Annotated in this window: 52 protein-coding genes and 7 pseudogenes (1 of these 59 running past the window's edge); 34 read left to right on the top strand and 25 right to left on the bottom strand. The window is 57.5% G+C overall.

All coding sequences use genetic code 11. The features are described from left to right. The 9 genes from trbJ to NKI79_RS27085 all read left to right on the top strand — a co-directional run. Positions 1–67 carry the final stretch of a P-type conjugative transfer protein TrbJ gene (gene trbJ, locus NKI79_RS27125; RefSeq protein WP_023718720.1) on the top strand. The gene continues 659 nt to the left of window position 1, outside the view, so the window shows 67 of its 726 coding nt (coding positions 660–726); the start codon falls outside the window, past its left edge; its stop codon occupies positions 65–67. A gap of 36 nt (positions 68–103) precedes the next feature. Continuing rightward, positions 104–1426, top strand: a complete 1323-nt coding sequence (gene trbL / locus NKI79_RS27120; RefSeq protein ID WP_352805922.1) for a P-type conjugative transfer protein TrbL — start codon at positions 104–106, stop codon at positions 1424–1426. Further along, positions 1427–2158, top strand: coding sequence for a conjugal transfer protein TrbF (gene trbF, locus NKI79_RS27115; protein WP_352805920.1), 732 nt, complete (start codon positions 1427–1429; stop codon positions 2156–2158). Further along, on the top strand, positions 2148–3176 hold the full coding sequence (gene trbG, locus NKI79_RS27110; RefSeq protein ID WP_352805918.1) for a P-type conjugative transfer protein TrbG: 1029 nt from the start codon (positions 2148–2150) through the stop codon (positions 3174–3176). The genes trbF and trbG overlap by 11 nt, the downstream gene beginning before the upstream one ends. 9 nt (positions 3177–3185) lie before the next feature. Continuing rightward, the gene (locus NKI79_RS27105; RefSeq protein WP_352805916.1) at positions 3186–4403 is read left to right on the top strand and encodes a TraB/TrbI/VirB10 family type IV secretion system protein; all 1218 of its coding nucleotides are present in this window, start codon (positions 3186–3188) and stop codon (positions 4401–4403) included. An 11-nt stretch (positions 4404–4414) separates the two neighbouring features. After that, entirely contained in the window at positions 4415–4687 is a 273-nt protein-coding gene (locus tag NKI79_RS27100; protein WP_352517831.1) for a DUF2274 domain-containing protein, read from the top strand. 451 nt (positions 4688–5138) lie between these two features. After that, entirely contained in the window at positions 5139–6353 is a 1215-nt protein-coding gene (locus NKI79_RS27095; RefSeq protein WP_352805913.1) for a hypothetical protein, read from the top strand. Next, positions 6350–6796 carry a three component ABC system middle component gene (locus NKI79_RS27090; RefSeq protein WP_352805910.1) on the top strand — a complete coding sequence of 149 codons (447 nt, stop codon included), beginning with the start codon at positions 6350–6352 and terminating at the stop codon, positions 6794–6796. Before NKI79_RS27095 ends, NKI79_RS27090 begins: the two co-directional genes overlap by 4 nt. Further along, complete coding sequence (locus NKI79_RS27085) at positions 6793–8652, top strand: DUF3732 domain-containing protein (protein WP_352805907.1); 1860 nt, start codon at positions 6793–6795, stop codon at positions 8650–8652. Before NKI79_RS27090 ends, NKI79_RS27085 begins: the two co-directional genes overlap by 4 nt. 116 nt (positions 8653–8768) lie before the next feature. On the opposite strand, the gene NKI79_RS27080 is transcribed toward NKI79_RS27085, so the two are convergent. The 15 genes and pseudogenes from NKI79_RS27080 to NKI79_RS27010 all read right to left on the bottom strand — a co-directional run bounded on the left by NKI79_RS27080 (position 8769) and on the right by NKI79_RS27010 (position 27027). Beyond that, entirely contained in the window at positions 8769–9173 is a 405-nt protein-coding gene (locus tag NKI79_RS27080) for a transposase (RefSeq protein WP_352805904.1), read from the bottom strand. Next, a pseudogene (locus NKI79_RS27075) lies at positions 9076–9420 on the bottom strand (transposase); the annotation flags it as partial. The gene NKI79_RS27080 and the pseudogene NKI79_RS27075, both read right to left, overlap by 98 nt. Positions 9421–9474: 54 nt before the next feature. Further along, positions 9475–10269: an IS110 family transposase gene (locus tag NKI79_RS27070; protein WP_352805902.1), complete on the bottom strand. Its 795-nt coding sequence runs from the start codon at positions 10267–10269 to the stop codon at positions 9475–9477. A gap of 169 nt (positions 10270–10438) precedes the next feature. Continuing rightward, positions 10439–11251 (bottom strand): hypothetical protein, encoded by an 813-nt coding sequence (locus NKI79_RS27065; protein ID WP_352805901.1) that lies wholly within the window; start codon positions 11249–11251, stop codon positions 10439–10441. Positions 11252–11262: 11 nt separating this feature from the next. Then, positions 11263–12399, bottom strand: a complete 1137-nt coding sequence (locus NKI79_RS27060) for a branched-chain amino acid ABC transporter substrate-binding protein (RefSeq protein ID WP_352805956.1) — start codon at positions 12397–12399, stop codon at positions 11263–11265. Between the two features lie 396 nt (positions 12400–12795). Beyond that, positions 12796–13236 (bottom strand): DUF6789 family protein, encoded by a 441-nt coding sequence (locus NKI79_RS27055; RefSeq protein ID WP_352805900.1) that lies wholly within the window; start codon positions 13234–13236, stop codon positions 12796–12798. Then, the gene (locus NKI79_RS27050; RefSeq protein WP_352778448.1) at positions 13233–13973 is read right to left on the bottom strand and encodes an alpha/beta fold hydrolase; all 741 of its coding nucleotides are present in this window, start codon (positions 13971–13973) and stop codon (positions 13233–13235) included. The genes NKI79_RS27055 and NKI79_RS27050 overlap by 4 nt, the downstream gene beginning before the upstream one ends. Beyond that, complete coding sequence (locus NKI79_RS27045) at positions 13970–14518, bottom strand: SRPBCC family protein (protein ID WP_352805898.1); 549 nt, start codon at positions 14516–14518, stop codon at positions 13970–13972. Before NKI79_RS27045 ends, NKI79_RS27050 begins: the two co-directional genes overlap by 4 nt. A 469-nt stretch (positions 14519–14987) precedes the next feature. After that, positions 14988–17069 carry a metallophosphoesterase gene (locus NKI79_RS27040; RefSeq protein ID WP_352805896.1) on the bottom strand — a complete coding sequence of 694 codons (2082 nt, stop codon included), beginning with the start codon at positions 17067–17069 and terminating at the stop codon, positions 14988–14990. Between the two features lie 209 nt (positions 17070–17278). After that, entirely contained in the window at positions 17279–20668 is a 3390-nt protein-coding gene (locus tag NKI79_RS27035) for an alpha/beta fold hydrolase (protein ID WP_352805894.1), read from the bottom strand. A 782-nt stretch (positions 20669–21450) separates the two neighbouring features. Continuing rightward, on the bottom strand, positions 21451–22518 hold the full coding sequence (locus NKI79_RS27030; RefSeq protein WP_352805892.1) for an IS630 family transposase: 1068 nt from the start codon (positions 22516–22518) through the stop codon (positions 21451–21453). 293 nt (positions 22519–22811) lie between these two features. Continuing rightward, entirely contained in the window at positions 22812–23993 is a 1182-nt protein-coding gene (locus tag NKI79_RS27025) for an IS91 family transposase (protein WP_352805889.1), read from the bottom strand. A gap of 12 nt (positions 23994–24005) precedes the next feature. Next, positions 24006–24866: a site-specific integrase gene (locus tag NKI79_RS27020; protein WP_352805886.1), complete on the bottom strand. Its 861-nt coding sequence runs from the start codon at positions 24864–24866 to the stop codon at positions 24006–24008. Positions 24867–25027: 161 nt separating this feature from the next. Beyond that, positions 25028–26240: pseudogene (locus tag NKI79_RS27015) on the bottom strand (IS701 family transposase). Between the two features lie 61 nt (positions 26241–26301). Then, the gene (locus NKI79_RS27010; protein WP_352805881.1) at positions 26302–27027 is read right to left on the bottom strand and encodes a thermonuclease family protein; all 726 of its coding nucleotides are present in this window, start codon (positions 27025–27027) and stop codon (positions 26302–26304) included. Positions 27028–28252: 1225 nt separating this feature from the next. On the opposite strand from NKI79_RS27010, the pseudogene NKI79_RS27005 reads away from it, so the two are divergent. Next, positions 28253–28532 (top strand): annotated as a pseudogene (locus NKI79_RS27005) (integrase core domain-containing protein); the annotation flags it as partial. A 124-nt stretch (positions 28533–28656) separates the two neighbouring features. Here the strand turns inward: NKI79_RS27005 and gmd are convergent. The 3 genes and pseudogenes from gmd to NKI79_RS26990 form a co-directional block, all read right to left on the bottom strand. Continuing rightward, the gene (gmd, locus tag NKI79_RS27000) at positions 28657–29727 is read right to left on the bottom strand and encodes a GDP-mannose 4,6-dehydratase (RefSeq protein ID WP_352805878.1); all 1071 of its coding nucleotides are present in this window, start codon (positions 29725–29727) and stop codon (positions 28657–28659) included. A 139-nt stretch (positions 29728–29866) separates the two neighbouring features. Beyond that, a pseudogene (locus NKI79_RS26995) lies at positions 29867–30167 on the bottom strand (nodulation factor ABC transporter ATP-binding protein NodI); the annotation flags it as partial. 59 nt (positions 30168–30226) lie between these two features. Next, on the bottom strand, positions 30227–30697 hold the full coding sequence (locus NKI79_RS26990) for a transposase (RefSeq protein ID WP_352805875.1): 471 nt from the start codon (positions 30695–30697) through the stop codon (positions 30227–30229). Positions 30698–31054: 357 nt separating this feature from the next. On the opposite strand from NKI79_RS26990, the gene NKI79_RS26985 reads away from it, so the two are divergent. The 17 genes and pseudogenes from NKI79_RS26985 to NKI79_RS26910 all read left to right on the top strand — a co-directional run bounded on the left by NKI79_RS26985 (position 31055) and on the right by NKI79_RS26910 (position 46954). Then, positions 31055–31336 (top strand): hypothetical protein, encoded by a 282-nt coding sequence (locus NKI79_RS26985; protein ID WP_352805873.1) that lies wholly within the window; start codon positions 31055–31057, stop codon positions 31334–31336. Between the two features lie 469 nt (positions 31337–31805). After that, positions 31806–32795 carry a nodulation protein NodZ gene (locus tag NKI79_RS26980; RefSeq protein WP_352805870.1) on the top strand — a complete coding sequence of 330 codons (990 nt, stop codon included), beginning with the start codon at positions 31806–31808 and terminating at the stop codon, positions 32793–32795. A 242-nt stretch (positions 32796–33037) separates the two neighbouring features. After that, positions 33038–34453: a mannose-1-phosphate guanylyltransferase/mannose-6-phosphate isomerase gene (locus NKI79_RS26975; RefSeq protein ID WP_352449728.1), complete on the top strand. Its 1416-nt coding sequence runs from the start codon at positions 33038–33040 to the stop codon at positions 34451–34453. 633 nt (positions 34454–35086) lie between these two features. Beyond that, a pseudogene (locus tag NKI79_RS26970) lies at positions 35087–35413 on the top strand (DUF4917 family protein); the annotation flags it as partial. A gap of 237 nt (positions 35414–35650) precedes the next feature. Continuing rightward, complete coding sequence (locus tag NKI79_RS26965) at positions 35651–36109, top strand: (2Fe-2S)-binding protein (protein WP_352467057.1); 459 nt, start codon at positions 35651–35653, stop codon at positions 36107–36109. A gap of 3 nt (positions 36110–36112) precedes the next feature. Then, the gene (locus tag NKI79_RS26960) at positions 36113–38314 is read left to right on the top strand and encodes a xanthine dehydrogenase family protein molybdopterin-binding subunit (RefSeq protein ID WP_352805868.1); all 2202 of its coding nucleotides are present in this window, start codon (positions 36113–36115) and stop codon (positions 38312–38314) included. A gap of 766 nt (positions 38315–39080) precedes the next feature. Next, a pseudogene (locus NKI79_RS33335) lies at positions 39081–39281 on the top strand (Arm DNA-binding domain-containing protein); the annotation flags it as partial. A 146-nt stretch (positions 39282–39427) separates the two neighbouring features. After that, positions 39428–39595 (top strand): annotated as a pseudogene (locus tag NKI79_RS33330) (phage integrase central domain-containing protein); the annotation flags it as partial. Between the two features lie 165 nt (positions 39596–39760). Further along, positions 39761–40273 carry a tyrosine-type recombinase/integrase gene (locus NKI79_RS26950; RefSeq protein ID WP_502909864.1) on the top strand — a complete coding sequence of 171 codons (513 nt, stop codon included), beginning with the start codon at positions 39761–39763 and terminating at the stop codon, positions 40271–40273. 240 nt (positions 40274–40513) lie between these two features. After that, complete coding sequence (locus NKI79_RS26945) at positions 40514–41401, top strand: hypothetical protein (RefSeq protein WP_352805863.1); 888 nt, start codon at positions 40514–40516, stop codon at positions 41399–41401. A gap of 58 nt (positions 41402–41459) precedes the next feature. Beyond that, entirely contained in the window at positions 41460–41771 is a 312-nt protein-coding gene (locus NKI79_RS26940) for a helix-turn-helix transcriptional regulator (protein WP_352805952.1), read from the top strand. Between the two features lie 125 nt (positions 41772–41896). Continuing rightward, positions 41897–42343 (top strand): hypothetical protein, encoded by a 447-nt coding sequence (locus tag NKI79_RS26935; RefSeq protein ID WP_352805860.1) that lies wholly within the window; start codon positions 41897–41899, stop codon positions 42341–42343. A gap of 252 nt (positions 42344–42595) precedes the next feature. After that, entirely contained in the window at positions 42596–43255 is a 660-nt protein-coding gene (locus tag NKI79_RS26930) for a hypothetical protein (protein ID WP_352805858.1), read from the top strand. A gap of 177 nt (positions 43256–43432) precedes the next feature. Next, entirely contained in the window at positions 43433–45148 is a 1716-nt protein-coding gene (locus NKI79_RS26925) for a DUF927 domain-containing protein (protein ID WP_352805856.1), read from the top strand. A gap of 332 nt (positions 45149–45480) precedes the next feature. Next, a complete protein-coding gene (locus tag NKI79_RS26920; RefSeq protein ID WP_352805854.1) occupies positions 45481–46089 on the top strand; it encodes a tudor domain-containing protein in 609 nt (202 codons plus the stop codon). After that, positions 46086–46475 (top strand): DUF3768 domain-containing protein, encoded by a 390-nt coding sequence (locus NKI79_RS26915; protein WP_352805852.1) that lies wholly within the window; start codon positions 46086–46088, stop codon positions 46473–46475. The genes NKI79_RS26920 and NKI79_RS26915 overlap by 4 nt, the downstream gene beginning before the upstream one ends. Next, positions 46475–46954, top strand: coding sequence for a hypothetical protein (locus tag NKI79_RS26910; RefSeq protein WP_352805849.1), 480 nt, complete (start codon positions 46475–46477; stop codon positions 46952–46954). Before NKI79_RS26915 ends, NKI79_RS26910 begins: the two co-directional genes overlap by 1 nt. Here the strand turns inward: NKI79_RS26910 and NKI79_RS26905 are convergent. Then, a complete protein-coding gene (locus NKI79_RS26905) occupies positions 46887–47150 on the bottom strand; it encodes a helix-turn-helix domain-containing protein (RefSeq protein WP_352805846.1) in 264 nt (87 codons plus the stop codon). The genes NKI79_RS26910 and NKI79_RS26905 overlap by 68 nt on opposite strands. A gap of 76 nt (positions 47151–47226) precedes the next feature. Here NKI79_RS26905 and NKI79_RS26900 point away from each other — a divergent pair, with 76 nt between their 5' ends. The 4 genes from NKI79_RS26900 to NKI79_RS26880 all read left to right on the top strand — a co-directional run bounded on the left by NKI79_RS26900 (position 47227) and on the right by NKI79_RS26880 (position 50280). Further along, entirely contained in the window at positions 47227–47880 is a 654-nt protein-coding gene (locus tag NKI79_RS26900) for a DUF4339 domain-containing protein (RefSeq protein ID WP_352805839.1), read from the top strand. After that, positions 47877–48281 (top strand): superinfection immunity protein, encoded by a 405-nt coding sequence (locus NKI79_RS26895; RefSeq protein WP_352805837.1) that lies wholly within the window; start codon positions 47877–47879, stop codon positions 48279–48281. The genes NKI79_RS26900 and NKI79_RS26895 overlap by 4 nt, the downstream gene beginning before the upstream one ends. Beyond that, entirely contained in the window at positions 48257–48391 is a 135-nt protein-coding gene (locus NKI79_RS26890) for an SHOCT domain-containing protein (protein ID WP_352805835.1), read from the top strand. The genes NKI79_RS26895 and NKI79_RS26890 overlap by 25 nt, the downstream gene beginning before the upstream one ends. A gap of 872 nt (positions 48392–49263) precedes the next feature. Beyond that, the gene (locus tag NKI79_RS26880) at positions 49264–50280 is read left to right on the top strand and encodes a hypothetical protein (RefSeq protein ID WP_352805832.1); all 1017 of its coding nucleotides are present in this window, start codon (positions 49264–49266) and stop codon (positions 50278–50280) included. Between the two features lie 125 nt (positions 50281–50405). Here the strand turns inward: NKI79_RS26880 and NKI79_RS26875 are convergent, their stop codons facing one another. The 3 genes from NKI79_RS26875 to NKI79_RS26865 all read right to left on the bottom strand — a co-directional run bounded on the left by NKI79_RS26875 (position 50406) and on the right by NKI79_RS26865 (position 52098). Beyond that, complete coding sequence (locus NKI79_RS26875; RefSeq protein WP_352805831.1) at positions 50406–50753, bottom strand: hypothetical protein; 348 nt, start codon at positions 50751–50753, stop codon at positions 50406–50408. A gap of 315 nt (positions 50754–51068) precedes the next feature. Then, complete coding sequence (locus tag NKI79_RS26870; RefSeq protein ID WP_352805828.1) at positions 51069–51374, bottom strand: hypothetical protein; 306 nt, start codon at positions 51372–51374, stop codon at positions 51069–51071. Positions 51375–51471: 97 nt separating this feature from the next. After that, positions 51472–52098: an SOS response-associated peptidase gene (locus NKI79_RS26865; protein ID WP_352805825.1), complete on the bottom strand. Its 627-nt coding sequence runs from the start codon at positions 52096–52098 to the stop codon at positions 51472–51474. Positions 52099–52487: 389 nt separating this feature from the next. On the opposite strand from NKI79_RS26865, the gene NKI79_RS26860 reads away from it, so the two are divergent. The 3 genes from NKI79_RS26860 to NKI79_RS26850 are packed head-to-tail and all read left to right on the top strand — an operon-like array spanning position 52488 to position 55463. Next, on the top strand, positions 52488–53552 hold the full coding sequence (locus tag NKI79_RS26860) for an SAVED domain-containing protein (protein ID WP_352805823.1): 1065 nt from the start codon (positions 52488–52490) through the stop codon (positions 53550–53552). Further along, on the top strand, positions 53549–54796 hold the full coding sequence (locus NKI79_RS26855; protein ID WP_352805821.1) for a nucleotidyltransferase domain-containing protein: 1248 nt from the start codon (positions 53549–53551) through the stop codon (positions 54794–54796). Before NKI79_RS26860 ends, NKI79_RS26855 begins: the two co-directional genes overlap by 4 nt. Positions 54797–54800: 4 nt before the next feature. After that, positions 54801–55463, top strand: coding sequence for a type II CBASS E2 protein (locus NKI79_RS26850; RefSeq protein ID WP_352805818.1), 663 nt, complete (start codon positions 54801–54803; stop codon positions 55461–55463). A 41-nt stretch (positions 55464–55504) separates the two neighbouring features. Here the strand turns inward: NKI79_RS26850 and NKI79_RS26845 are convergent, their stop codons facing one another. The 3 genes from NKI79_RS26845 to NKI79_RS26835 all read right to left on the bottom strand — a co-directional run. Beyond that, positions 55505–56062 carry a recombinase family protein gene (locus NKI79_RS26845; protein ID WP_352805815.1) on the bottom strand — a complete coding sequence of 186 codons (558 nt, stop codon included), beginning with the start codon at positions 56060–56062 and terminating at the stop codon, positions 55505–55507. 191 nt (positions 56063–56253) lie between these two features. Further along, the gene (locus tag NKI79_RS26840) at positions 56254–56490 is read right to left on the bottom strand and encodes a hypothetical protein (protein ID WP_352805813.1); all 237 of its coding nucleotides are present in this window, start codon (positions 56488–56490) and stop codon (positions 56254–56256) included. 24 nt (positions 56491–56514) lie between these two features. Further along, a partial coding sequence (locus tag NKI79_RS26835; RefSeq protein ID WP_352805811.1) for a Y4kA family protein occupies positions 56515–57671 on the bottom strand: 1157 nt, incomplete at its 5' end.

Genomic DNA, 57671 nt, shown 5'->3' with positions numbered 1-57671 from the left:
CGAGGAAGCCGCCCGCGAGACGACGAAGCGTTTCCTGGGCACCGGTACGGCCTATCCCGGCAACTGATCAGCAGTTCTTCAAGACAACGAGGAAGGCGGCGACATGAATGACCTCGGCGTCATTGATCGCTTCATGGAGACTTTTACCCGCTATATTGATAGCGGGTTCGGTCTGCTTTCGGGCGACGTCGCCTTTCTCACCACCATCCTGATCGGCATCGACATCACGCTGGCAGGCCTGGTCTGGGCGTTCGGCGGCGAGCCCAATGTTCTTGGCCGGCTTGTCCGAAAAGTGCTCTATGTCGGCGCCTTCGCCTTCATCCTGAACAATTTTAAGAACCTCGCCGACATCATCTACCATTCCTTTGCCGGGCTCGGCATCAACGCATCGGCCGGCAATCTGTCCGCCGACAGTCTCCTGCGGCCAGGCCGCATTGCCGCGGCCGGCTTCGAGGGCGCCTGGCCGCTGCTCAATCAAGCGAGCCAGCTAGTCGGCTTCCCCGAGATCTTTGGCAACGCGCTGACCATCTTCGTGCTGCTTCTCGCCTGGTTCCTGGTCCTCATCGCCTTCTTCATTCTTTCAATTCAGCTCTTCATCACCATCCTGGAGTTCAAGCTCACCACGTTGGCCGGTTTTGTTCTGGTGCCCTTCGCGCTCTGGAACCGCTCGGCGTTTCTGGCCGAGCGCGTGCTCGGCAACGTCATCTCGTCGGGCATCAAGGTGATGGTGCTTGCCGTCATTGTAGGAATTGGCTCGACACTCTTCGGCGAATTCGCTTCCGCCCTGCAGGGCAAGGAGCCGGACTTGGCCGCGGCCATGTCTCAGGTGCTGGGTGCGCTGGCGCTGCTTGGGCTCGGCATTTTCGGGCCGGGAATTGCCTCGGGCCTTGTCTCCGGCGCACCGCAGCTTGGCGCGGGCGCCGCCCTCGGAACCACCGCGGCCGCCGCCGGTGCATCGCTCGTTGCCGGAGGCGCGGCGTTTGCCGGCGCGCGGATGGCAACCGGCGGCAGTCTCGCCGCAGTCCGCGCCGGCACAACCATGGGATCGGCTGCTTCCACAGCTTGGCAGATGGGGCGTGCAACATCGCCCGAGTCCGGCCTCTCCGGCGTAGCTGCTGGACTGCAGGGCGTTGTCGGCGCAGCTGGCGGCGCCGCGATGCGGGGAATGCGATCTGCCACAGAACCATTCCGGCGCAGCGCTGATGCCGGCCGCGATGCCGCCTGGACCGCGACCGGCGGCACGCCGATCGCATCAATGACCGGAAACCCTGCCGCGTCAGGTGCCAATGCCGCGCCGGCATGGGCGAGGCGCTTGCGTTCCGAACAGACCGCGCGCGCCCATCGCCACGCCGCCACGCAGGCCGTCCGCGATGGCGATCGGGGTGGAAGCGGCGCCAACCCCTCTCTCAACGATAAGGAAGACTAGATGCTCTTCAAGCGACCTGTTCAGCGTTACGGGAAGACGCCCCACCCCGTCACACCATACCAGAAGGCCGCCCAACTTTGGGACGAGCGCATCGGCACTGCGCGCGTGCAGGCAAGGAACTGGCGCCTGATGGCCTTTGGCTGCCTCGCTCTGGCCATCGGGCTCTCTGGTGGACTCTTGTGGCAGTCGATGCAGGGCCGCGTCGTGCCTTATGTTGTCGAGGTCGACCGCTTCGGTGAGACACGGGCTGTCGCGCCGGCAATCCAAACCTACGAGCCCGACGATGCCCAGATTGCCTGGCATCTCGGCCATTTCATCCAGAATGTCCGCTCCGTCTCCACCGATGCGGTGTTGGTGCGGCAGAACTGGCTCTCGGCCTACGACTTTGCCACCGACCGTGCAGCCCTCTTTCTCAACGAGTACGCTAAGGCCAATGATCCGTTCGGCAAGATCGGCACGCGCAGCGTCTCGGTGCAGGTGACGAGCGTGGTTCGAGCGTCCGAGAGCTCCTTTCAAGTCACATGGACCGAGCAGGTCTTTGAGCGCGGCAGCCTCGCCAGCACAACGCGTTGGACCGGGATCCTCACCATTGTGATCCGGCCGCCGAACAATACCGATCAGCTACGCAAAAACCCGCTCGGCGTCTTCATCAATGCCATCGACTGGTCGCGCGAGCTCGACAGTGCCGCGCAGACTTCCGTTCCCCCAAAGGAGTCCGCCAATGATAAATAGACTCTCGTCGCTCCGCACTGCGCTGGTCCTGTCGACGTCGGCTGCGGTCATCTCCGCCTGTGCCTCGAGGCCGGTGCCGCCACCTCAGATTTCCTATGATGCTGCCAAGTTCCAACCGGCGGCAATCGAGAAGGCGCCGGAGAAGCCCGTCAAGGTCGTGGAAGTGCCGACACCGCTGCCGCTGCCCGGCCAGTTGCAGCCCGAGCCGGGCAAGGCTGCTGAAGACAAGCGCTCGCCTGAAGAACGTGTTGCCGATGCCAACAAGGCGGCGACGCAGCAACCCACCAAATATGGCTATGTGAATGCGGTGCAGGTTTACCCTTTTGCCGAAGGCGCGCTCTACCAGCTCTATGCCGCACCGGAGCGCGTCAGCGATATCGCTCTGCAGTCAGGCGAGAAACTCCAATCCGTGTCGGCCGGCGACACAGTGCGCTGGGTAATTGGCGACACCGTCAGTGGCTCCGGCGATGACCAGCGCACCCATGTGCTGGTGAAGCCCTTCGCGCCAGGACTTGCCACCAATCTGGTGATCACCACGGACCGGCGAAGCTATCACCTGCAGCTTCAAAGCACGGATAAGACCGCCATGGCGGCCATCTCCTGGACTTACAGCGAGGACCAGATCATTGCGCTACGCCGGCGCAATGCGCAGGCCGACGCCGCTATGCCAGTGGCGTCGAATGTGGCTCTCGAAAATATTCGCTTCCGCTATTCGATTACCGGCGACATGCCGCCCTGGAGGCCGACGCGCGCGTTCGATGATGGCAGCAAGGTCTACATCGAGTTTCCGCGCCGCATCGATCAGGGCGAGGCCCCGCCGCTCTTCATCGTCGGTGCTGACGGGGACAACCAGCTCGTCAACTACCGCGTACGGGGCAACTATTACATCGTCGATCGCCTCTTCGCCGCGGCCGAACTGCGCCTCGGCGCCAAGCAGCAGCAGGTGGTGCGCATCACGAGGACCGACGGCAGGCAAGCGCCGCGGCGGATATTGCTCTTTTCGCGTTCCAGCAGGTGAGGGACGGCCATGACGGATACTTCCCGCTCCGATGCTCCACCGAAACTCGATCCAGAACAGCTGCAGCTGCGGGCCTCGCCTCGCCGCGCTGTGCGCTTCAAGCGCGGCATTATTGTCGCCATTGCTGCTGTTGGTTCCGGGACCGTTCTAGCCGTCACCATGATGGCGCTGCAAGGACCGGCACTGCGCATCAAAGAGCAGGCTGAAGAGCTTTACAACACCGAGCGGAAGCCAACCGCGGAGGCAATTGAAAGGCTGCCTAAGGACTATTCCGGGATCAAGCCCAAGCCTCCGGTGCTTGGACCACCGCTGCCCGGCGACCTCGGCCGCCCCATCCTTGAGCACCAACGCCAGCTGGGCATCGCGCCGGGCCAGGAGGTTTCGGCGGAGGAGCAGCGCCTTGCACAGCAGGCGGTTGAGGCGCGCGAATCGCAAGTCTTCTTCCGGATCGAAAATCGATCCCGGCAAGCGGATGCCGCCGGCAACGGGCAGGGCGGGCGTCCACCCTTTGAGGCAACGGCTCCACAATCCGATGCCGCACGCGATTCAGCTTCGGTAGCACCGGCCGAGGGCGACCCAAACAATCAACAGCGCAAGCTCGATTTTGTCAGCCAGCGGAACACAAGTGGGATCTACAATCTGCATGCACTGCAGACGCCGGCTTCGCCGTATCAGCTGATGGCCGGCAGCGTCATCGCAGCGAGCCTAATCACTGGCATCAATTCCGACTTGCCCGGCCTCGTCGTCGCACAGGTCACCGAGAATGTGCACGACACAGTCACCGGCAGCACCTTGCTCATTCCGCAAGGCTCTCGCCTGATTGGCACATATGACAGCGTTGTTGCCTTTGGACAAAGGCGCGCGCTGCTGGTCTGGCAACGGATACTGCTGCCCGACGGCTCTTCGATCGAAATCGACAATCTGCCGGCGACGGACACCGCCGGCTATGCCGGGCTTGAGGACAAGGTGGATTTCCACACCTGGCAGCTGATCAAAGGCGTTGCGCTGGCCACGTTGCTAGGGGTCGGCACGGAGCTGAGCCTCGGGGAAGAGGAAAGCGACCTGGTCAAAGCAATCCGCGAATCCGCTCAGCAGAACGTCAGTCGAGCTGGCCAGCGCATCACCGAGAAGAACCTCAATATTCAGCCCACGATTACCGTCCGCCCTGGTTGGCCACTGCGCGTCATCGTGCACAAGGATCTTGTGCTACGGCCGTACCCGAATTGACTGGAGCCATCATGACCAATCTGAAACTCGGCAAACTTCCGGATCGGACCCCTTCGAAGATCACCATAAGCGTAAGTGCAGACCTGAACCAAGCACTGAAGGACTATGCGGCGCTTTATCGTCAGACCTATGGCGAGTCCGAATCGGTAGCGGAACTGATCCCGTTCATGCTGGCAGAGTTCCTGGAAAGCGATCGAGCGTTTGCCAAGGCCAGAAAGGAAGGGCTCCCTGTCGTCGACATGTCAGAGAAATCGCGGCGGCAGGCAATTTCAGGGTCCGAATAAGTGACAGCGACCAGTGAATCCGAGGGGGCACCTTTCTAGGCGGGCAAATGCATTGAAGCAATTTGCCGGCGGCAAGCCGAAACATAGGGCACAATAGACGAGCTGATCTGCCCCGAACCAATGCCGGCTCTGCGCCTTTTATCGGTCATTTCGGACGGTCGGAACCTTCCACTGAAAGCGGACATACTCGCCACCTCCGCACAGGCTGAGTTGGACAGAAAGTTCCAGAGTCCTGCCGGTTCCGGACGGGACGAGATTTATTCAACCGAGCGAGAATCTCCAGATCTTCCTTCTCAAGACCCGAGAAGGCGAAGTCAGCGACAGAATCGGTTAAATTGATACGGATCTTTAGCTCCAAATCCCCTGTTAGTAAATTGAAATAGCGATTGGCAGCTGCTAGGTGTCGGGGTACCAACTTGGGGCGTGTTTTCTCGAATTCTGTTGGTAGGCCATGAGCGGAAGGTCGCGTGTCGATACGACTAGTGCAGAAGATAAATCAATTGGTTTCGACTACCAGTATTATTACTTTCTAAATGAGCTGCTAAATCTGAAAATCGGCCAAGTTGTGGGCTTGGAGGTTTTAGATGACGTTCATATCGAGCGTCCCGACGGCACTAATCTACTTGTCCAGCTGAAGCACACAGTTCAGACGAGCGCACAGGGCGCTCCAATCAACCTTACGACGATGGACAGTGATCTTTGGAAATCGATTTCGAACTGGTGCAAATTGATCATCGACCCGGCGGATGGACGGGCGTCGGCGGATTCTCAGCTTGCCTTTGTTAAAAAGACCAGCTTCCTGCTCGCATCCAACAAGTCAGAAAACGACAAAAACGCCCTTCTGATATCCATTGAAGCCTTCAAAGCTACCACCAAAAGTCATGCTGAGCTTGTCGCTGATATCACGTCGCTCAAGGCGAAAAGCAAAGACCAGGTGATTCAAGGCTACATCGATGACGTGCTCTCACTCGACGCCGTCGTGTCAGAGAGGTTTTTTGAGCACCTGTCGTTCGCTTTGGGGAAGGACGAAATCATCAACCTATGTAGAGCGTCCATCGCCGAGAAGCAGATACACCAATCCCGTATTGACGACGTTTTTCACGCCATCGACTCAGAGGTACGGCAAAATTCGTACGCCACCGTCAAGGCAGGGCAGAAAATCGCGATCAGCTTTGACGAATTCACCCAGAAATACCGACGGCATTTCGATAAAGCTCGGAGCGGCGGTCTGCTTTTCAGGAAATTTCCGCCTGTTTTGCCGGACAATCTCCTCGACCAGACGTTCATCAAGCAATTGGTGGATATCACTGACATCTCGGAGGATAACATTGAGTTTCATACGAAGTTCACCACTAGGCGGCTGCACTTTCGCGATAACATGGAACGACTGATCCAGGACGGGGATATCACCCAATCCGATATTGACGATTTGGAGGAAGAGGCTTCCGTCATGTGGGAAGGCAAGTTCCTCCAGGCCTACTCAGGCCAACAGTCAACTGGTGACGAGGGCGCATCTGCCCGTACGATTGTCGGAGATTTGCGGCAGAGAAAGCTGACGCTTGCTTCGCAGGAGCTTCCGATACCCATGAGCCATGGCGGGTTCTACGATCTCTCTGATCGACCGGTGATTGGCTGGTTGAGCGACTGGAAAGACCGCTACAAGTGAAGTTCAGTTCATATTACAATAATCTCGGGATCAATGCGTTCGCGATCTCCTCTGTGCTGAAAGAAGCGGGATTTCTAAAGATTCCCCAAATTGCGTTGATTTTGCCAGTTGTTGCGCATCGTCAGATGGTAAAAAGACTTGCAGATGGCAGATTCCGCTTTGTCAGTTTTGAGCAGTATCTGATCGACAACATCGAATTCTTCTACAATTTCAATGAGCGATACTTTGCGTCGCTTACTCCGACCGTCAATGCCCTCCAATTTTTGTATGAGATAGGCGTGCTTCAATTGAAGGGCGATGGCGCGGTGATTGCGTCTGATTTATCTTTTGACGCATCGATGGGCAAACGCGCCGAGCGCGTTAAGCGCGCGTCACCAAACATAGCTGCCCTGGTTTCCGGCAATGCTGAAGTTTTCTACCTCAATGCGAGGATCGAGCTATGAAATTCTACATCGAAAGCCTTCACCTGTGGCTCAAGACCGAACAAAGAAGGTCCGTTACGTTCTTGCCGAACAAGGTGAATGTGATCACCGGAGACAGCCACACTGGTAAAACCGCCATCTTGGACATCGTCGATTATTGCATGTTCGCGAGCAAGCATCGGATTTCTGAGAGCATTATCAACGAAAATATCGCCTGGTACGGACTGCGCATTCATGTGAACGATAAAATCTATACGCTGGCGAGACACGCACCGGCAGGAACGACCACATCGTCTGATTACTACTTCTCCTCAATAGGGGAAGTGCCGGACTCCGCCCCAATCCCGAATATCAGCGAAAGCGTTTTGAAAAAGCAATTGAGCGCTGACTTCGGCATCGACCAAGACGTCAAAATTCCCTTTGGCGGGAGAACGCTGCAAACCGGCTCTAGGGTGTCTCTGCGATACTTCCTGCTCTTCAACACGATCTCTCAAGATATAATCACGCATAGCGATCAGTTTTTCGACAAGCAGAACGAGCCTCGCTATCAAGAGGCGTTACCACGCATATTCGACATTGCTGTGGGGATCGACACGGTCGAGAACATACTGAAGCGAGAAAAACGGGCTGAGTTGGAGCGAAGCCTCGCCCGTCTTGAAAAACTGACCGCGAAAACGGAGGAAAAGCGCGATCAGTTTAACGCCCAATTGGCTGAAACCGTCGCGCGGGCGAAGGGGTACGGACTCGTTGCCGACGATACAGACGCAGATGCTTCAGTCGCCGCGTTGAAGCGAAGGGTGACAGAGCGGGAGAGTGGCCCCGATCTGTATGTATCCGCGCAGTATGAGGAAATTTCTTCGCAGATATACCGCGTTTCTCGAAAGATCAGGGGGCTTCGCAAATTCGCTTCGGAGTATGGAAATCATAAGGTGACCCTCAAGGAGACAGCGGATAGCCTCCAGCCCGTTGAATATCTGATGAGGAACTACGAGGAGACGATTCGTACATCCGTATTCGACGACATCCTCAGGAACCTTTCTGAGGGTCTACAGCAGATTAAAGACGCTACTGCTCGAAAGACGCCGTTGGACAGTAACATCTCCGAAATTATCAAGGCATTGGAAACTCAGCGCCAGAAGCTCGAAAAGGACCTTCAAGCCCTTCCCGCCGAGATGGAGAGCTTCGAGACCGACAAAGATAAATATATCTTCATCGGCGAAACGAAAGCCAAGCTTGAGCTGTACGGCGATCCAGAGTCAGAAAAGGCTCCAGACAACAGTCAGTTGATCGCAAACCTGGAAGCTGAAATCGAAGACCTCGCTGTGTCACCTGTCAACGACCGGCAAGAGCTGTTCACCAGGGCCCTTGATGAGGCAATCCAGGAATATATTTCTCTAACGAAGGCAGCGCTCGGGAACTATGGCGAATATCGTTCCGCCTTCAATTACTCGGAAAAGAAGCTTCATCTGCGCAAGCCCAGAACAGCATCGACCGAGAACGTCGGCAGCAGTTCCAACCACATGTTCCTCCACTTGTTTCTGTTCCTTGGTCTGCATGAACTGATCATGGGGAACGACGGCATTCACGTGGCACCGTTTCTGATTATTGATCAGTTCTCTAGGCCCTACTGGGGCGAGGATGATCAGGAGGACGGGGAGGGCGAGAAGGACGTCGACCAGAGCGATGTCGCAAAGGTCAAGTTGGCACTGGAGCTTTTGGACCAGTTCATCACCACGGCAAATGAAATGGGAAAAGAGTTCCAGATGATCGTCTTCGAGCACATAAATCCGCGATATTGGGACGGGCTCAAGAACGTGCACCTAGTTGAAATTTTCCGAGATGGAAACGCTCTGATCCCGGTTTCCAGGCTGGGCTAAGGCGTTTCGGGTGCGAACGTCTGCCAATGTCCGCAATTGATCGATTGTGTTGAAGAAGTCGATGTTCTGATCGGGGCGACTTTCGGACCTTTGAGCTGAATGTCGGCGCTCGGCCCTCAGACCGGCATCGGCTCTGGCATCGGTATCAGTTTTGCGAGTTTGCGAAGGTTTTGGGCTGCGGCGGCGAGATGGAATTCGTCTTTTGCGCCGTTCGGTCCGCGCAAGCGCAAGCGGTCCAGTCTCAAGATGCGCTTGAGGTGTGCAAACAGCATCTCGACCTTCTTACCCGATTGTGCGTCCGGGGCTGTTCCTATCTTACTGCGGGCGTCGGCCAGTTGCCGGCCACAAAGCGTCTGACGGGCATTCCCCTGCCGTGGTCCCGCCTCCGCCCATGCGCGAGATGTGGGCCGTCTCGGCGGGCGATCAGGTGGCGCGCGCCGCCCTTGCGACTGCCCACATGAAGCCGACCAGTTCGCGGGCGATCGCGGTGCAGACGACCGTTGTCTTCTTGCTCCGTGCACTCAGCATGCGGTAGCGGGCTGTCAGGCGGGACTGCGCCTTCCAGGCGATCTCGCGCACCTTCGGTGGCGCCTGCTCCAATCGGTATAGCTTTGCCTTCCCGACCTTGGGCGGATGTCGATAGGTCCAGGCGCTCTCGACCAGCATGTGGCGAACACGGCCGTTGCCTGCCTTTGTGATGCCGCCGCGCCGGACTGTCTCCCCGGTTGAGCGCTCGGCGGGAACGAGACCGAGATATCCGTGGACTTTCGAAGCGGCTGGCGTCGCCGACCTCGGTGACGAACGTCACGGCGACGATCAGGTCTACCCCACGCAATGTCTGAAGCGCCCACACGATCGGCGCCAGCGACCAGGCCGGGACGAACTCTTCGATTGCACGCTCCAGCCGTTCGACCCGTTCTTTCGAGACACGCACCGCCTCAACCATCTCCTGGAGGGCGATCTGATGCGCGGGGTAATCGAACCGCTGTTGTCGATGCCGGCGCAGATAACGCATCGTCCAGCTCTTCTTGCGCGGATAGCTACGGCCTGCTTGAGCATGAATGCGCCGACCTGCTGGCGGTGGACGCGCAGCGTCTCAACTGCCGCAGCTCGGGCTCGGACGAGAGCCCGCATGGACTCGTGCCCTTCATCGGGAACCCAAACCGCCGTCAGCTCGCCGGCCCGCAATAGCCGGGCGAGCGAGATAGCGTCGCGACGGTTCGTCTTTACCCGATCCCCAGGCTTCCTCGGTATCAATGATGGCGCAACCACGGTGCACTCCTGCCCGAGCGACCGGATCAGGCGATAAAGGCCGTACCCCGTCGGCCCAGCTTCGTAGCAGAAATGCACGTGATCAAAGCGGCTGGCGATCCGGCCGATGACCCGCCGCATGCTGGTAGCCGACGCGTCGACCTCGCCGAAGAAGCGAACTTCTCCTTCCCGGCCCACCTCCGCAATCGCAATAGCGTTCTTCAGCTTCGCAACATCGATTCCGACAAATGCTTCTCTATAATCCGCCACGGCTCGTCCTCCTGTGATGAGGATCGGCTCGGCCCGCCCGAGCAACCCTCGGACGCGCAGTGTAGGGCGAGCCACCTCACCGGCAGAGGCGGACATACGGTCTTACGAAAGACAGGCTCGGGACGGGACTGGAGCAATCTTGCGGTTTTCCGACATAAATGAAATTGCTGTTGGTTATGGAAGAACTATTCATAAATTATCCTCAAATTACCTTATCTTCCACGCATTTTTGCCGCAGAATATGACTAATATGAGCGGAGCCGCGTCATTCGCAACTCAATAGATTTATGTCTACCCATCCTTGAGAGATATAGACCGCATAAAGATCGTTATGAGATTGCAATTTGCATATAAGCTTTCGCTCGTTATTTCTGAATAAATTGTCAACTATGCCATCATTTATTAATTTATAGCTTAGCAACAATGAGTACCCATTAATATTCTTGTCTTTCAGCATCTTTTTTGCTTCGCCTATCGAAAGATTATGCGATATATCTTCGTCAACAGGCGAAAATCGTATATTCATACTTTTAACATTGGACTCTTCAACGGAAACCGCTTCTACATTTCCTTCTATAGTCGTTATTGCAGCATTACGGAAGTAATTTCCATCTTCTCTACAAAATACTACCTTTTGGCTTTCATTATAGCTAAGATCAGTCTCCAAGACATTCGTAATCTCATCGTATTTTGTCGAATTTTGAGTGCCAGAAATCGACACCTCGTTTGAGGCCATAAAAATTGCGCTCCTTTCGTTAGATTTTAGCTCAGCGGATATCAAAGTTAATATCCCATTTTTTCCGGACAGCGAATTATTTGCAAAATTAATTTGAATAACCATCTCGCTAAATCTTAGTCCTTTATAGCATCCCTGATGATATAACGTGAGACTAGGAGTGTTTACCACTATTACAGAAGGACCAAAAAGAAATCCATGGAATACAACCATGAAATTTGCTAAAGATAATAAAAGAGAAAGGTATATAGCTACCGCATCACGAGCACTTAGCTTTTGTTTCAGTTCAGCTCGAGGCCGGGGAGACCGTACGGTCAAAAATATATGATTCAGTTTCCCCACGACCAAGGCCTTCAGTGGCAAAAAGGTGGGCAGCGCGGTTTATAGATAGACTTGCCATCGTCACCCTTCTGCCACTCGTATATAACATAATCCGGACGGGTGATGTCGCCCTTGGCGTCATAGCCGATCTCACCGATCGCAGTCTTCCAGGGGCCGGCCGACTTGATGGTCTCGGCTACCTTCTGAGCGTCATCGGCTGAGCCGGTCTTGGTGATGGCGGCCGCGATGATTTCCATCGCTGCGTAGGAGTAGAGGGTATAGGCCTCAGGCTCGAAGCCGGCCGCACGGAACTTCTCGACGAGTTCCTTGGCGTCCGGATTCTTGCGCGGATCCGGAGCGAATGTCATCAGCGTGCCATCGACGGCGTCGCCGGCGATGGAGGCCAATTCGTTCGACACGATGCCGTCGCCGGACATAAAGGTTGCCTTGAGGCCCTGGTCGGCGAGCTGGCGTATGATCAGGCCGGCTTCGGTGTGCAGGCCGCCATAGTAGACGACCGAGACGCCCGCATCCTTCATCTTGGCGATGAGGGCCGAGAAATCCTTGTCGCCGACATTGATGCCTTCATACATGGCCTCAGTCACGCCGTTGGCTGCGAGCGCCTTCTTGGTTTCGTCGGCGAGGCCCTGGCCATAAGGCGTCTTGTCATGGATGACAGCGATCTTGGCATCCTTGAAATTCGCGGCGAGATAGTCGCCAGCGACCTTGCCCTGCTGATCGTCGCGTCCGCAGGTGCGGAAGGTGTTCCACATGCCACGTTCGGTGAACTTCGGATTGGTCGCGGCCGGCGTGATCTCAAGGATGCCGTTCTCGGCGTAGACTTCCGACGCCGGGATCGAGACGCCGGAGTTGAAGTGGCCATCGACGTACTTGACGCCGTCGGCGACGAACTTGTTGGCGACCGAGATGCCTTGCTTGGGATCGGAGACGTCGTCGCCGACTTCAAGCTTGAGCTGCTGGCCAAGAACGCCGCCCGCCGCATTGATATCGGCGACTGCCTGTTCGGCACCCTTCTGAAGCTGGGCACCGAACGCTGCGTTCGGACCGGTGATCGGACCGGCAACGCCGATCAGGATGTCAGCCCACGCGTTGCCGCTGAACGCGACAAGCGCGGTCAGGGCGACGGCGGACAAAAGTGACTTTTCGATAGTACTCATCGCAACTCTCCTCACCAGAGAAAACGTGGGATCACGCTACCATAGCGCAAATTGAACCGCTTGGGGGCCAAACAAACAAACTCTACGATGTGAAATTGGCGTATTTAGAAAATCGCCTTTCCAACGAGCGTCCTGACCGTAGTTCCGAATCGATCCAGGCCACGATGTCTGTCGGAGCGGCATGTTCCTTTGTGGCGCTGCTCGCGAGATCATCGCCCACCTGCGACGGAACTGCGCAGCCGGCTACGCGACCTTGCCAACGAGCGCCGGAGCTTCGGCTATCGACAGCGGCACATTCGGCTCAGGGCGCATGGCGCTTCGCGCTTGGAAGTGTGTGAGGTCAGGGAAGACAGACCGTCGCGACAACGGCGGGCGACATGAAGGTTCTCAATAGTTCGGTCGGGCGAGCCTAGCCAACGTCAGGTTCGCCAGCACGCCTAACGCAGCTCCAAAAGCAATGTGTAGCGCGAGCGTCCATACTGCTAGAGAAACACCATCCTCCATGCCGAAAGGACTGCGACCGGTCAAAGGCAGCCCCACCAGCATCAACGCCGCCCATGAAATCATGAGAGCCGCAATGCCCGTCATAGGAGTGAAGCGCGGCGCCAGCTGGCCGTATAGCAGCCCGATCACCGATCCTGCCAAAATATGATTTAGCGCACCGATCGCCAGAGCCAATCGCGAATGTTTCGCCGGATCGACAAACAGAGCCATATGCCGGAGATCCATTCCTTCCGGAAGCATGAACCTCCCGGCCAAAAGAAAGGCCGTTGTCGCCAATGCAATTATGAGACCAGCCCAGAGCCCGGCGCGGGCACGATTCGTCACGTCAGGAATTCCCTAATCTGCAGGACGGCAAATCCGATAGCCGATGTCGGTAGTAGGACGTGGCCAGCCCCTGGTACCGCGACTACCTTTGCATCCCGACGAACGAGAAGGCTTCTCAGCTGGTGAATTTCACGCTGCACGTTCGGTACAAAACGATCCTTTGCTCCCATAAGTATGAGCAACCGCTGAGATATGCTGCCAACGTCCTGGCGGAAATCCCGGCCAATCTCCCAACCAGTCCTTTTTATTATGTGTCTTGGATCGCTTTCGGCAGACTTGTCAAAGAAGGGATGATGATACCCGTCGCCCACGGGCCCACATGCCCATTTGAGAACCGGTCGAGAAAAAATTCTATACAGTCGGCGCGGCAACACGCCAGCCAACAAGTTGCTGAGCTTCAGCTTGAAGTCGGTAAGCCGCAGAAAGGTAGAAATCAGCACTACGCGGCGGACCGGAAGGCCTTGCATCGACACCTGAGCAACTAAAATGGTACCGATCGACTGGCCCAGTAAATCGAAGGAACCGCGGACCTCCTCGCGCAAAACATTCGCAATCGAGGTGGACAACGCATCTAACGTCTTTTCAGTTTCCGTTGTGTAGTCAACAAGGATGACCCGCCGGTCCTGCCGGAGTTCCTCCACTATTGGTTGCACGCTGCCGATAGAACCGTCGATTCCAGGGATTACCACAAGCGGCGGTTGTGCCGGATTATTTCCGTATGAGTGCAGATGTATCATGCCTCTCGATACCATGCCGGATCACCGAGGCTCCCGTGATTCTTGTAAATCGTTTCCAGACGTTGCGCACCGGTTAGCGACTCGTGATTCACGAACATGAAATGTGCCGTCCAAAAGCGCTCCATTAATCGAAAGCCGGGACCCATGGCCTTTTCCCAAGAACCGAATCGCGTCCGGCCGAAGCCCAAGTCCTCCGCCGAGTAAGTGTGGCGGGCGTACATGCCGGGCACCGCGGTAACTTCCCAGGTTACCCTTTGCCCCGGCACAAGCTCCACGATCCGCGCCCATGCGGGCATTCGATAGAGATAGCAGCGTTTGATGGGCTGGAATGCCCAAATAAGCTGCCGACCTTGGACCAACTCGCGATTTGCGACCCAGAAAAAGCAGGCGTTCCATTTTGACCATCGGTGCGCCTGACGAAAGTGTTCCCAGAATATATCGCACGGAACTGAAATATCCACCGTGCCGGCAACCGGCGCTGAATCGGATGATTCATCAAGAATACGAATGCGTTCCGATTGAGATCTATGGTTAATTCCGATCACAATTTGTCACACCCCAGCGTCACAGGCCTCACCTTCGCTACTCTGAAGGCAACCACAACAAACACTATGTATTTATGTCTCATTGCGTTGCTCCCTGGCGCTGTGGAATGAGCATCCTATTTCCGGTGTCTACTTATGCGGGCACGCCAGCAATAAGCGAACTTACCCCTAACTCCGTTTCAATCGGATTGAGTTTGGGTGTGGTGTACTTATCTAGGGTAGACCGTTCTGATGATGACTACCAGCCTCACTTCGGTGGGGCTTCACCCCGCCAGCCCAACGAGCTCCTCGCCGCGGCTCGAAGCACCGAGCCGGACCAGTTCCCTGGCCAGGCGACGACGAGTGGCCGCTGTTCATGCGGACGCTTCGCGCCCTTCCGAAAGCGTCGCAAGGTTGCGTTTTAAGCGCAGGTCGGGAAGTCGTGAGACTACTACCGCTGGTCAGAAAACGCAGTTCTGCCTGCCTTTTCCTAGTGCCTTCGCGGGATCTTGATCGGCGATTCTATCAGTTCCGGGGCAAGTTCTACAGACGGGTTGTACAGACGAGTTGTGCCCTTTGGTACATCAAACAAGTCGCCAGCCAAGTAAGTCGAGATTGCATACTTCAACCTGGCAAGGCTTCGCTTCGATACTTGTCGCGGACCTAATGCTCTTTGCCACTTGCATTCCACCTTTCGCAAGCCAACGGGAAAGATGGTAAGCCCGTCGACTCCTACCTTCATGCGTAAAAAGCATTTCCAGTCCTGGATCGCCTGGGAAGAATATATTTCCTGCTCATGGGCACCCGCAAACTGGTTCGCACACCACAGATACAACCCAAACAGGGAGCCGTTGCAGACGAAGCCGATCGCTACCGAGAGCATCGGAACAGTGATTGTACGAAACAACCAAAGTACACCGCCATCGCCGCCAAAGTTCTCGAACAACTCCACCACGAAGAGGACAATCAGGATTGCAACAAAAAACTGACAGGCAAAATGGAATGTGCCGAGGACGACGCTTTGCCAAAGACCCGCGTCCCGTCTCGCACCGCTCGACGCAAACGCGCAGAAGCCCATCCAAATAAACAGGCACGCTGAAGTGGTACCGGGCCTGTTGAGGGCGATCGTAAGAAGATCGGAGAAGGCCGAGGGCATTGTTGACGGCGACGTAACGGCTGTCCGCATCGTCTCAAGAAAGGGCGCGTGAATCCAGTGTCGCCCGCTTCCGCCAAGCGCTAGCAGAAGTAGGCTGCTCGACTGGAACAGCCAAACAAGCCAGAGCATCACGGTGGCGAACACAGCACAGAACATCGAGTGGCGCCGCGCGATTAGGAGCGCGCCCTTTCGCATTGACCTCGACTCAGAGACTGACGGAAAGGCGTGCTCGCGATGCGCAATACCACGAGCTCCAAGAGCGACGCTGTCGGGTTGGACGGTTGTACCGAGCGCGAAAGCTCCTCCCCCACCGCACGTTATGTAGTGTTGTTGGCCGCTGGCTGTCCTATAATGAGCGTAATTGTGGAGGTCACCTGCAATGCAGAGAGGGACCGTTGCTCCTGCCTTGGTGGCAATATCAATAACGAACTCCAATTTCCTCCAGGTTTCTGGGAACTGGAACCCGGCAATATCCGCAGAATGTCGCGTCTGAACAGCGCAATCAACCCAAGCTGGTTTTGGCGAGCAAATGACGACTTGGTCAGCGCCCCCAAGAAGTTTTGCCTGACTTTGGAAATAGTTGAGCTGCGGCGGATCAATGTCGTCCTCAGTCGCAAGATCGACGCCCCAAATCCAAAAGCCCTGCGGGAGCCGCAGCGCAAAGTAGCTGCGCCTCTGCTGTACTTCCCAGCAACCCATCCACCGGCCGGGCTGGCAGAACATCCGAATGAAACCGTTGAGACCGTCATACCAGTCGTGATTGCCCGGAATAGCGAAAACCGGGCGGGAGCCTTTGTCGTCTGACGCGAGTGGGTCGGGCGAACCCCACGGCCTTGCAGCGTAATAGGGACCGAAAGTCCGATCGAGATAGTCTTGCTGCGTTGCATATGGGTAGACTTGATCACCACCGAATAGGAGCAGGTCGGCGCGCGGCAAGGGATGAGCCACGCCCGGGCCACAGGCTACACTCACCTCTTCGTTGGGGCCCGGGGGTACAGGTTGCGAAACGATGTTGCCAGCAGCGTCCAGGAAAACAAAATCGCGGCCCACGAGCCAAGCGATTGAATGAGTGGCGTCAAAGCCGTCGCCGAGATCTGCTACGTAGTCTATCCAAACGTCAGAGTCTCCCCGTTCGGAAGTGAATTTTGAATAGTCGTACGGTTCGCCGGCGTGCTTTCCGACGTCGAGCGCGGCCAATATTTCGCGGCGCCCCGTTTGCGTGCCCACAAGCGAGGAGACGAGCACCTTGATCCCAGTCCTCACAAGCAGTTTCAGGCTGAACCAACCAACTGGGCTGGGCCTTTTGATTTCTATCTTTGTGGCCGATTGCCGTGTCATCCCCGGCTCCCGCAGCTGTTGACCAGCAAAATGTGCCGGATGTAACCATCGAAATACTGCTTGTGTTCCGGCAAGCACCTAGCCGTTCCTACCCGTCGACGGTTTTTAACTGACAATTCCATTCAAAATGGCCAAACCCCCAGTCGGCTATGCTGGAGTTGTTTTCACTTTTCTAAAGCTTGGTGCTGATGGTTCTCTGCCCAGGCCGATGGCAACTTCGAGCGCGCCATGCTCTCGCATTGCAATAGCTACTTGGGCTTGGTGCCTTGGTGTTGCTGCGAGCCATGTCATTGCCTCGCAGTATGATCGAGATGCGCTACGATCGAGGGATAGACATCGCGGGCAGCATTCTTGCCAAAAATAGTGTCGATGTGCCCGGTTTCCGCGATTTCCCTTCGATCGTAGAGGCGACGGCCGTTGACCCGCGACAAGGCCTCGATTGTCTTGCGCGTGCCCGATGGTGCAAAGCAGCGGTTCAGAGCGCCGTGGACGAACAGCGTTGGAATCGCGAAATTTCGCAGATTGGAATCGCGCAAATAGTCGTCGGTCCCGTTGGCCCGCACCACGTGCCCCGCGCGAGCAATCTTGGAAAGGTGCCGGAAGGCCGTCACATTGGCCTGGCCAAACATCTCGGGCATGGCGTCGAGCGTCGCCTGGTTGAGCTGGCCCAACTCATAAAGTTGTCCATACAGTGCGGTGATGCGCCGGCTTGTAAGACTGTGGCTGCGATCTTCACGGCGGAAAGGATAGACGAATCCGATCGTTTCGTCCACGAGGCGCTGCAGCACGGAGCGGTCGACCATGGCGCGTGCATCGACCAGCGATATGCCGAAGATATGCATCGCATCCGCCGCGTGGAGATGGGCGAGCACGCGCTGCGGCCACCATGGTACGACGGCGTGGATCGAGATTTGCGAGATCGCCGCCGCGCGCACATGCGCAAGACCCGACAGCATTGCGATGGAGAATGTCATCGCGCCATAGCAATGCGCCAACACCTGCACCGTGTCCTGGCCGGTCTTTTGCCGCACATATGCGATCGTCGGCTCGTAATCGTACTTAGCAACCACGTCCGCGTCCCACTGCTCGCGGCAATACTGAAGCTCGGTGCTCGCCCGGTAATCGAGCAGCCAGCAGTCGTATCCGGCAGCGTAGAGGAACTCGAGCAGGTTGGTTTCGATCGTATCGGTGGAAAAGATCCTGCTCGACACGCCTAGCCCGTGCACGAAGATCACGGGCCCTTTGATGCCACCACGGTATCGGGTCAAGCGCAGCTGCTTCTTGTCCATGGTTTCAAAGAAGTGCACTTCCGGCTCACCGGCTCGCAGGGGCCGTTTCAACCTAACTACGTTTGGATCAAAGACTGACGCGCGTGCAAATGGTCCGCCGAAGCTGTCGAATATCTGGCCGGCGAAGAAGCGGCCGAAACGGCCCATCACGCCGAGACGCTCACTGAGGCTGGGAGCATCGGTGACGGTCATGGTTCGCAACTGTCTAAGAAAGTCGCGCATCTCAATATGAAAAGTTCCCTCGTACAAGATCGGGCCGGTTTCGTCGGATCCGCCACGGATCGTGACCGCAAGTGTAGTGGTGTCGCGCCACAAGTCGAAGCCGCGGTCGTCGTGGATCTGCTTGACACCGCGCAAGAAGTAAGTGCTTCCGTCGCTAGCGATCAGAGGCATGGCATAGCTCATCTGTTTGGTCTCGACCCTATCCGGGTCGGCAATGAACAGGTTGAATCGGCCGCCCACAACCGTCAGAGGATCGGGCGACAATATCTTTGCCTCCACCCTTCCTAGTAGACCGGCGTCGTGACGGGGTTCATCAATGAACCGGGCAGCGTCGCATGCAGTGACAGTGACAACGAATGATGCGTCCGATTGCGGTCCGCCACCTGCGGGTCGAATTGTCCCGGCCATCCGCTCGGTGAAGCGAACGCCGATGGTCTTGGCGGCATCCGCGTCGACGATGGGTGCACGCGGCAACATATTGATGCTGCGGCCTTCACGGCGTGCGAGAAGGATCATGGCGCGCTCGGACAACGCTGTTATTGTGAGTAGCGGATTGACGCCGAGCGATCGCGGCATCACTGAACCGTCGCAAACATAAAGGTCTTGATGCAACTCGGTACCGCTCGCGCCTTTGAAGACGCGACACGCCGCGTCGACCACGCCGGAAGAAGCATCAGTGCCCATCGGGCAGCCACCCAAAGGATGCACAGTGACCAGCCGATGTTTCAGAAGATCGGTCCAGATTGGGTTTGGAACACTCGTGCCGCCTGTGGCCGAGACCGCCTCGCCGAGGCGCCGGGCAATGCGTTCGAACGCGGCCTTGCTGCCGACCCCCGGCCAGTCGACTCGCAGCCGATCTTGGGCGAGTCGCATCTCGCCCTCCGCACCATCATGCGCCATCACCAGGAACGTCTGTGTGTGATTGACCGCGCCGCGATACGGCCCAAGTGTCAGGCTCTCGATCTCACGTCCGACCTCTGACAAGAGATCGCCGCTGTCGGTATCTCGGCCGATTGCTTTGGCAGCGGTCGCCATGACGGAAGGAAGAAACGGCCCGAGGCAGCCGGGGATCGCTCCCTCCTCGATCACCATGCCGTCGTCGAGTGACGGCGTATCACGCAAATCGATCAAGCCGGCGATGGTCGGCCCGATCGGCCGCTTGTTTGAACGATCCGGATCGTAGTCGGCGGATTCGATACCGAGGCCAATGCCGTCAATGGGGACGTCGTTGTTGTAGCCGAAGGCGAGGACGTCGCCGTTACCGGTAAAGCCAGTGCCGAGCTTGGGCGAAAGCGACAGGCCGCGTTCTCGCGACCGCAGCAGAATTTCGGTTGAACCGAGGGTACCTGCGGCTAGAACTACGATGCGCGCCGAGACGCGGTTTTCGTGGGTAGTGAATGGTTGCGGACCCAAACCCTGAGCCACATATCCGAGAGTCCATTTGCCGGCGCTCCGCTCGATCCAGCGCACGAGCACGTCGCAAAAGACATGCACACCTCCAGCGACCGCGTCCGGCAGATAGTTCATTAAGGTCGTGTTTTTTGAGCCGATGTTGCAGCCGGAGCAACAATCGCCACACAGGGTGCAGGCGCGTTGGTGCACCCCAGCGATATTGATGCGGTCCTCGAAAGTCACGTTTATAGGTGGACGGACGTAGGTCGAGTTCATAGCCGCTGCCGCCATCTCCAGGGCAATGAGCTTGTTGAGTTCAGGGTGATCTTTCGGATAGGAAGTTGGCGACAGCATCGCTATCGCGCGACCGTAGCCTTCCTGAAGATCGGCATCATCGACGCCCGCCGGCCATCGCGGATCATCGAACACGCGCTTGTCGGCCGTTAGCGATACGCCGGCATTGATTAACGACGTGCCGCCGAGACCACATCCGACGAGGACATTCATATCGGGATTTACGCGAACATCGAATATCCCGCTCGGTTTTCCATGGCGGCCGATGTGCTCGCCCTCGAGTTGAAAATGTTCGAGCGCCTCCGAGGGGGTGTCGGGATACTCGCCCGGCTGCCATTCCAATCCGCGCTCCAAGATTGCCACCTTATGACCCATACGCGTGAGCCGCGAAGCAGCGGCCCCGCCTCCATAGCCGGAGCCGATCACGATGGCGTCGTAGTCCGATTGCATGTCCGACAAGGGGCGCGAAAGTCTTTGCATTGGGAATATCCCTAGCCATGGCCGCCAAGCGGGCAGCCTCGCAATGGTAACAACAGATCGCTCGATCGATTTGCAGATGTAGTGTCGGTTTGGTGTCGCGGCCCTGAATTCGACGAAAATCTTACCGGGATGCCAGCATCGAACAGTCACAATCCCGGGCTCTTCTCGAGACGAAGTCCGACCCCTCGACCGCGTTCGGCTCCCGTCTAAACAGTAAAACTAGCCCCCAAGAGCCAAGACGAGAAGCAGTCCTTGGGTCTTCAGTGTAGGTTTAAACGTTACCGTGGCAAACCAGCTTTCCTAAATTTATGGCAACGCAGAGCCGATGCTATCCCAGCACCTCAACGACGGAACAGCGATCGCATAGTGGACCTGAACACAATAAAGAACAATATGCCTAGTTCGAAAATCGCACGAGTCCATTCATCAATTCCTTAGCGAAACGCATTCAGTATGTCCGTCTGGTCATAATATAATTGAATTTTGCTATCTGGCCCGACCGACAAAAACCTACCTCTAGCGTTTTGCTGCGTTCATCAACTAGTGCCCCGAGCGCTGGCCAGGAAATTCCACGAGACTGCCCCATCTCACCGTATTTGAGAGCGGAATTGTCCCCAAATGTGCGGCACGAGGTGACGAGTCGCCATTCACTACTTGCGAAATCGCGCAGAAATTCCGGCTCCAGTAGTGATCTCGCCCTCCTAGCCCAACATTGAATTGTCGCGTCAAAAGGCGTTGCGATCAAGATGGGCATGGATCTGAGCAGTTCCACCTAGAGCCTTTCACGTTTTGATGGAAGCGTAGCCGGCGTTTGCGAAGTAGTTGTTGCATTCGGTTGCCTCGATCGTTTCAACGAGGTGGCCGATGTGGCGCCAAGTGTCCTCGACGGTACGTTTCTGAGCTTGGCGCATCCAGTGTTTGATTTTGGCAAAGGCCTGCTCGATCGGATTGAGGTCTGGGGAGTAGGGCGGTAGGTACCAAAGCCTGGCGCCGGCCGCCTTGATCATCTGCCTGATGGCCGCCGACTTATGACTTCCCAGATTATCCATGACGACGATGTCGCCGGGTTTCAGCACGGTGATGAGCTGCTGCTCGACATAGGCGCGGAAGCATTGGCCGTTGATTGGCCCGTCGAAGACGCAAGGTGCCGCGAGCCTATCGCAGCGCAGCGCGCCGAGGAAGGTCAGCGTGCGCCAGTGGCCGTGCGGGGCCAAGCCGCGCAGCCGTTCGCCCTTCGGCCCCCAACCGCGCAGCGGAGCCATGTTGGTCTTGATCCAGGTCTCGTCGATGAAGACCAGATGCTGCGGATCGAGGCCGGCCTGCCAAGAGCGCCATCGCTGACGCCTGCGGGCAATATCAGCGCGCGCCTGCTCAAGGGCGAACAGCGTTTTTTTGAAGCTCAGGCCCTCGCGCCTCAAGAACATCCAGACCGCGTTGTGCGAGACCTTGACCCCGCGTGCGGCCAACTCATCCTTCAGACCATGCAGTGTCAGATGCGGCGTCTCACGCACACGCGCCTCGATGAAGGCACGGTGCGGCTCCAGCACCCTCTTGCGATGTCCGCCCATCTTGCCAGGCGCAACCGAGCCAGTCGCCCGATGGCGCTGCAACAACTTCACCGCCGCCGAAACCGAAATGCCGAACCGTTTCGCGGCCGACCGGCGGCTCTCGCCACCCAAAACCGCCGCTACAACACGTTCGCGAAGATCATCCGAAAGAGGTCGCGTCATCCGATGCTGGCCTCCACTCCAGCCAGCATCTTGAATCACAAAACCGACTGATCCGGAATCTGAAGGGTTCTGTGAGGTCCGGGCACAGCCGGGGCACGCAGGCTCGACGTCGGACCTCATTGCAAGCCGGATTGAACGAAGCCGCGGGCTAATCTGGCGCTATGGGGATTGTAGCCTGGAGGGGCGGTCGGGATTGTCTTCGTCGGGTGAATGAAGGGCAACCGCGATGCGACCCCAAGGGATGATGGCACGGTGGAAGGTCGACTCTTGATGGCGATCACCGCGGATTGGGTGGGGACGCCTTCTGTCGCGGGCACGAGTGCTCGCGGTCTTGTGCGGAAAGTCAAAGGTCGGCATGCCGGCGCGGATGGCGACGGATACCAAAGCTGGTGATGTGGACCTGCCGCGTACGATCATGAGGTGTTGTCCCACAAGGGACCTGGCGGCGCTTGTCCGCAGCGCCAGATGGCCAGCGTGATCATCGATCCTCCACAGCATGGGCAGCGATGCGCTAATCTGAGGGGCGCGGGCGTGCTTTCGACGCGCGGTTCGATATTGTCCTGCAGCGGGTTGGCCAGCAGCCTGCGACACAGGTCGAGCTTTGCGGCGCGATGGCCGTTGGCGAGGAATCCATAATGGCGGATGCGGTGGAAGCCGTCCGGCAGGGTGTGCAGCAGGAAGCGCCTGATGAACTCGTGCACATTCAGCGTCATGAGCTTTGCCTTGCCGCCATGCTGATAATCTCTCCAGCGGAACACAATCTTGCCGTCGGCCATGCTGACGAGCCGGGAGTTTGCGATGGCGACACGGTGGGTATAGCGACCGAGATAAGCCAGCACCTGCTCTGGCCCGCCGAACGGCGGCTTGGCATAGACGACCCATTCGAGGCGGCGGGCCTCGCCCAGCCGGCGTCTGAACACGACGGGCAGCGCCAGTTCGGCGAGATCGCCGAAGAAGCTCAACTTGCCCGCTTCATACGCTGTCCGCAGTTCCTCCAGAAAGAGTCGGCGGAACAGGCGCGACAGCACCCGCACCGGCAGGAAGAAGCCGGGCTTGCAAGAGATCCAGCGCGTTCCATCGGGCGACAGCCCACCACCTGGCACGATGCAATGGATATGGGGATGATAATGGAGGTTCTGACCCCAACTGTGCAGGACGCCGACAAGGCCGATCTCGGCTCCCAGATGTTTGGAATCGGCGGCGATGGTGCGTAGCGTCTCGGCGGCCACCTTGAACAAGATCGTGTAGACCGCCGCTTTGTTCTGGAAGGCGATCGCCGCGATTTGCGCCGGCAGCGTGAAGACGACGTGGAAATAGGGAACCGGCAGGAGTTCGCCCTGCCGCGCGGCAAGCCATTCCCGGCAGGCCTGTCCCTGGCACTTCGGGCAGTGCCGATTGCGGCAGGAATTGTAGGCGACGCGGATCGCCCCGCAGGACCGGCAGCCCTCGACATGGCCGCCCAGTTCGGCGGTCCGGCATAGCTCGATCGCGCTCATCACGCGCCGCTCGACGCGCCCGAGATGGCCGTCATGGGCCTGCCGATACGCCTCGCCGTGGCGGCGGAAGATGTCCGCCACCTCCAGTCTCGCCGACATTGGCGGAACCGGTCAGCCCGGCGGCACAACCTCAATGGTCAGCCGATCGAGCGGGCTTTCCGTCCGCCGAATGAGACCGTTCGAGACCTTCGTGTAGCGCGCCGTGCTCGACAGGTTGTTGTGGCCGAGCAGCACCTGGATGATGCGGATGTCCGTACCGTTCTCCAGCAAATGCGTGGCGAAGCTGTGCCTGAGCGTATGCACCGTCACGCGCTTGTCGATGCCGGCAGCCGCACGCGCCGAGCGGCACGCCGAATAGAGAACCTGCACATCGATGGGGCGGTCGACGCCGCGCCCGGGAAACAGCCAACCCTGCGGCTTCGCCAGCCGCCAGTAGACTCGCAGGATGCGCACAAGCTGCGCCGACAGCATCACGGTGCGGTCCTTGCCGCCCTTGCCGTGATGGACGAGGATCACGCCGCGTTCACTGTCGATGTCGCCGACCTTCAGCCCGACGGTCTCCGAGGCGCGAAGTCCCGCGGCGTAGGCCGTGGTCAATGCCGTTCGGGTCTTCAGGCTCGGCACCGCCTCCAGGAACCGGACGACCTCGTCGGCGCTCAGCACCACTGGCAGCGTGCGTGGCGAGCGGGCGTAGACGATCCGCTCCGGGATCTCGGCATGGCCCAGCGTCACGCCGTAGAAAAACCGCAGCGCGCACACCGTCTGGTTCAGCGCCGGCCACGAGACTCCCGCCGAAACCAGATGGACCTGGAAGCCGCGGACGTCCTCCAGGCCGAGCCGGTCCGGCGAGCGGTCGAAATAGCGCGAAAACTTGGCCACCGCGTGCACGTAGGATCGCTGGGTGGCCGGCGACAGATTGCGGATCGTCATGTCCTCGATCATGCGTCGGCGAAGAGGGCTCAACTGGGCCATCTCAAACTCCTGTTCTCAAGATTGCGCTTCAACAGCCGCAATCCTTCAAAACAGAAGCGTCATCCGCAAACCCACGCACCAAATGACGCGTCAGCGGCTTCGTTCAATCCCCTTCGATTCCGTCAAATCAGGAACCGCTCTAGCACTACTTTGGCAGATTTTTAGCGGAGAGGGTTCTGCGGCAGTGGGGGCAACGGATTGGGGGCGGCTGCGCGAGCGCGGAGAGGATGGCTTGCCTGACGGCGGGTAGGCTCGGTTGGGGCGGTGGGCCGAGGATTCTTTTTTCCCCCTCCCGCTTGTTTGAGGCGGCGAGATTGCAGGAAGGCGTAGGCGATCATCGTCATCAGCGCGTGTCGGTGCAGGCCCGTCCATGAGCGCCCCTCGAAGTGGTCGAGGCCAAGTTCCTCCTTGAGCTGCTGATGCGCCTGTTCGCAGACCCAGCGCGCCTTGATGGCGCCTGCGATCTGCTTGAGCGGGGTGTCGGCGGGCAAGCGCGCCGAGAGGCGGCCTTTGGTGCCACGCCGCCAGCTGACCGTCCGCCATTGGGCTTTTTCCAGCATCGCCTGCGCGGCCATCGACTTCACATCGGGGATATGCCGGCGGCGCGGGCGCCCGTGTCCGGCAACGGGGAAGATCATCCCCACGTCGGCGGCATAGACCTTCTGCTTGAACGGGATACCGACGGCCCAGGTAAGGCCGCGCTCGGTGAGCGCCTGCCGGAAGGGGGCGCTCAAGCCATATCCGGCATCGGCGAGCACGCAGCCAAAGCGTAAGCCGGCTGCGCGAGCCCGGTCGATCTCGGCCAGCGCGATTTCGGGCTTGGTCCTGTAGGCACGATGGTCGTCGGGCACACCGGCACGGTCGAGCCGGGCGGGATCGGAAGTCCAGCTCTCTGGCAGAAACAGTCGCAGCCCCACCATGACCGGCACTTCGCCAGAGGCGAGCGTCAGCGACACCAGCGTCTGGCAGTTGGCGTTCTTGCCAAGCGCCGAGGCATATTGCGGCGCGACGCCGACCGAGTGGCGCCCCTTCTTGGGGAGCGCGGTGTCGTCCACGATCAGCCACGCATCGTTCCCGCCAACTTGTCTGTCGGCCTCCGCGAGCAGCACCTTCTCTAGCGGCGCAGCATCCCACAGGCCGCTCGCGATGAAGTGGTGCAGCTGGTCATAGTTGACGCCTGCATGGCGCGCAGCCATCGGTTGGACGCTCTTGCGATCCCCAAGGCCAATCAGCCCAGCAATATAGGCCGGACACATCCGCGCACGCGTCTTGTGCCTCAACGCCGGGACGAACGGCTCAAGCCTCCGCTCCAGATCGAGTTGCCAATCCCTATTCATGGCCGGCCCCTCCAACAGCCGACCTCTCATGAATCACGCAAAACCGCTCTTGGGAATCTTCGAAACGCTCCCAAAACTAAAAATCTGCCAAAGTAGTGCTAGCAGAGTGTTTCGCATGGGATCCCATCGTTGTCGCGATCGAGTTTTCCGCCCCATGAGCAGTTTTGCAGGTACCAGTTGGCTTCATCGCAGGAACCGATCTGCTTGCACGTTCTCCGCGGCTCGCAAGAATAGCCGCTCTGCGCGACCAGCTTACGGCTGATGATGCCCAGCGGGCGACTCGACGGCGCCGCGCCGTCGGCGTGCGCAGCGCGCCATTCCCAGGGTGCCTGAAACGTCCCGGCCCACAGGCCGATCTTTGAGGCTTGGGCTTGCGCCTGCTGCCCCGCATAAGCGCCCTGGCTGTAGTGAGGCCAATCCAGCGCCTGGCCGTGCTCGACCATCCAGGCGGCCACGCCCGCGCCGTCGGCGCGCCGACAATCGCCGACAAAGCGGTGGTAGCGGTCCCACGTCACGAATGTGCATTCGAGCGGCCTCGACGCGGCCAGGAAAGTGTCCAGCGCTTCGGCCGATCGCCGGCCGCAAGGATACTCGGCGCCATTCGCCTCGCGGCACAGCTGCCGGCTCTCTGGCGCGTCGATGCCGTTGAAACGGACGCGCTGGCCGTGGATTTCGATCGTATCGCCGTCAATGACGGAAGCGACACCGGTAAGCGAGGCGGGCGCCGCCCTTCGTGGGCTGGCCTTTGATGCATCGTCGCTACGTTGCTCGCCCGACGGCGCCAGGAAGGCGGCCACTGCCGCCGCTGCCGTAAGACCGAGCATTGCCGGCACGCTCGCAAGTTGGCGCCGCCACAGCTTGGCACCGGTGGGTCTCTGCCACCGATTGGATCGATATTTGCGGTATGGCCTGCTCATCCGCTACGCCGACCAGCCCGGCCATGCGCTGTCGACCATGGGCAGGCCGGCGCAATAGTAATCGTCAACGAACCCCCCGGTGGACCGGTCGCGGCAGCGCCAGATAACGCTGTAGTTCTGGCCATAGAATTGGTCCCACGCGACGCCATAGGTTTGTGGTGGCGGTGATCGGCAATATGTTCCGCCTCCATAGCCGTTGTTGGCAGCGACACCCACAGCTGCGCCGCCGACAGCCGCGACCGCTATGCCCGTCGCGACAGCATTGTCGGTTTGCACGAGCCTGGTGCACTTCTCTGCTGTTGCGCCCCTGCGCACTAGAAGGGCCGCTACCCGACTACGATACTGTTCGTCCGTGCTGCTGGCGAGGACGTGACATAGCGCAACGGTATTCATTGCCGTGAGATCGCTGTCCGACACGACAGTGCTCGTAGAGCAGCCGCTGACGCACAGGGCTGCACTTGCGATGAGTGCTCCAATTTTCATGTGAATTCCCCCCAAAGAAATATTGGGGCGAGTCCGCTAGAAGTCCAGAGTTTTGTTTTTCACATTGCTACGATTCACAGCATGCTGCGGCTAGCTGGTATCCACTGCAACCAACCCTTCCGCCGGTCGTTGACTGATGCTGGGTTGATCTCAGCCACTCCAGAACTTGCCCGCTGGCTCAAAACCGGCGGGCTTTTTTCCGCGACGCCGGAAGGCTCTATCTCGCCGCATGTTGTGGTACATCGGCGGGCCGTGCCGTTGACCAAGGTGGTCCCTCCGCCATGGTCGGCCGGCGCAGCCTTGACCGTCTGCGCGGGCTATCCCAATGAAGCCCGCTGGCTTCGCTCGGCGGCTTTTTATTTGATCCCCGGCGCCGTCGGCTTGGATCTAGATCCTCGCCAGTGCCGGATTTGAAGGTAAGCTGCGGCGGTATGATCGCACTTCGCGCGGGGCGGACCATTGTGTGCAGCAAGAGCGCCGAGTTCATTCGGCCGCTGAGATATTGGAGATAATATTCCGCCATGGAGGCGTGTACCAGTATTATAAGTTTCCAAACTTCATGTACGAACGCCGTGGACGAGCTGCTGTGTGCGCTTGCCGTAAATCGCTTCCGCGAGTTCACGTCAGAGGTTGGCTAGGACCCTAACGCGAGAGCTTCGACGGCCACCTTCGCGATGAACTCCTCAACGAGACGCGGTTCACGTCCCTGGCCCAGGCCCGCGCGAGGCTCAATATATGAGCGCGCCGATTACAACGGCGCGCGTCCGCACTCGCACATCGGATGGCAGACACCCAACGAATTTGCATCGACCTTCAACCCGCGACGGTCGCTCGCGCTGCGCAACGTGAAACGCTCCGCGCCAGCACCCGTCGCGTCCACCGCCCATCAGGGCAAATCCACCCCCGGAAACGAACTCACGACTGGATAAAATTTGGGGGAAACGTCAGGGCGGCCATAACTTTGCAGTCTTCAGACGCGAGGCGGCGTACAACAGCGCTGCCCACCATGCTTGTGGCCCGCGACCCACACGGCTTTTCCCTTCAGATCGTACATTATGCTTCCTTCATTATTACCGATGTTTGCATGACCTTGAGGTCTTCCCGCACCATTTCCGCGGCAAGCTCGCGCACGGATGTTTCATGCACCCAGCCGAGCTTCTCCTTCGCCTTGGTGGCGTCGCCCAGGAGAAGATCGACTTCCGTGGGGCGGAAGTAGCGTGGGTCTACCTGGACTAGGCATCTGCCGGTCTCGACATCATAGCCCTTTTCGTCGACTCCCTCACCACGCCATTCGAGCTCGACGCCGACATCTTCGAAAACCCATTCGACGAATTGGCGGACAGGGGTCGTCTTGCCCGTCGCCAGCACGTAATCATCCGGCTGATCCTGCTGCATCATCATCCACATACCACGCACGTACTCACGCGCATGGCCCCAATCGCGTTGAGCATCGAGATTGCCGAGATAAAGCTTGTCCTGCTTGCCGAGGTAGATAGCAGCGGCGGCGCGGGTGATCTTGCGCGTCACAAAAGTTTCGCCGCGCAGTGGGCTTTCATGATTGAAGAGAATGCCGTTGGAAGCATGGATACCATAGGCCTCGCGATAGTTGACCACGATCCAGTAGGCGTAGAGCTTGGCGGCGGCGTAAGGGCTGCGCGGATAAAAGGGCGTTGTTTCGTTCTGCGGTACGGATTGCACGAGGCCGTAGAGCTCTGAAGTCGAGGCCTGATAGAAGCGGGTCTTGTCCTTCAGACCGAGGAGGCGGATCGCCTCAAGAAGTCGCAATGTTCCGATACCGTCGGCGTTTGCTGTGTATTCCGGCGTTTCGAACGACACCTGGACATGGCTCTGAGCGGCCAAGTTGTAAATCTCGTCTGGCTGGGATTCCTGAACTACGCGGATGAGATTGGTCGCATCAGTGAGGTCACCGTAATGCAAAATTAGGCGCGGATCGGGATCGTGCGGGTCTTGGTAGATGTCTTCGATGCGACCCGTGTTGAAGGAAGAGGAACGTCGCTTAATCCCATGAACGATGTAGCCTTTTTCCAGCAGAAGACGGGTAAGATAGGCACCATCCTGTCCCGTTATGCCCGTAACCAGAGCAACTTTCCTGTTCTCGCCCATTTTCTTCCTGCTCTATTATAGTTGAAGTTTCGAATCTGGCTCGCCACACCGCCAGCAAACTGCGGCCCACCCATACCCTATGGTAGGATTTCGACAGATGCGGCGCGGAGCTCGTCATTGACACTGTCAGCCAGCGAGACACCTGCTCCTGCTTCGAGGCATAGCAAAACAGAGTCTCGCCGCTAACCTGCCTAAGTCGCACATGCGGCCTGAGTGCCGAACTCAGCTCACGGGGTGAGCGACATAGATTCCAATCACGTCGCACCCGATTTGCTCATCAATCAGCGAGTGAGGACGCACGTCCGTTCTCAAGCACGCACGTCGGTTGCATAGCCGCTCCGCTTCTTCCACGAAGTGGGTAGCCACTAGAGCGTCTTGCCCTGCGCCAACAGGGCACGTGGCCACTCCCAGATAAAATGGCGGGCATGTGGGTCCACGCCGACAACTCCACCTTACCGCTCTTTTGCGCTAACCAAGTAATCTTAATCTCCAGCGTCTTCTAATGGAAATTGTTTTGATCAGTGAAATCGATTGTTTGGATGAGGTGCATCCACAAAATGGATTGTTTGGGCAGCGCGGCCCCATCGGCGGCACAAAGTCGTGGGTGCGAGGTTTCGCTCCGCGCGAAGACAAAGTTCGTGTCAGTCGGCGGCTGCACATCTGAGACGGCGGCGTAAAGCGCGGGTAGGGCATTACGTATTGACCTCCATGGAATTTCGGGCGCGCTAGCCCGAAAACGGTGGCTGGGCTTCAACGATGGGCGGGACGAGGCGACCATCAAACTGTGTTTCATACTGTAGGCGATCGCAGTGCGGCGAATTTGAACGGCTGCCTTTGCCAGCCCTCGCCATCGCATCCGGCGAAGGTCGTAGCTTCGTTTACAGGTGCCGAAGATCTTCTCGATCCGACTACAAATTCTGTGGATCGGTTGGTTCCAGGCGTCGAGCTTTCGGCCTCGTCGCGCCCCCACATAGCGGTTGCGACGATGCGCGGCCTTCCACCCTTGGCGCGCACCGCGTCGCCGAGATGATTGCGTCGGTAGGCGCTGTCAGCAAACACTTCGCGGGGATTGTCGGGCAGAGCATCAGGAACGGCGTTGCCGTCCTCGGTGTGGGCGCCGCGACGGCGATCTCCTCGACAAGGGCCGTATCGGCGTAGGCACCGAAATGGGCTTTGAAGCAATGAAACGCTGGTCGGCCCTTGTGCTTGACCCAATGGCCCTCTTCATCGTCTTCGCTGGCCGAGGCGATGATCGCCGCATCGACAAGCGTGCCGATCTTCACCTGGATCGCTGAACTGGCGGGTGATCTCGGCGAACAACAGGGTCATGAACCTCAAGGCCTTTCGAAAACGGACGAAGCGGGTTCGCACAGGTGTCGGCTCCGACACCCAGAACCAGCGGAACCGTTGGAACGATCCTCCACTGGTTGCAGACGCCAAAATTCCTCTCTCGGCCGTCGTCGCACAGCATCGCGTGCCAGTCGCTCAGTCCAGCCGGATCGAAAGCTATCCGGTCGACACGAGTTGCGCCATGTTGGCGCACTTGAAAACGTCAGAGGGCGCCGTGTCGCATCTTTCGCTGGACCGGACGCGTGATGGCCATAAATGACGTGGAGGCCTGCGCCTGACATTCGACGGCTGGCGGGTCCTGCACATCCGTCCTTCAGGAAACGCCCCGCAATGGCACGTTACGTTTAGGCAGTTAAGAATTAGACTTGAAAAAGGGACTTTGTGGACTGTCTCGACCGGCTGTTTCGCTTAGCAAAGCGCGGCCCCCCGTCAGCAGAGGCCCATCGTCAAGGAATGCCTTAGTATCCAACACATGGATGGGCCACATCCACGCAATCAATTTTACAGATGTCGCCGAGCGCATTAGAGAACGCTGAATTTAAACCGAGAAGCGAGTGTACCGGCGTCAAGATTTGCGAGCGTCACAGAGATAAGGATAGGCAGTGCTGAGGAGCTCTTCTGCCCCACGGCGCGGCCTCTACCAAATCGCCCGGCGTCACGGTCGACTAGTGTCGATTAAGAGATCCCAAGCCAGATGCAACCTCGTCTCTGAAACGAGATTTCCGAAAATGCAGGTCAGTGGATTGGTAAAGCGCCGGTTCGTCGTCTCTCAGAGGCGTACGGGGTTCGGTGATTGTCTGTGGTCGCTGGCGGCCGCTTGGCGCTACGCTCAGCGGTCGGGACGAACGCTAGCCATCGACTGGCGGGGGTCCTGCTATCTCGACCAACCCTTCACAAATGCCTTTCCGGTGTTCTTCAAACCGATCAATGACATCGCTGGCGTACCGGCTATTTGCGACGACCGGATCAACGACTTTTCCTTCCCGGGTCCATTCTTCCCGGAATGGTGGAATAGGCCAGCGATCGACTGCCTTTACCGCCCAGATGAGCAGATTTTCCAAGAGCGCGACGAGTTGGGCGAGCTCTTTCAGGCCGAACACGATGTCGAAGCGAACACAGTAGTGTGTAACGCTTGCTTGATGTGGCGCTGCGATGAGGATGCCGAGCGGCAGGTCTTCCAGAGTGTCAAGCCTCGGTCTGAAATTCAAACACGCATAGATGCCATTTACCAAGAATGTTTTGAGGGGCACAGCATCATCGGGGTTCATGTTCGACATGGTAACGGTGAAGACATCATGGACCATGCGCCCTACTGGGCCGATCCGGAGTTCGCCGTTCGACAAGTGTGCACTGCGGTTGATAAGGCTAAAGCGTTACCGCACCCCAAGCCTGTGCGGCTGTTCTTGTGCACGGACAGCGCGCAAATCCTGGATCATCTGTCGGCCAAGTTTCCCGATCTTCTCACCGTCCCCAAGCATTTCCGATCCGATCAAGACGGCCCCTTACACACTGCAGCACTTGGGATGGACGGCGCAATTTCCGCCCTCGTTGAGATGTATCTTCTCGGGCGCTGCGATACTGTAATTCGGTTTCCTCCGACGAGCGCCTTTACACGATATGCACGCCTTTTCGTACCACGGGTAATTGAGTTCGATCTGAAGGAGCCAAGTCGTTTGATTTTGATAGAGGACAGCCAACGAATCTCTGGTCTCAGTTAAGACCCGCCACCTGCACAATTCGGCGGATGCAACCAACAGGCATAGTTGAATGTCCATTTCTCATCGCAGCCATGGAAGCGTCGTACGATACCGATAGCGTCGTCATCTGAGGCCGTTCGGCAACGCGCCAGAACTTCGCTGTTACTCGGAGGCCGCAGACCAAGCCAGAGCGACGGCGATCGTGACGCTAACGCTCGAAAGGGCGCGGGCAATCACTCCAGAGACGAAATCGAGGTTGTTTAATGAAAGTGGTTCCCGTCATCATCAGCGGTGGAGCCGGATCGCGGCTATGGCCCGCTTCGAGGCAATCGCACCCCAAACCTTTCCTTAAAGTAGCAGATGGACATTCTCTCATTCAGCACACTGTGCTGCGCGTCGGTTCGATAAAGGGCGTAGTGGAACTCGTCGCCGTGACATCTGGGGAACACCTCTTCCTTACCAAGGACGAGTTCGACGAACTAGATTCCGTGGTCCTGCCACGCACCTTTCTGCTCGAGCCTGAAGGCCGGGATACGGCCGCAGCCGTTGCGGCAGCCGCCATCCATGCCAAGGCAACGCAAGGCCCTGACGCGATTCTATGCGTCTTCCCAGCCGATCACATGGTTGGCAACCTGCCTGCATTTTTAGACGTCATGTGCCGGGCCATCGAACATGCGAAGCTCGGGCGGATCGCCACATTGGGCATCACCCCAACCAGACCGGACACGGCATTCGGCTATATCGAAGCGGATGGTGAGAAAGTCGTCCGTTTCGTTGAAAAACCGGATCTGGACACAGCCAAAGCCTATGTCGCGTCCAAGCGCTTCTTCTGGAACGCCGGCATTTTCTGCTTTAGCGCACAAACCATGCTCGACGAGATGGCATCGCATTGCCCCGCGGTGATCCAGGCCGTCTCCGACAGCTACGAGAACGGGCGCTTCAGTCAAGGCGAAGGCTTTGCCAAAATCGAACTCGCGCCTGAGCATTTCGGCTCCGCCCCGCGAATCTCGCTCGACCACGCTGTCATGGAGAAGACGAACAAACTTGCCGTGGTTGCCTGCGACATGGATTGGAACGACATCGGATCCTGGAACGCAATGGCCGATTTGATCGCCCCCGACGAAAGCGGGAACAGGATACGCGGCGATGTGCATATGGTCGACACGACCGGCAGCTATGTGAGCTCCGACAAGCGCGTCATCGGCACGGTCGGTGTCAGCGATCTGGTGATCGTCGATTCCCCGGACGCTTTGCTTGTCGCATCCCGCGACCGCGTTCAGGACGTCAAGAAGCTGTTCGAGGGCCTCAAGGCTTCAGGACATGAAGCTCACCTGGTCCATAGCACGGTACACCGGCCGTGGGGTACCTACACGGTTCTTGAGGAAGGCGAGCGCTTCAAGATCAAACGCATCGAGGTGAAGCCCGGTCGGCGGCTGAGCCTGCAGATGCACTATCATCGTTCGGAGCACTGGGTCGTGGTCAGCGGCTCCGCGAAAATCGTCAATGGCGAGCAGGAGTTGTTCCTGGCGACAAACCAATCAGCCTACATCCCCTGCGGCCATAAGCATCGGCTGGAGAACCCAGGCAGAATTGACCTGGTGATCATTGAAGTGCAGAGCGGCGATTATCTCGGCGAGGATGATATCGTTCGCTTCGACGACGTATATGGTCGAACGTAGATTCACCCGCATGACGAGAACTCAACGTGTCGCTGACTAATTACCACTAGGAAGGCCGTCTGCCCACTCAGGACCGGATGCTTGTAGAATCGGGAATTGACCAAGGCAGCGGCGAATGACCCCAATCGGCATCAGGGTGGGACAAATCAACCGGAAAAGACCGGAGAGCATAGTAACGCAACACAGTCCCACTGTCGAATAGCCTTTGATTTCTGACTTTCCAAGCACCCTCAGGGCCCACCAAAATTATATCAATGGCTTATGGCCGACTTCGCTCTGAAGTGGGCCAAATCGAGCTCGCTATTCCCGCAGCACTCAGTTTGATTGTTTTCGTTGAAAACGAGCAAGGACAGGGGGAGGGCGATCTTGTGCTGGCTTCTATGTGTCCAATCTTGCTCCTGTTCGTCGTGTGCAGCCACATAGCGCGGCTATCGCGAGGCTGGAAGGCCTCCGATCGATAGGTGCGGCGAACGGCGGCAACGAGGTGCGAATAGGATGGCTGAGCGTATGATCGAGAATACCGCAGCTGCGGTCTAGCGCGAAATGCAGCGTCTGTGACTCATGGGTCATTGCAGCGCGATGAACCGGAAATCATGACCCTAAGCCGCCCTTCATCAGCCCACCAGCGCCCAGAAGAAGGCGAAGATCCGTCACAATGCCTACCTGTACCAAGGCTTCAAGCAGTTCACCGCGAATGTGAAGACCGCCAGCCATTGCTTCTTCATTTTCGGCCATTCGCTCGCTACGAATGACGACCACATCCTTAACCGCATAGCGCGTGGCAAGTTTCGCAAGCTCTGTGTTGGCATCTATGGTGAACCAGCATCCGCGGATAACCAGCGGATCATGAACCACGCGAACGAGCTAGCGGTGCAGCGCAACGAAAAATCGCCGCTTGATGTCGTCTTTTATGATGCTGCTACAGTTCATGTCTGGGGTTTCGGCTTAGAAGCGGAATGACTGCCAACCAGGTCATCGAGCCGGAAACTGACCGGCCGGTCGGCCCAAAAATGACATTCAGTTGCCTCCAGCCTTTCGACACGAGCCACTTCACGATCTCGCGATTGCCAGCTAGCGGCTTGTTGCTCGAGCTGCGCGATCCTAGTCTGTGGTCGCTATGCCTCAGCAATAAGAATCCGGTTCCTAGCCGGGCGGAGGCGCAACGAGATAGCCAGCTCAGGACAAGGAGAGCAAACCATGGTCGCTTTTACCCTCAATGGCGAGGCGCGAACACTCGACGTCGATCCAGAGATGCCGCTGCTCTGGGCGATCCGTGACGGCATCGGACTCACAGGAACGAAATTCGGTTGCGGCCTTGCCCAGTGCGGCGCTTGCACGGTTCACGTTAACGGCATGCCGACGCGCTCGTGCCAGACCGCAGTCGGCGACATCGAAGGAGCCTCGATCACCACCATTGAGGGCGTGTCGGGCAAGATCGGCGAAACGGTCCAGGCCGTGTGGGCCGAGTTCGACGTACCTCAATGCGGCTATTGCCAGTCTGGCCAGATCATGTCGGCCGTGGCCCTCCTGACAGAGACGCCGAAGCCGACGGACGATGATATTGATTCGGCGATGAGCGGCAATCTCTGCCGCTGCGCCACCTATCATCGCATCCGCGCGGCCATCCACGAGACCGCCAACCGGCTGGAGACTTGAGGCATGTTGCAGTTTCTCCCGAAGCATAATGCCGTGGGGCCTACGCGCCGCCAGTTCCTCCTCGGCACGGCCGTCACCACCGCGGGCCTCGCCGTGGGCTACCGGCTAATGATGGCCGCGCCCACCAACGCACAAACGACGGCTGCAACGGTCCAGGCGAACCCCTTCCAGACCTATGTCGAGATCACACCGGAGAACCGAATCGTCGTCCACTCGTCGCAGTTCGAGATGGGACAAGGCTCCTATTTCGGCATCGCCACCCTGGTTATGGAAGAGCTCGACGGCGCCTGGGCGCAGGTCCACGTGGTCGGCGGATATGGCAATACCGCGCTCTACGGCAATCTCGCCTGGGGAGGGGCCGCGCAGGGAACCGGTGGCTCCACGTCGATGAGCTCGTCGTGGGAGCGCTACCGCAAGGCGGGTGCTGCCGCACGGGCCATGCTGGTGGCGGCCGCGGCGCAGCGGTGGGACGTGCCAGCCGGCGAGATCACAGTCGCTTCCGGGGTCGTGTCGCACGCCTCAGGGATGCAGGCGCGCTTCGGTGACCTGGCTGAAGCCGCAGCGGGAATGCCGGTTCCCGACGACGTGCCGCTAAAGCCGCGCGACAAGTGGGCCCAGATCGGATCGGACAGCCTCAAGCGCTACGATTCCGCCGGCAAGACCAATGGCGCGCAAACCTACACGATCGACCTCAAGATGGATGGACTCAATACGGCCGTTATGATCCATCCGCCGAAATTCGGCGCTGAGATCGAGAGCTTCGACGCCTCCAAGGCCAAGGCACTCGACGGCATTGTCGATGTCGTCCAGACGCCGCGCGGCATCGCCGTGGTCGGCAGGGACATGTGGACGGCGCTCAAGGGCCGCGATCTCGTGGAGGTGACCTGGAACGAAGAGAAGGCCGAAAGGCGCGGCACGGCCGAGATCATGGCCGAATACACTAAGGCAGCAGACGATCCGGGCGCGGCCACCGCGCGCGACGACGGTAACACTCCCGCAGCGTTGGCCAGTGCTGAGAAAGTCATCCAAGGGCACTACGAATTCCCCTATCTTGTCCATGCTTCGATCGAGCCACTCAACGCGGCCGCCCGAATCAACGAAGACGGCACCATCGACGTCTGGGGCGGACACCAGATGCCCGACCTTTATCAGGCGGCTGCCGCTCAAGTAGGCGGCACCACGCCGGACAAGGTGAGGCTGCACGTGATGAAGACCGGCGGCAGCTTCGGCCGCCGAGCGGTCTCGGACGCAGATCTCATTATCGAAGCTGTTTCCACAGCGCGTGCACTGGGACCCGGCAAGCCAGTGAAGGTGCAGTGGACCCGCGAGAACGACATGCGGGGTGGGCGGTACCGGCCGGTCTATGTGCACGCAGTCAAGGCGGGGCTCGACAAGGAAGGCAATGTCGTCGCTCTCCATGACCACATCGTGGGCCAATCGATCGCGGGCGGTTCGCCCTTTGCGGCGATGATCGAGAACGGCATCGATCCGACCTCCGTGGAGGGCGCCACCAACCTGCCCTATGCGATCCCGAACCTGAAGGTCGAGCTGACCACGACGGACGTGAACATCCCAGTGCTGTGGTGGCGTTCGGTAGGCTCCACCCACACCGCTTACGCAATGGAAACCCTGATCGATGAGCTCGCCGCCGCTGCGAACCGTGATCCGGTCGATTTCCGCTTGTCGATGCTCGGTCACCATCCACGGCATGCCGGCGTGCTGAAATTGGCTGCTGAGAAGGCAGGCTGGGACAAGCCTCTGCCGGAAGGCCGTTTCCGCGGCGTGGCCCTGCATGAAAGCCTCTCGACCTATGTCGCCGAGGTGGTGGAGATCACCTTCAACGATGGAAATGATTTCAAAGTCGACCGCGTCGTCTGCGCGGTAGATTGCGGCACCGCGATAAATCCTGACCAGATTCGCGCTCAGATGGAGGGCGGTATCGGCTTCGGGCTAGGCGCGATCCTCCAGGAGGAGCTGACCCTGACGGGCGGTGTCGTAGACCAAGAGAACTACGACACCTATATGCCGCTCAGGATCGAGCAGATGCCGCGTGTCGAGGTGCACATTGTGCCGTCCGACGAGCCGCCCACGGGCGTTGGCGAGCCGGGTGTGCCGCCGATCGGCCCGGCCGTCGCCAACGCGCTACGGGCGGCGACGGGCAAGACGATCCGCAAGCTGCCGATCATAAAGAACTTGTCAGCATAGCCGGGAATGACACCATGAAAACGGCCGCGATGAAGATCGCGGTCGTAGGTCGTTTTTGAACGCCTCCTGACATGCGATCACCTCGATTCGATCAATTTCCGGCGGCTGCCCGGTCCAATATACGGTTTAGAGACGGTAACCCGTGTTCTGAACGACCGCAGACGGTCGTTGGTGCTGGTAGCACTAAAGATCCGCTTTCGAGACGCAAATGCCGCACGCAAATGTCTCTAAAGGGTCACGCTAGAGATTTTGTACCACCTAGTTGCATGTCTGCTATCGCTTCTTGGCGCGAGAAGCGGCCGGTCCTCTGACGGCCCCATAACAGGACATTGATGTCTTCGCGCTGAGCGTCAGCAGTTGGCGCTACCGCGACCTTCCTCAGGAAGGCTGCACACCGACGCGATCTTCCTTTCGCCTTGCGCAAACCTCCCTTCCGAGTGAGGCGTTCAGTGCGTCGGCTTGGTGGACTGAGGCACTTCTGAGTGGGACAACAACATCGAAAAACATTGGAAAAGATTTGAATACTCTGAAGTCCCACTGATCTCTAAGAAATTGATTTTTATCGCTTTCTGAACACCCTCCGGGCCCACCATTCTGTCAGAACTGACAAATCCAACGAAGTCCAGTTATATCCAAAATATGCTGCTACTGTAACGGCTTACCGGCCGCCCATCGTCCGGGGAGATCCGATTTGAGTCGGTGACAGCCGCTAAATTTGTTGGTACATTCGTTGGCATACCAACATGCTGCTCGAGAAATACCAACAATGCCGCTAACCGAGATTGGTTGCCGAAATGCGAAGGCCATTGATAAGCCAACCAAACTCAGTGACGGCGGCGGGCTTTTTCTCCTAGTGCAGCCTTCGGGCGGCAAGCTTTGGCGGCTGGCGTATCGGTTTCTTGGCAAACAGAAGACATTGGCCTTCGGCTGCTACCCAGCTGTGAGCCTGAGAGATGCCCGTTCTCATCGCGAAGCTGCGAAAGAATTGCTCGCGAAAGGCAAAGATCCTAGCGAACAGAAAAAAGCAGACAAACGCAGGAGGCAGATAACACGTTTGAGGTTGTTGCAAACGAATGGTTTGCCGCGCGACAAGTCGGATGGACATCTGGATATTCCGAGCGCATTTGGCGCCGACTACAAGCGGATATCTTTCCGGCGATTGGCTCGAGGGCGATCAACCAGATTGAGCCGCCCGACTTGCTGGACGCTATCAGAGCAGTGGAAAAGCGCGGCGCAGTTGTCCTTGCAAAGCGTCTGCTCCAAGTCAGCGGACAGGTGTTCCGGTTCGCAGTTGCAGGCGGTCGTGCTACGCGTGACCCGTCTCAAGATTTGCGTGGAGCTCTGAGAACCGCTGGACCACAAAAACATCGCGCGGCTGTCAAAGCCCCGGAGCTTGGCAAGCTTCTACGGGCAATAGAGAGCTATCAAGGTGAACGCTCGACCCTATTGGCTCTCAAGCTTGTGGCGCACACGTTTTTGCGCACCAGCGAAATTCGGTTTGGTCAGTGGTCAGAGCTGGAGCAGTTGGATGGGCCGGTGCCCCAATGGCGTATTCCCGCGGAGCGCATGAAATCGCGTATCGAACATCTCGTTCCCCTTACTTCTCAGGCGATAGCGATACTGAAGGAATTGAAGGTCCAAGCTGCAAATAGCCGTTTCATGTTTCCAGCTCCAACCAAGGAAGGCGTGATTTCTCAGAACACATTGATCTACGCCTTATATCGGATGGGGTACCACTCTCGAGCCACCGTCCATGGCTTTCGAAGTACCGCAAGCACGATCCTAAACGAACAAGGGTTCAATCGGGATTGGATCGAGCGTCAGCTTGCTCACGTAGAGCGTAACGATGTTCGAGCGGCCTACAACACAGCCGAATGGTTGTCGGATCGGCGGATAATGCTCTGTTGGTGGTCAGACTACCTGGATGCTGCAACAGGGGAGTCCGCGACGGTTGGCTAACGGGACCGTTTGCGACGAGACGCAACGGCGGATTAGGCTCGTTGCTGATCAAGCCTTGTTGTGCATGATATCCGCCTTCTGAAATGATTTGCCATAGCGCTGGCCCTCGGAAATCTTGCGCCATTTGTGTCGACCGGTGGTGAGAAAATGCTTCCTGAGTCTAAGGCCCGGCGGACGAGGTACACCCCACAGGAAAAGGAGGAACTGCTTTTTTCATTTAATGCAAATTTGGACCGTGGCATGACTCAAACTGCGGCAGCCAAGTTGACAGCCGTTCCATGGCGGACTCTCAATCGGTGGGAAGACGAAAGGCGTTTTTCGGCAACGAAAAAAGATACAGCGGAAGGAAAGATGGCAGTCGAAAACTCTATTCGGGTGCTGTCGGAACATCAAAGTTTCTCCGAGGGCGAGGTTATTAATGCACTATTTGCCATGGCGGCTTGGCGTCGCTGGCCAGATCTGGTGCATAGTCACTCTGCTTATGTCATGCTTCTGCACTCTTCATATCTATCAAAAAAATATGGCTTCAAAAAATTCTCCCAATTAAATGAAAAACAGAAGTTATCATTTGGAGATTCTATCGATTTAAACGATATATGTCGATTGATTTTGGGAACGTTACACGCCCCTTTGTATTTCGACCTTGATGGAATCGATCCAAAGGTGAAATACTCGAAAAGAGATCTCAGCGCCGACGTTGGCTCATTTTTTATAAACGCCAAGGCGAACGGTGTTGCGCCGAGTATCAATAATTCGTTCCGCATTTTGGAAGCTGGGGCATTCACGAAACCCTTTACGATGGGAGAGAAAGCCTTTCGAGGGTTTTGGAGAGATAACGCGTCGGTTATGCCATTTGATTACGTCGAGGCACACGGCCACAGGGGCCTAGAGTTCGATCTCGATCCAGAAGATCCAGGCTTCGTCGACCAGTTTGACGCTCTGTTGAATAAGCTGCCGGAGGTCGCTCAGTACATTGCAGCTTGCAAATGGGCGGTTGGGGAGTTCAAATCCGCCCTGGACCTTCGCGCATTGCGAACGATTTGGTTTCCGGATTTTCCATCATCTGTGCAGGCCCGACAGCTGCGTCCAGCCAAGTTCGAGAGTGAAATGATAAGAGTGATTGCATAGTCGCAACCATAGACCAAGAACGACGGAAATTGCATTAAAAACAAGAGCTTATAATGGAGTGAAACTACGCGCTCTCACCGGAGCGCGTTCAGTTCGTTATATTGTCCGAGCTTTCTTGATAAAAGGAAGGCAACTACGGAGGTATAACGTGAATGACATAAATGACCAGACACAAAGCCGAGGCTTCATCCGCCTCAAGGCTATCGTTGGGCCGAATGGCTTAATCCCGATCAGTCGTTCTTCTTGGTATCAACGAGTTAGCAGCGGTGAATTCCCATCCCCGGTTCGTCTGGGGCCGCGTACTACTGCATGGCGCGCTGAAGATATCCACGCGCTGATCGATAAGCTGTCTCGGATCAAGTCTGTCTGAGGCGTACCGCGCACCCGACACTTAGTCTGCCCGCCGGACAATCCCCAATCAATCAACAGCGATCAAGGCGCTTGCCCGTAAAGGGCCGGGCAAGCGCCTTGCTGCCCAACATAAGGACATACCAAATGGATACCATTCAGCATCAATGGGACTTGATGTCGCTGATGATCGAGGAACTTTGCGAAGGCTCCCCGAAGATCGAAATTACGAAATTTGTGTTGGATGATCTAAAGGACATGATCAGAATGTTCGAATACTCGGAGAGTCACATTACTTCGAGCGAGTGGATCAAGAACGTCAAGAAGATAAGGTTTTTCTACGAAGATCCGAGAGAACTCGTAGAATGCCCTGAGAGCCTCCTTCATCTGTACGCGTCGGTGGTAGTGGAAGCCATCGCGACTGAAAGAGCGGTCGGAATCCATCGCTTTCTGCTAATTTTGCTTGGCGCCGTGCGGGCCCTAGACTCCGTCCAAATAACCGGTACGCCCGAGGAGTTCGTGTTCACGAGCCTTCCGACGTTCGAAGAGCGTTTTAGCACCCGAGTGAATATCGAGGTCACGGCCGGTCTTTGAGCGGCGGCCCCAGTTCCTTCACGCGCAGAAAGATCATCGATGAACCTCTCGCGAGCCCTCTGGCGCGCTAGCTTGCCTGATTTTGACCCCTACTCTGTAATTCGTAAGGAGCAGAGGGCAACTTCTAACGCTTTGCGGCGGTTGTCTGATGACCATCCATTCATGAGCTATGAGCACTTGCCGATGCGCAATTGCTCTGACGTGAGCTCGTGTCGCGGTGGTCTCTGCCCGAGGTGCATTCGCCAGCTCCGTATGAACCTGCTCGACTTTCTCGTAGCTGAAGGTCTCCACCGGTTGTCCTGGCATTTCGTGACCGTGCGTGTTGCGGGCTGGACCGTTGCGCCCGGCAACTCTGCGCAATTCGGTCCGTTGCGCAACCAGCCCTGCATCTCCAACCTCATGACCAAGTTCCGCCGTATGAAGATCGACGATTTGCTGATCTTTGGTTCCATCGAGACTGTCTACACCACCGTCGCAAACGCTCCTGCAGGGAAGCCTTTTCATATCCACCTGATGATTTTGGGGGCCTCCGAAGCGGAGATAACCGAGGCCGTCAACGCCTCCATATCCCTAGATCTCACGGTGCCCATTCCCCTTCTCGTTGACCCCGTTCCGCCCACGGCTGAGGACTTCTTTCGTGTCGCCTCCTATGCCTTCAAGCAGCCTCTGGCCAAAAAATCTAAGGCGTCGGTGGATGACGACGGCAGGCGGCAAAGTCTGAAACCAGCCGAGCGCCGTGAGCTTATCCAAAACTACGGCATACACGACTGGCGGGAGCGTCTCATCCTGCTGGGCATTCGTTGCGAGAATGGCCCATTTCGGCTTTTAGCCCAATTGTCGACGACGGCCCAACGCGCGATTTCTTCGAGTTTGCGCAAACGGCCTGATGGACGGCAACGGCAGCCGCCGTGAGGGCAAGAATGAGCCTTACCCCACAACGGCACCCAACAAGAAACAGGCAACACTGCGCACCTTCCGATAGGGCAAGTCCAAGCCGCAAGTCACCCCCTTTGCCGTGTGTCGCCAGCCCGTGAGGCAGGTGAGGCAGGTGAGGCGGAAACCTAACAGCATTCCGAGAAGGAGATGAACTTGAAAAGAAACAAAACCCAAAAGGTAGGGCGGATTCCGTTGCCGCGAGATCGCGTTCGAGCCGAGGCACCGGCTATTACTTGGACAGCTTTCCGCTGGCGCGATGAGGCCTCCGCCACCGATCTTCTTGAAGTGCGGTTCCCTGCCGCCGGTGGGGGCGAAGGCTCCGCGTTTCTTCCCGTCTCCGTTGTTGATAATCCGCAGCGGCTGATAGCTGGTTTACGGGACAAGGGCGCTCGACTGCCAATGGAGAGGGCCGCGCGCGATGTCGTCCTCGCTGACCTCATAGCTGGCATCCCCGATCATCCCGGGCTCCAAGCCGCTCGCGCAGGGTGGCACGACGATGCGTTTCTCTTTGTCGAGGAGCCTATCAATGGGGATGCTAACAAGATTCGACTCCGCGATGACATTGCCCTTAAGGCTCCAGAGTTGGGAGGCGCTGCAGGCATCCTTTCCCGTTGGCAGGCAACTGTCGCTCAGCCCGCTTCGCAATCCAGCTACGTCTCATTCGGACTTATGGCTGCCTTGGCTGCACCAATCGCTCGTTTTGCGGCCTTGGATGAAGGCGCGATCTTCAACTTTCATGGCATCAGTTCAACGGGCAAGACAACCGCATTGTTTGCCGCCTTGTCAGTTGCTGGCGCGGCATCAGACCTACTAGACTGGAATGCAACTGGGCGCGCCCTTCACGAACGATCAGCCGCCCACAGCGATCTTCCGATGATATTAGACGACCTCGAACGATTTCGATCCGATCATGGAGGCCGTGCTCGATCACTCTCTAACCGGCTACACACTATCACAGGCGGACATTCAAGTTCCACATCGACGGTCGTGCGGGATAACCTCCCTGAGCTCAACTGGTGGGCATGGGTATTAAGTTCGGGTCCTCGGAGCATCCGCGAGGAATTCGCTCGGGATCGCTTGGAACCCACCATCGGTGACGAAAGGCGGTGGATCGATATCGAGGTTCCTGCGGCCGGCAATGGCGGCATCTGGGATAGGGTCGCGCCTCGCGAGACACTGCGACAGCTGTCGGAGCGCTCTGAGGCGCTTAAGCTGGCATGCCGCGCCAACTACGGAAGACCGATGAGACAATGGCTGCGGCATCTGACCTTCAATTACGCGACCATTCCGGAAATTGTCAGGGCGCACATTGACCGATTTATTGCACTCGCCTGCCCCGAAGGCTCCGGCGTTGACAGAAGCGTCGCCAGAAAAATCGGGACGGTGTATGCAGCAGGACAGATCGCAATACAGATCGGCCTTTTACCGTGGTCTCAAGGCTTTGTCGCAGAGGTTTGTACTAATTTGCTTTCTGGATACGTGCGTTCGTCGCAGCGGCGCGAACGGGCTGCGGGACAAGCTAGGTCAGCGTTGAAAGCGTTATCCATGGATCGACAACGGGTTCCCGTTATTAGGTCTGGGTCGCCACAATTTCTAGCGGAAGACGACTGCGACGGATTTCGACAGGTACGAAACAGCGTCGATGCCCTCTACCTCCGCAGGGAAACCATTGAGCGAGTGTGCGGCGTTGTTTGCGAACAGATCATAAGCGAACTGGAAGCTGCAGGCGCACTCAACAGAGGACAGGGCGGCAAGAAATCGGTTCAGGTGCGCGTCTCGCTTGGTGGAGAGGACTTGAAAATGAGATTTCTCACCTTCAACCCCGCCCTGTTCGAACAAGCTCTTTCGACACCAGTTCCTACAACCTAGCAGTTGCGGAAGCCCGGGCGGCAAGCAAACGGCCAGGATGCGACAGATAGGACAGGCTTGCGATATCAAATCAAGGGCCCTCGATTTTGGCGGGCTGGTTTGAGACGAAAACCGCCGCAACTTGACAAGAGGTATTTATTCCTATATACTTGAACTGTTCAGATGGTCGATTTTGCCGTCGAAACGACCGAGAAGGGTGGGTATTTGGCTAGTTTGGCTTTAGGGGTTCGAGCCCGGTTTTTGCCGCCTTCCGCTTCGCGCCGACGCTACCGATCATCATCTGCAAACTCAACCAAAGGGGCCTTCGGGCTCCTTTTTATTTGGAGATATCAATGACCAACGCTGCAGTTTCCGCCGCTTCCACCGCCGCCTTGCCTGCCCTGATCGTGCTTGGCCTCGATGGCGGTGGCAAAGCCCATGCCTCGTGGTTCGGTGAGTCTGAGACCGACCTTGCCGAGAAAGCCGCTGGCATGATGGGGATGGCAGCGCTTCGGGCCTCGAACGACGAACTGCGGGATCTGGCGGGCAAGCTGCCGAAGGGCAAGGTGTTCGCTAGCGGCAAGGCCTTCGTCCCTTTCGTGAAGGCGACAATGTTCGACAAGATCGCCACCCACCTGCCGAGTTCATACAAGTGGCCGGTAAGAGCCGCCAAGCCTGCGGGAGAGAAACCCAAGTCCGGCAAAAAGGCATCTGCCGCTCGTGATCACCAAACGACTGATCCGAACGAAGGCCTCACCATTCCCGAGGGCTGGGACAAGATCGTGTTCGGCTCGTTGGTGCTCGCCTGCGAAAATGCGGATGAAGGTTGGTTCCCAGCGCGCGTAATTCAGGTGAGCGCCGACGGTCTGTTCACCTTGAAGTGGCGCGACTTCCCCGACTGGCCGGTGATCGTGCGGCGGACCCACCATCTGGCCCTATTGCACCCCCGGCATGCTGAATGAGCGCGAGCGGTTCAGTTCACGCCTGTTCGCCTGATCGTCAACAGCCAGGATCAACGATGGCCGACAAAGCACCAGAAATCCGACGCCTGAACGATGCCTTCCGGCGCAGCTTCATCGGCGGCCATGTTGTCCTAACCAGCGGCGTCGCCGCCCTTGCCGAAACCGAACGCCGGGCGCTGTTGCGCTCGGTAAGGGCATTCGAGGCCTTCAACAGCGACAACGATCCTCATGCCGAACACGATTTCGGTGCCATTGATCTGGAGGGTGCGAAGTTCTTCTGGAAAATCGACTATTACGGCCCGGACATGCAGTCAGGCTCGCCGGACCCATCGAACCCGGAGGTGACGCGCCGGGCTCTGACGATCATGCGCGCGGAGGAGTATTGATGCTCAAGGATGCTCTTTCCCGCCGTTTGTTGCTGCTATGGCTGCCGGTCGCGTTGATGGGACCCATCTCGGTTTTTCGCGGGAAGGGTGCCTTTAAGCCGACAGTCCCCTTGATTGGTCCTACCCGGGAGGACGTTTCACCTACCCTGATGCAAGCGATCTGTGCCCACTGTGCCGCCTATTCAGATGTCGGTCGGCTGCGGCGCAAAACAGACGCCGCGGCCTACGAGCCAGCGGTGAGCCCCAAAGACACCGGCGCGCTCGCTCTCGCGTTTGATGTCGAACGCCAGCTTCTCATGTCGGTGTGCGCCTATCCCGCACGCAACGATGCTGAGCGTCACGACAAGCTTACTTACCTGCTCGGCATTTTCGACGGGGACGAGCGATCAAGCGAGCACGTCACCGCTCTTCTCATTGCGATGAAGATCGGGGCGTTGGATCACTCGCCGTGCAACCTTCCTCAAGCTCGTACGGCCTAACGAGGTCGAGATGGCTGACGCCGAGCGCCGTGGCAAGATCAGACAGCGTCTCCAACGTCGGGTTGCGTTTCCCGCGCTCAAGGTCGCTGATGTACTGCTGACTCACGTTCGCGAGTTCAGCTACTTTCTCCTGCGTAAGGCCGCTGGCGGCTCGTAACCGAGCAAAGTTCTTCCCGACCAGTTTGCGCATCTCCATGCGAAAGCAATCGGGGAAATTCGACGTTGAGTTTATCAACTATAATATGTAAATCGCTGATGAGATGGGAGGACTTATGGCTGACTGGTACTACGAAGAAAGTGGCGCGCAACGCGGCCCAGTGTCAGAGGGCGACCTCAACACCATGCTCGTCAACCACTTGCTGCCACCAAACGCTCTGGTTTGGACGGCCAACCTTGGACCGAATTGGAAGCCAGCATCGCAAACTCACCTAGAAGCCGCGCCGCAGCCGGTCAGGCCCCCGCCTTCACCAACAGTGTCAGCTGCGCCCCCACCGCTACCAGCGACAGCGCCCATTGTTGTGGGCAGGCAGGCAAGGTTAGCTGTGCCCGCCGGCGGCGCGGTTCTGTCGCCGCCAACAGAAAAATGGGCGATGTGGCTCGCCTTCACGCCGCTGATATTTCTTTCGGTTGATATCGTTTTTGTCTCAGCTGGGTTTGATCCCTACGGAAACAACCCTCAAACCCACGGGATTATGATTTGGTCTGGGATCGGAACTTTTTGGCTGGCGTACAGAGATGTGAAGGCGATCAACAACGCTGGCCTCAATCCGCAGCGGCGTTGGCTGTTACCTTTCATTCTGTTGATGCCCATCGGCTATTTCGTCCGTCGACGCTATGTCGCGGCCACGCCACTGACGCCGCTATGGATATGGCTGGTAAGCGCCGTGGTTTATGAGATGGGCGCTGGGGCCTTGTCCACACAATGAGACCGGCGCGGCTTCTTTTCGGATTGGGGCCTTGGGCTCTGGCGACGCCCATCATTTTGGTGTCAACCTCGGCTCGTGCGACCGATGAGAACCTCGATGCAGGAACAGCGTTCATTGCAGGATTCCTGCTACTGGCAGCTGCGGTCTACGAACTGCCCGCGATCATCGCCTTCTTCCGTGGGCATCCAAACAGGTGGTTGATCTTGGTGTTATGCACGGCGCTTGCCGGTACGGGTATTGTGTGGCTCGGCTGCCTGATTTGGGCGTTCAAAGCGATCCACATCACCGATGATCCAACTGGGACCAATGGCGGTGAATCGGGATTGAATCTTCTAGCAAACGACGTTCAGCGGGTGCGATTGGAAATCCGTCGGTCATGCATCCATCAACTATTCAGATAGCGCACTATGATACAGTCGACAAATTGGAGCGCCTAAAAAAGCTTCTCGATAATGGCGTAATCGACGATGCGCAGTTTCGGCGCATGCGCGACCTAATCGCAGGCGGCTGAAGCAAGTCGGTGCCTAGGGCCCGCCAATCGGGCACCGCCTTGTGAAAAATCGAGCCCAGTCGAAAAAAACGAGCGAGGCATAGCGCCCCGCTAGCTGTTTTTCGGGCCCTGCTGGGGCCGCCAGCGCGCGGAAAGGGGCGCGGGGGCCAAGTGCGGCCACCCTGACCGCCGCCTGCCGCCCCGTCACGCTTTTAATCGCTGGTTTCACCCCTCGTCGGGCCGTCAGCGCGCGCCTACCGCTTTGCCCCAGTACCCGGGGCGCGGCCCCGAACCCCTGTTGCCCTCGCCGCAACTGAACCCTCCGAGTTGCTGTCTGGACCGTGGACCCTGATCCTCGCCGCGTAGCCGGCCTCAAAACTCTCCTCAATGATCTGCAGCTTTTGCTCGGTTGTCCATCGCCGGCGACGGACGTCGCCTGTGATCACTTCGATGCCTCGATACTCGTTGGACATAAGCCTATCCTCAAGCCTGCGCTTGAGCCTTTCTGCTTATGCCGACTGTCCGGTCGAAATGGGGGGCAGTTCAGCCTCCCTCCAAAGGCGTATCCACCATTCATTAGCAGAAGCTTGTAAACGTTAGCTGGATACTCTACCGTATTGGAGTTGACGCTTCGCGTGAGAGTTTCGGATGAGGCGTTCGTGCATTGCCTTTTACATTCGTTGTTGTTCTATCGCGAGCGTTGGCGACCAGTTAGTCTTTTCACGTCTTCGGCCAGAACCACGTTCGACACAGCCGTCCAGCACGGCGTTCCGCGGTACCAGCATTGGTCCCTAGCCTGCTGATCTCGCAGTGTTGTGCCAAGGCGTCTGGGCACAACACCAACCAGCTAGTGAGAGGTTGAGATGTTAGGAAATCGCCGGGTACCACCATTCATGTCCTCTTTCGCAGCCATGGCCGCGTTGATGGCGACCGGTATGGCTCACGCTGCCGACCCTATTAGCTGTAATCACGTGCTTATCCCGTCGATAAACGCATTCGAGCACGACACGAGAAAGACCCTCGACACCCTCTCCATCATCGACAATGCTCAGTCGCTCGATGATGAACAAAAGCAAGAGTTCGACGTAACGGTGCCGATTTATGGAGTCCCGGTGAACTTTGGATTCACAGACCAACAATCGTCACAGTTCCGGCAGAAGACGTTATCCTACTTCAACCAACATAAGTCGGAGGAAGAGGCGCGCTGGTCGCTGATTTCTGAGGTGACGGGAGATAAAACGTTAGCTTGGGCGAACTGTATGCGTGATGCGCAACATCCGGAAATTTTCGCTTTTTTCAACGCGGATACGATCACTCCCGACAAGGCCACGCTTTATGTACGGAGATTCAAGACAGGCAAGCCTTCCTCTTCAACCCTGGAGTTGATCATCACTGGCGGAACGGTACAGGACCCGAAGGACCGCAAGGAAACGGACCATCTAAAGGATGACGCATTTAACAGTGAAGGCGACACGCCGTTCATCGTCAACCGGAATCACGGGGCTCGGGTGACTGCTGAGACGATCATGGATAATTTGCCCGCAATCACCTCAGTGATCCCCAAGCATCTTGATCCACCGAAGTTCCCCGAGGTGAGGATTCGGGTATGGGGAAATCTGCAACAGGCAACCGTTGACGAGACGTATCCGGTGGGACAGTTTTCGAGCATTCCTGTTTCTGCAGGCGTCAGATTCAATACAAACAACGTGCAGTTACACATTGAAGAGCTCGTGAATGGGAAATTGTGCTTCACAAAGATCATCACCTCGGCAAACCTTGGAGACATGATGAACTCGACGCCAACATGGCGTCTCGACAGGATGAGAGCCGGTTGCAACATCGACGCCGTCCCTGTGGGTACCGCTGCAACATGTTTCGTTGATCCGAAATACTTTACTGAGTGCCCCTGAATGACACTTTCTTCCCTTGAACGAGATATCGATTAGCTCGGGCACTCCTTCCCCGAAGCTGCGTGTGCTCGATCTCGGGCCGGTATCTTGCCCATACTTGGTGCCCGCCAAAGCAGGCTCCTGCATCATCGGGGTTGGGTGATGACGCCTAGTACGAAGACGACCAGCAGCGCGTATTCGCGCAGATTCAATTCGACCTGTGGCTCCAGCACGATGCGAACCGCACTTAGCCAGAATATCAGCGCAAGCGTTCCGACGATGCACGACAGAAACACGCTTCCGTGAAGGAATCGATGTCCGCTGTCGACGAATGCTCGTCGAACTTCCGGTTCTTGAAGGAGCAATGCCACGACCGGTGCCTTCATGGCACCTAGACTCAGCGCCAACACTGCCGCAATCCAGAAGCCAGCGTCCTCAAAGCCAATGGCCTGAGCCAGCCACGACAGTGTTCCCACAACCACACCCTTGGCCAAGGCACCACCGGCACCGACGCGGATACCCTCAAGCTATCGCACAATCCTCGACGGCTCTTCAGCATCAGTTAGGCGATATGGCGTCGAAATAGAGGGACCAAGCGCAGACCCCAGTGCATAGCTTCCCGCTAAGGCAGCCCAATAAACGGATCCGGATTCATGCAAGGCGAACGAGGCGACAAGGACAGCGTTGATCCAGATACTTCCGAGGAGCGCGCCAAGCCATGAAGGGCCCGCCGCGGGATGATGTGGATCGACTCCCGCCCACTTGCGGTTGAGCGCAAGCGTCGCCGTTAGAGCAGGAGAATACCTACTTCAAAGAGCACGGGCGTTAGCCGACGCTACTCCGCGCCACAACGTCCTGAACACGTCGGGGCCGATCCGCTTGGAATACCAGAGCCAGTCAGGTGCCCAACCCAAGAAACGATGGATTCGCACTTTTCGAATACCGCATGGAACGTGATTACATCGCAAAGAGCGGACGTTTATTTCCACTCGATGCGTCTTATTGTCATCGCCGACACCAGATTCAAATCGACCATCAATAATTCCGCCGCCAAGTTTACGCAGCTCAAGTTTCGCTTCGCGTTGATTTTGCCAAGTCCCTGTGAAGTCGAGCACCATCGCCCTCCAAGTTCGCAGCAGTCTTTATTCACATACACAAATATCTTAGCAGGTGCGGCGGATTTGTCTGTAGAGATTGGCACCACAAGTGAAGTTAGGCCTGCGCTGCCACCGACTGAAGCCCAACCGACCACGACGCGGTCAGCCATGTTTCCGTCTCCTCTTGCGTGGTCAGGATAACCGGCATGGCCTTCTCGTGGATTGGCGCAATGAGGGCGTTCGGCTTTGTGGTCATGAAGCCATAGACCTCATGATCGCCGGGACCTTCCTTGACTTTTCGCACCCCATGCCAACGGGTCCAAAGTCCGGCAAAGAAGAACAGAGCGCGGTCCTCGTTGAGGGCGAACCAGAAATTCCGCTGAATACCACCCGTCTCAGGGTCCTTATCATTTGGGGTGGGGCTGGGCTCGGCGAAGCTGGTTATTGGAACCACGCAGCGATGCTCGATCCCGACATATTGCTGCCAGTGGCCATACTGCGGATTGCGGATATTGGTTGTGCCGGAGTCCGCATTGCCCTTAACCCGCTCTAGCGGCGTAGGCATTCCCCAGCGCAGACTGGCAAGCTCACGCTCACCGTCTGGTGCATTGCGGACAACCGGGCCGAACTGGTTGGGGTAGATGTCAATGGAGGGCTCAAGGTTGCCCAAAATGTCCCGCAAGGCGCGAGTCCATTGGCGGATGGCTTCCTGGCTGGTGGTGATGTTATAGAGGTTGCACATGCGGCTAGAATTGCGGAATTGGCTTGTCTCTGCAACCGAACTTGTCGCCCATGCCCACGTGGGAAGTATTTTGCAGCCCAGACGATGCCGTACAAATCCACGGCGGAAAACCGGGCTGGACCCACGCGGCTCTAAAACCGGATAATACTTGTTAAAGATCGATTCTCCGTCTTGTCTCCTAATGCTCGTGCTAGTAGAAGAATGAGAACAAAACGAGATCACGGCAACGGGTTACAAGTACACAAATGGTAGTCCCCAGAATCGCCAACGAACGTGAGGAGGAGAGTCCTGCTGCGAGGACGCGTCGCCCCGCGCTTCCGGGGAACGTGAAGGCAATTATCTGGGCACGTGCCGCTGGGCGATGCCAGTTCGCGGGATGCAATAGACTATTGATTGGCGATCTGGTTTCGGGCAACGCGAAACTGAACACCGCTTATATCGCTCACATTATCTCGGACGCTTCGGGCGGTCCTCGCGGCAACTCCATCGATTCGCCGCGCCTCTCGAAAGAACCCGACAACTTGATGCTGATGTGCGATCCACATCACCGAGAGGTCGATGGTTCGAGCACGTGGCGAAATTATTCGGTCGAACGGCTCCAAGACATGAAGCGAGCTCACGAGGTAAGGATTGCTACTAACACGGCAATTGACCCCTCCCGCGCCTGCCATGTGATTAGATTTGCAGCTAACATTGGCAGAAACGAATCGCCGGTCGCCCTTGATCACATCAAGACGGCGCTACTTCCGGATAGATACCCTGCAGAAGGTGGATGGATCGACTTGGACGTCCCGGATCTCGGCATTCCAGATCACGACGACAGCTACTGGTCGATGCATCGGAACCTTCTCCGGCAAAAATACTCCGAGAAGATTCGCGGTCGCCTCGAGCGCGGCGAAATCAATAGGCTCACGGTTTTTGCTCTGGCTCCGATCCCACTGCTGGTCGAACTCGGCCGTCTAATCTCGGACATCTCCGATGCGGAGGTACGTCAGCTTCTACGCGAGCCGAAGGGTTGGGCATGGGACGGACAGCAGGGACAGCTCAACCTCTCTCGTCGCGAAGCTGATAGCCGATCAGACATGGTCGCGCTGAAGCTGGAAGTAAGCGGCATGATCGATAACAGCCGAGTAGCTGCCGTGCTTGGTGATCGTGTTTCGATATGGTCGATCTCGGCGGAAGGCGCGCACAACGACATTATGCGCACCGCGGAGGATCTTCGCCACTGGAGGCAGCAGTTACGACGCGTCCTAGAAGCTATCAAGGACCGCCATGGCGAGGCCAAGATAGTCCATGTCTTTCCTGCCGTACCGGTATCCGCAGCGGTGGAGATCGGGCGGGTATGGATGCCAAAAGCGCACATTCCAATGCGAATTTACGACCAAAACCGGGCCAAGGGGGGGTTCTTCCCTGCTTTGGACGTGATCCACGAGCAAGGGGAATCCGGCAGATGAACTACCCAGATCCAATCCTTAGCGAAATTGCAAAATATAGCCCGCTTGACGTCCTGTTGGCTGATATTGCTGTCCGCGTTCAGCTTACCCCCACTGACCATACTCTGGCCGAAGGGCATTACCACGCGATCCATGAATGGCTGGAGCGCGACGGAAGTCCATTGCAGGGCCTCATCCAGGTGTTTTATCCGCAAGGCGGCTTTTCAATTGGAGCAACAACGGCTCGACATGCAGACAATGCGGACTTCGATATTGATGTGATGGTTCAACTGGCTGTGCAAGCTGACAGCGATCCAGAGCACGTACTGTCAACCTTACATAACGCCATCAAGGGAGAGCAGGGTTCTCGATACTGGGATAAGACCGACCGCAAGACGCGATGCGTCACCGTACTCTACGAGGGGATGCATCTCGACGTGACCCCGGCGGTTCGGCTGTGGGGAACTGAAGATCGGGTAAGCTGCATTTACCATTCAAAGAAGCTTCCAAGCGGATATGAGAAATACATCCCTCTAGCTAATCCGTTTGGTTTCGCCGATTGGTTCAACTCTATGACACCGCCTGATGCCGCCTTCGGGCGCTTCTTTGAGCAGCAATCACTCGACTACAATCGGATGCTGAAGTCTGCAATGCAGGCCGATGCGGAGCCGGTACCAGATCAGGCTCCTGCATATCGCAAATCCCGCGCTGTTATAGCCCTTCAGCTGATTAAGCGCTGGCGAAACCTTGCTTACGACGCCCGCCAGCCGACGCTGCGTCTTCCGCCATCTGTTGTTATCGCGCATTCGGTCGGGCTGAATGCCAACCGAACCGGCAGTCTGGCTGAGGAACTACAACATCAGGTCGCCTGTCTGATCGTCGCGCTGGAGGATGCGGAGCGACGGGGCGGGACATATCGTGCTTGCAACCCACGATGCGATCCCGACGACGTACTGACTGACCGCTGGCCGGAAAACACGTTTACTCAGCGCATATTTATCGACGAGCTTCGAGCGTTTGCGACGGATCTTGAACGCCTGCAACGAGGTGTACAACTGTCCGAGATGCGCAAGACATTGGAACGTATGTTCGGCGAGAAGCCAGCTCATGACGCAGTGCGCAAGTTCATGGATCGGCACGTGGCTGACAACGACGCCAATCGTGCCGTTCATATCATTTCGACCGGAAGCGTACCGGCACTCGGTTCCCTCGCCGCGCCCGTCTATGCGCAGGCGACGCCGAAGAGCACCCCATTTGGTGACTAAGTCTTTGGCATCACTGTCAGTAAAGGATCAGGACGAGCGTCTCCGGGCAGCAAATGCAAGCTTCCGGCTGATTATCGATACTTGGTGGATGGGCGTTTGGGAGGGAGAGCTTAGGCCCATTGGCCAGACCTATCGCATTCGAATTCGGTATTTTCCGTACCGGTTTTGGAAGAACGTGACTATTGGTCATCCCTACGTGACAGTGAAGGCAATTGATCCACTGGTTGCGCCGAATGTTCGCGGAACGGGAGAGCGGACTCCGCACGTATATAGCTACGGCTATCCACCTGACATTCCTGCCCTCTGCATATGGGATCCTGTGCTGAATGAGTGGGGGCCGCATGAATACATCGTGGATAAAATCGTCCCGTGGACCGTAAAATGGCTACTCTTCTACGAAGACTGGCTCGACACCGGAGTTTGGCAGGGCCGCGGACGGCACCCGGAGATTGCGCCACAGCAGGGAAGTGGTAGTACGCCCATCCTATCGCCGAATGCGCGAGCTAAGGACAACAGCATTTTTTACGAGTTCGCTGGCCAAGTAGGTCTATACACTTCCGGGATCGCCCTCGCTGTTGGGGAAGACCACTTTTCAGCAGGTTCTTGGCCAGAAAAGTTTGGCCGCTCTAAGCTGTCGGAGAGGCAAATCGAGCTTCGATCCAAATAGGCAGCGAGACAAAATCGCTGGCCACCGTCCGCGCGGTGAAGCTAAGCAATCTCGTCGGATTGTCTGAGGACTCTGTAGACCTGCATTCGCGAGCACCCTATGGCCCTCGCAATTTCAGACGTCCCGATACCCCCGCTGTGCATTTCAGCGATGCGTCTGTGGTCAAAGCGAGCTTTTCCACCTTTATAGACACCAATGCCTTTGGCCTTTTCGATGCCTTCACGCTGCCGCTCCTTGATAAACCGGCGTTCCATTTGAGCGACCATTCCTAAGACGGTCAGCACGATATGGCCCATGTCGCCGCGGGTCGAGACATGCGGGTCCAACACGGTCACGAAGGCTTCTCTCTGCTCGCACTCGTGGATCAGATTGAGAACGTCGCGCGTGTCGCGGCCTAGCCGGTCGAGGCGCGTAACGACCAGTTCATCCCCCGGCCGCAGAAAATCGATGATGGTCGCAAGTTCGGCGCGACCGTCGCGGCTGGCCCCAGAGACTTTCTCCGACCGGATGATGCCGCATCCCTCGGCTTTCAGCTTGGCGATTTGGGTTTCTAGATCCTGGTCAATGGTGCTGACGCGGGCGTAGCCAATCCGGCTCATGGGTGTCACCTCAAGGTTTAGGCCCGAGGCTACACTGTCACGAATAGTCGATGTCAACCCAGATGTTACATAGGCGTGGCGGCGGCGCGTTACGTCACCTCAGGGCATACCCTGCCGCGCCATTGCCAGCCCGCCGAACGCAGCTTGGTTAAGTTCTCGCCGGATCCGATATTGAGCCATGAAAAACAAGGTCATCGTGCGGGGTGTGGACAAAGCGGACACTCGCCACCGGATCGAACCTCAATCGACGTAAGTCTGGTCAGATATTCAATTGCCAGCGCAGACAGCTCCTGTGGAACCGTGAACTCCAGCCCTTTTTCCTGGGCTGCCTGCACGAACTGCTGCAAGCTATCTCCTTCCGCATGCATTAAGGTAATCGCCTTTGCTACGATTTCGACGGAATACTGTCTAGCAGTTGAGTCGACCATAACCACCTCCCCTGTCGGTAAAATTCACTGGCTCTGTTGCGCCAGTATCGCTGCAAGATTGCGGAAGTCATCTTGGAAATTGTTTACTTTTGCCCGGTCGAGGTTTTGCGCGGCTTGAACAACGCGGGCAGTCTCTTTGTCCTTCTTCGAGATTAGGCGACCACTCTCATCGAAGACCGGCAGCCCGGTCTTATCACTTGGAAGGCTGACATCAATGATGATTGTATGAACATCTTGCCGGTAGTTGTCGCCTGTCAGCCCTACGCTGGCCAGTGAAAGCCCATGCGTCGCTGGCACGATAGCCGTACTCGGGTCCAAATTTCCGACGGCCTTTGTCGTAAATGTGACCGTGTCCGTCATGTCTGCGGTGGTCCACGATTTCGGGTCGGAACTGCTCAGGTTTCCTGTCTCGTTCTGCACGAGAAAGTCGTGTATCAAAGTTCGAATTTTAAGCATACCTGTACTAGGGAAATTATAATTCGGTCTATTTGTAAACGACTTGTCCGGTAACTTGGAGGTCAGGTCCACACGATTGAAATGTTCACAAAACGCCTCAGGCATACCGACAGCCAGCGACTCGAAGCTATCGTAAATTCTGTAATGCCTTTTTACCTCTCTTGTTCTCGTGTTTCCTACCTTCACGGCAAACGTATCTGTTCGTTTCGCGAACTTGCCCAACACGCTCGCCTGAAAGCCAAGATCATTCTGGACAGTACCATCAAGAGTGAAATCGTAACTTATACTTGTGTCTTTATAAAAACCGAAGACCGTAGCTAAATTCGGCTCAAAACGTTTCCATTCCAAAGTTTGAAATTGACTTCGGTCAAACTCTAGCAAATCAGCTTTCTGAGAACCTGTAAGACCGTCATAGGCAACTTTTGAGCGAAGCTGCCTAGTTGCAGCTATAATCTCTTGCTGCACTGAGAACCGCGCCTCGCAGCGAACTTGAGTCGCAATGTCTCTACTGCTGTAAGCCATCACATCTTCCGGCAGCGGATAGACAGCGCAACCAGACACAAGGCATAGCACCAGAAACAAACTGACCTTCATAACAATGCCTCCGATTGGACGGCCCAAATCTAGCAGGCTGTTGAAAAAGTGGCTCGCAGCGAGGCTGTGAGCGTGATTCAGTGTCTTCGGAGAGATTCGGAGAGCGAGGCATGCGCGGCGGAGACGAACGG

The sequence above is a fragment of the Mesorhizobium sp. M0340 genome (assembly GCF_040321535.1).
In the GTDB taxonomy this organism is placed as follows: Bacteria; Pseudomonadota; Alphaproteobacteria; order Rhizobiales; family Rhizobiaceae; genus Mesorhizobium.
Note: the sequence above shows the minus strand (reverse complement) of the source record. Positions and strands in the feature narration are given on the sequence as shown.

What these genes read in the sequence shown, in the direction of transcription:
- trbL (WP_352805922.1), top strand. Translation starts at nt 104, where the DNA reads ATGAATGACCTCGGCGTCATTGATCGCTTCATGGAGACTTTTACCCGC.
- trbF (WP_352805920.1), top strand. Translation starts at nt 1,427, where the DNA reads ATGCTCTTCAAGCGACCTGTTCAGCGTTACGGGAAGACGCCCCACCCC.
- trbG (WP_352805918.1), top strand. Translation starts at nt 2,148, where the DNA reads ATGATAAATAGACTCTCGTCGCTCCGCACTGCGCTGGTCCTGTCGACG.
- NKI79_RS27105 (WP_352805916.1), top strand. Translation starts at nt 3,186, where the DNA reads ATGACGGATACTTCCCGCTCCGATGCTCCACCGAAACTCGATCCAGAA.
- NKI79_RS27100 (WP_352517831.1), top strand. Translation starts at nt 4,415, where the DNA reads ATGACCAATCTGAAACTCGGCAAACTTCCGGATCGGACCCCTTCGAAG.
- NKI79_RS27095 (WP_352805913.1), top strand. Translation starts at nt 5,139, where the DNA reads ATGAGCGGAAGGTCGCGTGTCGATACGACTAGTGCAGAAGATAAATCA.
- NKI79_RS27085 (WP_352805907.1), top strand. Translation starts at nt 6,793, where the DNA reads ATGAAATTCTACATCGAAAGCCTTCACCTGTGGCTCAAGACCGAACAA.
- NKI79_RS27070 (WP_352805902.1), bottom strand. Translation starts at nt 10,269, where the DNA reads ATGTCCGCCTCTGCCGGTGAGGTGGCTCGCCCTACACTGCGCGTCCGA.
- NKI79_RS27050 (WP_352778448.1), bottom strand. Translation starts at nt 13,973, where the DNA reads ATGATACATCTGCACTCATACGGAAATAATCCGGCACAACCGCCGCTT.
- NKI79_RS27035 (WP_352805894.1), bottom strand. Translation starts at nt 20,668, where the DNA reads ATGCAAAGACTTTCGCGCCCCTTGTCGGACATGCAATCGGACTACGAC.
- NKI79_RS27030 (WP_352805892.1), bottom strand. Translation starts at nt 22,518, where the DNA reads ATGAGGTCCGACGTCGAGCCTGCGTGCCCCGGCTGTGCCCGGACCTCA.
- NKI79_RS27025 (WP_352805889.1), bottom strand. Translation starts at nt 23,993, where the DNA reads ATGTCGGCGAGACTGGAGGTGGCGGACATCTTCCGCCGCCACGGCGAG.
- NKI79_RS27020 (WP_352805886.1), bottom strand. Translation starts at nt 24,866, where the DNA reads ATGGCCCAGTTGAGCCCTCTTCGCCGACGCATGATCGAGGACATGACG.
- NKI79_RS27010 (WP_352805881.1), bottom strand. Translation starts at nt 27,027, where the DNA reads ATGCTCGGTCTTACGGCAGCGGCGGCAGTGGCCGCCTTCCTGGCGCCG.
- gmd (WP_352805878.1), bottom strand. Translation starts at nt 29,727, where the DNA reads ATGGGCGAGAACAGGAAAGTTGCTCTGGTTACGGGCATAACGGGACAG.
- NKI79_RS26985 (WP_352805873.1), top strand. Translation starts at nt 31,055, where the DNA reads ATGAACCTCAAGGCCTTTCGAAAACGGACGAAGCGGGTTCGCACAGGT.
- NKI79_RS26980 (WP_352805870.1), top strand. Translation starts at nt 31,806, where the DNA reads ATGCAGGTCAGTGGATTGGTAAAGCGCCGGTTCGTCGTCTCTCAGAGG.
- NKI79_RS26975 (WP_352449728.1), top strand. Translation starts at nt 33,038, where the DNA reads ATGAAAGTGGTTCCCGTCATCATCAGCGGTGGAGCCGGATCGCGGCTA.
- NKI79_RS26965 (WP_352467057.1), top strand. Translation starts at nt 35,651, where the DNA reads ATGGTCGCTTTTACCCTCAATGGCGAGGCGCGAACACTCGACGTCGAT.
- NKI79_RS26960 (WP_352805868.1), top strand. Translation starts at nt 36,113, where the DNA reads ATGTTGCAGTTTCTCCCGAAGCATAATGCCGTGGGGCCTACGCGCCGC.
- NKI79_RS26945 (WP_352805863.1), top strand. Translation starts at nt 40,514, where the DNA reads ATGACTCAAACTGCGGCAGCCAAGTTGACAGCCGTTCCATGGCGGACT.
- NKI79_RS26935 (WP_352805860.1), top strand. Translation starts at nt 41,897, where the DNA reads ATGGATACCATTCAGCATCAATGGGACTTGATGTCGCTGATGATCGAG.
- NKI79_RS26930 (WP_352805858.1), top strand. Translation starts at nt 42,596, where the DNA reads ATGAACCTGCTCGACTTTCTCGTAGCTGAAGGTCTCCACCGGTTGTCC.
- NKI79_RS26920 (WP_352805854.1), top strand. Translation starts at nt 45,481, where the DNA reads ATGACCAACGCTGCAGTTTCCGCCGCTTCCACCGCCGCCTTGCCTGCC.
- NKI79_RS26915 (WP_352805852.1), top strand. Translation starts at nt 46,086, where the DNA reads ATGAGCGCGAGCGGTTCAGTTCACGCCTGTTCGCCTGATCGTCAACAG.
- NKI79_RS26910 (WP_352805849.1), top strand. Translation starts at nt 46,475, where the DNA reads ATGCTCAAGGATGCTCTTTCCCGCCGTTTGTTGCTGCTATGGCTGCCG.
- NKI79_RS26905 (WP_352805846.1), bottom strand. Translation starts at nt 47,150, where the DNA reads ATGGAGATGCGCAAACTGGTCGGGAAGAACTTTGCTCGGTTACGAGCC.
- NKI79_RS26900 (WP_352805839.1), top strand. Translation starts at nt 47,227, where the DNA reads ATGGCTGACTGGTACTACGAAGAAAGTGGCGCGCAACGCGGCCCAGTG.
- NKI79_RS26895 (WP_352805837.1), top strand. Translation starts at nt 47,877, where the DNA reads ATGAGACCGGCGCGGCTTCTTTTCGGATTGGGGCCTTGGGCTCTGGCG.
- NKI79_RS26890 (WP_352805835.1), top strand. Translation starts at nt 48,257, where the DNA reads ATGCATCCATCAACTATTCAGATAGCGCACTATGATACAGTCGACAAA.
- NKI79_RS26880 (WP_352805832.1), top strand. Translation starts at nt 49,264, where the DNA reads ATGTCCTCTTTCGCAGCCATGGCCGCGTTGATGGCGACCGGTATGGCT.
- NKI79_RS26865 (WP_352805825.1), bottom strand. Translation starts at nt 52,098, where the DNA reads ATGTGCAACCTCTATAACATCACCACCAGCCAGGAAGCCATCCGCCAA.
- NKI79_RS26855 (WP_352805821.1), top strand. Translation starts at nt 53,549, where the DNA reads ATGAACTACCCAGATCCAATCCTTAGCGAAATTGCAAAATATAGCCCG.
- NKI79_RS26845 (WP_352805815.1), bottom strand. Translation starts at nt 56,062, where the DNA reads ATGAGCCGGATTGGCTACGCCCGCGTCAGCACCATTGACCAGGATCTA.
- NKI79_RS26840 (WP_352805813.1), bottom strand. Translation starts at nt 56,490, where the DNA reads ATGGTCGACTCAACTGCTAGACAGTATTCCGTCGAAATCGTAGCAAAG.